Origin of the sequence: Pseudomonas sp. TMW 2.1634 (assembly GCF_001703595.1) — a bacterium.
In the GTDB taxonomy this organism is placed as follows: Bacteria; Pseudomonadota; Gammaproteobacteria; order Pseudomonadales; family Pseudomonadaceae; genus Aquipseudomonas; species Aquipseudomonas fragi.
This window is the reverse complement of record NZ_CP016849.1, coordinates 5,132,812-5,189,335: the sequence shown is the minus strand read 5'-3', so window position 1 is coordinate 5,189,335 and position 56,524 is coordinate 5,132,812. Positions and strand designations below refer to the sequence as shown.

The 56,524-nt window shown below is 59.8% G+C and carries 50 protein-coding genes and 3 tRNA genes (2 of these 53 running past the window's edge); 30 read left to right on the top strand and 23 right to left on the bottom strand.

The features are described 5' to 3' along the window. Positions 1–328, top strand: partial view of a sigma-54 dependent transcriptional regulator gene (locus BFC21_RS24650; RefSeq protein ID WP_088379199.1) — the end only. Its footprint begins 1,007 nt before the window's first position; only the last 328 of its 1,335 coding nucleotides appear in the window; its start codon lies beyond the left edge, outside the window; its stop codon occupies positions 326–328. Between the two features lie 34 nt (positions 329–362). Here BFC21_RS24650 and BFC21_RS24645 read toward each other — a convergent pair whose 3' ends face one another. Further along, a complete protein-coding gene (locus BFC21_RS24645; protein WP_088379198.1) occupies positions 363–1,880 on the bottom strand; it encodes an MDR family MFS transporter in 1,518 nt (505 codons plus the stop codon). Positions 1,881–1,939: 59 nt separating this feature from the next. Continuing rightward, positions 1,940–3,124 carry a 4-hydroxybenzoate 3-monooxygenase gene (gene pobA / locus BFC21_RS24640; RefSeq protein WP_120266594.1) on the bottom strand — a complete coding sequence of 395 codons (1,185 nt, stop codon included), beginning with the start codon at positions 3,122–3,124 and terminating at the stop codon, positions 1,940–1,942. Between the two features lie 173 nt (positions 3,125–3,297). On the opposite strand from pobA, the gene BFC21_RS24635 reads away from it, so the two are divergent. After that, a complete protein-coding gene (locus tag BFC21_RS24635; protein WP_088379196.1) occupies positions 3,298–4,179 on the top strand; it encodes a helix-turn-helix domain-containing protein in 882 nt (293 codons plus the stop codon). A 466-nt stretch (positions 4,180–4,645) separates the two neighbouring features. On the opposite strand, the gene BFC21_RS24630 is transcribed toward BFC21_RS24635, so the two are convergent. Next, a complete protein-coding gene (locus BFC21_RS24630; protein ID WP_120266593.1) occupies positions 4,646–5,551 on the bottom strand; it encodes a LysR family transcriptional regulator in 906 nt (301 codons plus the stop codon). A gap of 112 nt (positions 5,552–5,663) precedes the next feature. Between BFC21_RS24630 and BFC21_RS24625 the strand changes: the two genes are divergently transcribed. Together BFC21_RS24625 and BFC21_RS24620 are read left to right on the top strand one after the other, a co-directional pair. Further along, positions 5,664–6,548, top strand: coding sequence for an MBL fold metallo-hydrolase (locus BFC21_RS24625; RefSeq protein ID WP_088379194.1), 885 nt, complete (start codon positions 5,664–5,666; stop codon positions 6,546–6,548). Positions 6,549–6,771: 223 nt separating this feature from the next. Then, positions 6,772–7,389, top strand: a complete 618-nt coding sequence (locus BFC21_RS24620) for an NAD(P)-dependent oxidoreductase (protein WP_088379193.1) — start codon at positions 6,772–6,774, stop codon at positions 7,387–7,389. 22 nt (positions 7,390–7,411) lie between these two features. Here BFC21_RS24620 and BFC21_RS24615 read toward each other — a convergent pair whose 3' ends face one another. Further along, on the bottom strand, positions 7,412–8,287 hold the full coding sequence (locus BFC21_RS24615) for a LysR substrate-binding domain-containing protein (RefSeq protein WP_095005249.1): 876 nt from the start codon (positions 8,285–8,287) through the stop codon (positions 7,412–7,414). A gap of 111 nt (positions 8,288–8,398) precedes the next feature. On the opposite strand from BFC21_RS24615, the gene BFC21_RS24610 reads away from it, so the two are divergent. After that, positions 8,399–10,030, top strand: a complete 1,632-nt coding sequence (locus BFC21_RS24610) for a 5-guanidino-2-oxopentanoate decarboxylase (RefSeq protein ID WP_120266592.1) — start codon at positions 8,399–8,401, stop codon at positions 10,028–10,030. Here BFC21_RS24610 and BFC21_RS24605 read toward each other — a convergent pair. Beyond that, positions 10,025–10,954, bottom strand: coding sequence for an AraC family transcriptional regulator (locus BFC21_RS24605; RefSeq protein ID WP_088379190.1), 930 nt, complete (start codon positions 10,952–10,954; stop codon positions 10,025–10,027). The genes BFC21_RS24610 and BFC21_RS24605 overlap by 6 nt on opposite strands. 312 nt (positions 10,955–11,266) lie before the next feature. On the opposite strand from BFC21_RS24605, the gene BFC21_RS24600 reads away from it, so the two are divergent. Then, positions 11,267–11,581, top strand: a complete 315-nt coding sequence (locus BFC21_RS24600) for a putative quinol monooxygenase (protein ID WP_088379189.1) — start codon at positions 11,267–11,269, stop codon at positions 11,579–11,581. A 32-nt stretch (positions 11,582–11,613) separates the two neighbouring features. Then, entirely contained in the window at positions 11,614–11,847 is a 234-nt protein-coding gene (locus tag BFC21_RS24595) for a hypothetical protein (RefSeq protein ID WP_016779817.1), read from the top strand. Here the strand turns inward: BFC21_RS24595 and BFC21_RS24590 are convergent, their stop codons facing one another. Both BFC21_RS24590 and BFC21_RS24585 read right to left on the bottom strand, forming a co-directional pair. Next, positions 11,848–12,468, bottom strand: a complete 621-nt coding sequence (locus BFC21_RS24590) for a flavin reductase family protein (RefSeq protein ID WP_088379188.1) — start codon at positions 12,466–12,468, stop codon at positions 11,848–11,850. 317 nt (positions 12,469–12,785) lie between these two features. Continuing rightward, positions 12,786–13,043, bottom strand: coding sequence for a hypothetical protein (locus BFC21_RS24585; protein ID WP_120266591.1), 258 nt, complete (start codon positions 13,041–13,043; stop codon positions 12,786–12,788). A 379-nt stretch (positions 13,044–13,422) separates the two neighbouring features. Between BFC21_RS24585 and BFC21_RS24580 the strand changes: the two genes are divergently transcribed. After that, a complete protein-coding gene (locus tag BFC21_RS24580) occupies positions 13,423–14,190 on the top strand; it encodes a hypothetical protein (RefSeq protein WP_088379186.1) in 768 nt (255 codons plus the stop codon). Positions 14,191–14,296: 106 nt separating this feature from the next. On the opposite strand, the gene BFC21_RS24575 is transcribed toward BFC21_RS24580, so the two are convergent. The 4 genes from BFC21_RS24575 to BFC21_RS24560 all read right to left on the bottom strand — a co-directional run bounded on the left by BFC21_RS24575 (position 14,297) and on the right by BFC21_RS24560 (position 18,651). Continuing rightward, on the bottom strand, positions 14,297–15,619 hold the full coding sequence (locus BFC21_RS24575; protein WP_088379185.1) for an MFS transporter: 1,323 nt from the start codon (positions 15,617–15,619) through the stop codon (positions 14,297–14,299). 236 nt (positions 15,620–15,855) lie between these two features. Beyond that, positions 15,856–16,677, bottom strand: a complete 822-nt coding sequence (locus tag BFC21_RS24570; RefSeq protein ID WP_088379184.1) for an ATPase — start codon at positions 16,675–16,677, stop codon at positions 15,856–15,858. Between the two features lie 29 nt (positions 16,678–16,706). Next, the gene (locus BFC21_RS24565) at positions 16,707–17,705 is read right to left on the bottom strand and encodes an NAD(P)-dependent oxidoreductase (protein ID WP_088379183.1); all 999 of its coding nucleotides are present in this window, start codon (positions 17,703–17,705) and stop codon (positions 16,707–16,709) included. A 52-nt stretch (positions 17,706–17,757) separates the two neighbouring features. Continuing rightward, positions 17,758–18,651: a LysR family transcriptional regulator ArgP gene (locus BFC21_RS24560; RefSeq protein ID WP_095005244.1), complete on the bottom strand. Its 894-nt coding sequence runs from the start codon at positions 18,649–18,651 to the stop codon at positions 17,758–17,760. Positions 18,652–18,754: 103 nt separating this feature from the next. Between BFC21_RS24560 and BFC21_RS24555 the strand changes: the two genes are divergently transcribed. The 7 genes from BFC21_RS24555 to BFC21_RS24525 all read left to right on the top strand — a co-directional run bounded on the left by BFC21_RS24555 (position 18,755) and on the right by BFC21_RS24525 (position 28,268). Continuing rightward, positions 18,755–19,357 carry a LysE/ArgO family amino acid transporter gene (locus BFC21_RS24555; RefSeq protein ID WP_120266590.1) on the top strand — a complete coding sequence of 201 codons (603 nt, stop codon included), beginning with the start codon at positions 18,755–18,757 and terminating at the stop codon, positions 19,355–19,357. Positions 19,358–19,640: 283 nt separating this feature from the next. After that, complete coding sequence (locus tag BFC21_RS24550) at positions 19,641–20,237, top strand: superoxide dismutase (RefSeq protein ID WP_060690988.1); 597 nt, start codon at positions 19,641–19,643, stop codon at positions 20,235–20,237. Between the two features lie 240 nt (positions 20,238–20,477). After that, positions 20,478–22,529 carry a bifunctional diguanylate cyclase/phosphodiesterase gene (locus BFC21_RS24545; protein ID WP_088379180.1) on the top strand — a complete coding sequence of 684 codons (2,052 nt, stop codon included), beginning with the start codon at positions 20,478–20,480 and terminating at the stop codon, positions 22,527–22,529. Positions 22,530–22,690: 161 nt separating this feature from the next. After that, positions 22,691–24,037, top strand: a complete 1,347-nt coding sequence (locus BFC21_RS24540) for an imelysin family protein (RefSeq protein WP_095005242.1) — start codon at positions 22,691–22,693, stop codon at positions 24,035–24,037. 600 nt (positions 24,038–24,637) lie between these two features. Beyond that, positions 24,638–26,065, top strand: a complete 1,428-nt coding sequence (locus BFC21_RS24535) for a di-heme oxidoredictase family protein (RefSeq protein ID WP_088379179.1) — start codon at positions 24,638–24,640, stop codon at positions 26,063–26,065. A 26-nt stretch (positions 26,066–26,091) separates the two neighbouring features. Then, on the top strand, positions 26,092–27,156 hold the full coding sequence (locus BFC21_RS24530) for an imelysin family protein (protein WP_088379178.1): 1,065 nt from the start codon (positions 26,092–26,094) through the stop codon (positions 27,154–27,156). Positions 27,157–27,170: 14 nt separating this feature from the next. Then, the gene (locus BFC21_RS24525; RefSeq protein WP_095005240.1) at positions 27,171–28,268 is read left to right on the top strand and encodes a DUF1513 domain-containing protein; all 1,098 of its coding nucleotides are present in this window, start codon (positions 27,171–27,173) and stop codon (positions 28,266–28,268) included. A 180-nt stretch (positions 28,269–28,448) separates the two neighbouring features. Here the strand turns inward: BFC21_RS24525 and BFC21_RS24520 are convergent, their stop codons facing one another. From BFC21_RS24520 to colR, 5 genes are all read right to left on the bottom strand, one after another. Then, on the bottom strand, positions 28,449–28,670 hold the full coding sequence (locus BFC21_RS24520; RefSeq protein WP_088379176.1) for a hypothetical protein: 222 nt from the start codon (positions 28,668–28,670) through the stop codon (positions 28,449–28,451). Beyond that, the gene (locus BFC21_RS24515; RefSeq protein ID WP_088379175.1) at positions 28,670–29,386 is read right to left on the bottom strand and encodes a lipopolysaccharide kinase InaA family protein; all 717 of its coding nucleotides are present in this window, start codon (positions 29,384–29,386) and stop codon (positions 28,670–28,672) included. Before BFC21_RS24515 ends, BFC21_RS24520 begins: the two co-directional genes overlap by 1 nt. A gap of 3 nt (positions 29,387–29,389) precedes the next feature. Next, on the bottom strand, positions 29,390–30,070 hold the full coding sequence (locus tag BFC21_RS24510) for a class I SAM-dependent methyltransferase (RefSeq protein ID WP_095005238.1): 681 nt from the start codon (positions 30,068–30,070) through the stop codon (positions 29,390–29,392). 196 nt (positions 30,071–30,266) lie between these two features. Next, a complete protein-coding gene (locus tag BFC21_RS24505) occupies positions 30,267–31,547 on the bottom strand; it encodes a HAMP domain-containing sensor histidine kinase (protein WP_088379173.1) in 1,281 nt (426 codons plus the stop codon). Next, positions 31,537–32,220 carry a two-component system response regulator ColR gene (gene colR / locus BFC21_RS24500; RefSeq protein ID WP_016779797.1) on the bottom strand — a complete coding sequence of 228 codons (684 nt, stop codon included), beginning with the start codon at positions 32,218–32,220 and terminating at the stop codon, positions 31,537–31,539. Before colR ends, BFC21_RS24505 begins: the two co-directional genes overlap by 11 nt. A gap of 218 nt (positions 32,221–32,438) precedes the next feature. Between colR and BFC21_RS24495 the strand changes: the two genes are divergently transcribed. After that, positions 32,439–34,388, top strand: a complete 1,950-nt coding sequence (locus tag BFC21_RS24495) for an LTA synthase family protein (protein WP_088379172.1) — start codon at positions 32,439–32,441, stop codon at positions 34,386–34,388. 226 nt (positions 34,389–34,614) lie between these two features. Here the strand turns inward: BFC21_RS24495 and groL are convergent, their stop codons facing one another. The 4 genes from groL to BFC21_RS24470 form a co-directional block, all read right to left on the bottom strand. Beyond that, positions 34,615–36,255: a chaperonin GroEL gene (gene groL, locus BFC21_RS24490; protein WP_016779795.1), complete on the bottom strand. Its 1,641-nt coding sequence runs from the start codon at positions 36,253–36,255 to the stop codon at positions 34,615–34,617. Between the two features lie 49 nt (positions 36,256–36,304). After that, positions 36,305–36,598 carry a co-chaperone GroES gene (locus BFC21_RS24485; RefSeq protein WP_016779794.1) on the bottom strand — a complete coding sequence of 98 codons (294 nt, stop codon included), beginning with the start codon at positions 36,596–36,598 and terminating at the stop codon, positions 36,305–36,307. A gap of 241 nt (positions 36,599–36,839) precedes the next feature. Continuing rightward, positions 36,840–37,310 carry an FxsA family protein gene (locus BFC21_RS24475; RefSeq protein WP_016779793.1) on the bottom strand — a complete coding sequence of 157 codons (471 nt, stop codon included), beginning with the start codon at positions 37,308–37,310 and terminating at the stop codon, positions 36,840–36,842. A 71-nt stretch (positions 37,311–37,381) separates the two neighbouring features. Then, a complete protein-coding gene (locus BFC21_RS24470; RefSeq protein ID WP_086795999.1) occupies positions 37,382–38,107 on the bottom strand; it encodes a HugZ family protein in 726 nt (241 codons plus the stop codon). A gap of 52 nt (positions 38,108–38,159) precedes the next feature. Here BFC21_RS24470 and BFC21_RS24465 point away from each other — a divergent pair, with 52 nt between their 5' ends. Further along, positions 38,160–38,918: an SDR family oxidoreductase gene (locus tag BFC21_RS24465; protein ID WP_088379171.1), complete on the top strand. Its 759-nt coding sequence runs from the start codon at positions 38,160–38,162 to the stop codon at positions 38,916–38,918. A 133-nt stretch (positions 38,919–39,051) separates the two neighbouring features. Here the strand turns inward: BFC21_RS24465 and BFC21_RS24460 are convergent, their stop codons facing one another. Next, positions 39,052–40,065: a DUF481 domain-containing protein gene (locus tag BFC21_RS24460; protein ID WP_095005231.1), complete on the bottom strand. Its 1,014-nt coding sequence runs from the start codon at positions 40,063–40,065 to the stop codon at positions 39,052–39,054. A gap of 147 nt (positions 40,066–40,212) precedes the next feature. Here BFC21_RS24460 and BFC21_RS24455 point away from each other — a divergent pair, with 147 nt between their 5' ends. The 4 genes from BFC21_RS24455 (at position 40,213) to BFC21_RS24440 (ending at position 44,936) form a co-directional block, all read left to right on the top strand. After that, complete coding sequence (locus BFC21_RS24455) at positions 40,213–40,560, top strand: MGMT family protein (RefSeq protein WP_095005230.1); 348 nt, start codon at positions 40,213–40,215, stop codon at positions 40,558–40,560. Positions 40,561–40,602: 42 nt separating this feature from the next. Continuing rightward, entirely contained in the window at positions 40,603–42,147 is a 1,545-nt protein-coding gene (locus BFC21_RS24450) for an AmpG family muropeptide MFS transporter (protein ID WP_088379169.1), read from the top strand. 102 nt (positions 42,148–42,249) lie between these two features. Continuing rightward, positions 42,250–43,965 carry a proline--tRNA ligase gene (locus BFC21_RS24445; protein ID WP_088379168.1) on the top strand — a complete coding sequence of 572 codons (1,716 nt, stop codon included), beginning with the start codon at positions 42,250–42,252 and terminating at the stop codon, positions 43,963–43,965. Between the two features lie 17 nt (positions 43,966–43,982). Beyond that, the gene (locus tag BFC21_RS24440; RefSeq protein WP_088379167.1) at positions 43,983–44,936 is read left to right on the top strand and encodes a hypothetical protein; all 954 of its coding nucleotides are present in this window, start codon (positions 43,983–43,985) and stop codon (positions 44,934–44,936) included. A gap of 103 nt (positions 44,937–45,039) precedes the next feature. On the opposite strand, the gene dinB is transcribed toward BFC21_RS24440, so the two are convergent. After that, positions 45,040–46,101, bottom strand: coding sequence for a DNA polymerase IV (gene dinB / locus BFC21_RS24435; RefSeq protein ID WP_088379166.1), 1,062 nt, complete (start codon positions 46,099–46,101; stop codon positions 45,040–45,042). 288 nt (positions 46,102–46,389) lie between these two features. Between dinB and BFC21_RS24430 the strand changes: the two genes are divergently transcribed. The 5 genes from BFC21_RS24430 (at position 46,390) to BFC21_RS24410 (ending at position 51,301) form a co-directional block, all read left to right on the top strand. After that, positions 46,390–46,466: transfer RNA gene (locus tag BFC21_RS24430), tRNA-Met, on the top strand. Positions 46,467–46,804: 338 nt separating this feature from the next. Next, a tRNA-Met gene (locus tag BFC21_RS24425) sits at positions 46,805–46,881 on the top strand. Between the two features lie 161 nt (positions 46,882–47,042). Next, positions 47,043–47,119 (top strand) — tRNA-Met (locus BFC21_RS24420). Positions 47,120–47,378: 259 nt separating this feature from the next. Next, entirely contained in the window at positions 47,379–50,021 is a 2,643-nt protein-coding gene (gene mprF / locus BFC21_RS24415; RefSeq protein ID WP_095005375.1) for a bifunctional lysylphosphatidylglycerol flippase/synthetase MprF, read from the top strand. After that, positions 50,021–51,301 carry a virulence factor family protein gene (locus tag BFC21_RS24410; RefSeq protein WP_088379164.1) on the top strand — a complete coding sequence of 427 codons (1,281 nt, stop codon included), beginning with the start codon at positions 50,021–50,023 and terminating at the stop codon, positions 51,299–51,301. Before mprF ends, BFC21_RS24410 begins: the two co-directional genes overlap by 1 nt. Positions 51,302–51,471: 170 nt before the next feature. On the opposite strand, the gene BFC21_RS24405 is transcribed toward BFC21_RS24410, so the two are convergent. Next, a complete protein-coding gene (locus tag BFC21_RS24405; protein ID WP_088379163.1) occupies positions 51,472–53,373 on the bottom strand; it encodes a potassium transporter Kup in 1,902 nt (633 codons plus the stop codon). Between the two features lie 304 nt (positions 53,374–53,677). Here BFC21_RS24405 and rimO point away from each other — a divergent pair, with 304 nt between their 5' ends. The 4 genes from rimO to BFC21_RS24385 all read left to right on the top strand — a co-directional run. Continuing rightward, complete coding sequence (gene rimO / locus BFC21_RS24400) at positions 53,678–55,018, top strand: 30S ribosomal protein S12 methylthiotransferase RimO (protein WP_088379162.1); 1,341 nt, start codon at positions 53,678–53,680, stop codon at positions 55,016–55,018. Between the two features lie 104 nt (positions 55,019–55,122). Beyond that, the gene (locus BFC21_RS24395) at positions 55,123–55,587 is read left to right on the top strand and encodes a GNAT family N-acetyltransferase (protein ID WP_086795995.1); all 465 of its coding nucleotides are present in this window, start codon (positions 55,123–55,125) and stop codon (positions 55,585–55,587) included. 71 nt (positions 55,588–55,658) lie between these two features. Continuing rightward, entirely contained in the window at positions 55,659–56,369 is a 711-nt protein-coding gene (locus BFC21_RS24390; protein WP_088379161.1) for an rRNA pseudouridine synthase, read from the top strand. 76 nt (positions 56,370–56,445) lie between these two features. Beyond that, on the top strand, positions 56,446–56,524 hold the 5' end (the start) of the coding sequence (locus tag BFC21_RS24385; RefSeq protein WP_016779778.1) for a DUF1456 family protein. Its footprint extends 383 nt past the window's final position; only the first 79 of its 462 coding nucleotides appear in the window; it begins with the start codon at positions 56,446–56,448; its stop codon lies beyond the right edge, outside the window.

The window sequence follows — 56,524 nt, the reverse complement described above, 5'->3', positions numbered from 1 at the left end:
CCTGGGGCGCAGCCTACAAGTGCTGAGCGGCCCGCAGCTGGCGCGTTTGCTCTGCCACGCCTGGCCCGGCAACGTGCGCGAACTGGCCAACGTGGCCGAGCGGGATGTGCTGGGGTTGGGCGAGCCGCAACTGCCCGACACCGACGTGGGGCAATCGCTGGTGGCACAACAGGAAGCCTTTGAGGCGCAATGCCTGCGCGCGGCACTGACCCGGCACAAGGGCGATATCAAGGCCGTACTCCATGAGCTGCAACTGCCGCGGCGTACCCTGAATGAAAAAATGCAGCGCCACGGCCTGGTGCGTGAAGCGTTTTTGAGTGCCGAATAAGCCCCTCGCCGTACCCAGGGGCTTTTGACCTGCCCTAGCGCGCCTTGTCCTCACGCCCGCGCAGCACCTGGTCGGGCATCGCCAGTGCGGCCGCCAGCCCCAGCAACGACACCGCCGCGCTGATGCTCAACAACTGACGAAAAGTCAGCAGCAGCTCTGCCCGCAGGCTTTGCAGGGCCGGACCCTGAACCTGGCTGAGGCTGTCGAGCAACACATTGCCCGAGCTGCCTTCGCCAATCAGCGGCTGGCCCATGACCGGCACCGGCAATGAACCGTGCAGCAGCGCCAGCAACAGGGCCGACATCAACGCCACCCCCATCGCCCCGCCCAACGCACGGAACAGGTTGGTGGTGCTGGTCGCCACGCCAATATCGTGCTGTTGCACCGAGTTCTGCGCGCCCACCAGCGACGTCGGAAACTGCATGCCGCTGGCAATCCCGCTGAACAACATAAACACGCCACTCAACCATTCGGCGCCGGGCGGGCTGAAGGCCATGCCCAGAATGGACAGGGGCATCAGCACCGCCCCGCTCAGGATCATCGGCTTGTAACGCCCGGTCACCGAAGTCATGCGCCCGGCGAAGTAGGCCCCCATCGGCAGCCCGATGGCCAGCGGCAACAGGTGCAAGGCCGCACTGTCGGCACCGGCGCCGGTGATGCTCTGATAGCGCAGCGGCATCAGCACAATCAGGGAAATGGCCTGGAAGCTGGTGAAAAATACCGTACACCAGCACAGCACCGCATTGCGGTTGGCAAACAGGTGCATGGGCAGCAGCGGCTCTGGCGTGCGCCGTTCATGCCAGACAAACAGCGCCAGGGCGATCAGCGCCACCCCCAGAAAGCCTGCCACTTGCGGGTCACGCCAGCTTTGGCCCTGCCCGATAAACGTGATGCTCAGCAGCAGTGAGGTCAGGCCGAAGATCATCAGCATCGTGCCCAGGTAATCAATAATGGGTTTGCGCTGCGGCACGGGCAGGCCGACCAGGGTGCGGTGGGAAATCCACCAGGCCGCCAGCCCCAGTGGCAGGTTGATCAGAAATACCCAGCGCCATGACAGGTACTCGGTCATATAGCCACCCAGCACCGGCCCGGCGACACTGGCCAGGGCATACATGCTACTGAAGTAACCCTGGTAACGGCCGCGCTCACGGGGCGGCACGATATCGCCGATGATCGCCTGGCTGACCGAGATCATACCGCCGGCGCCAATGCCCTGAATGATCCGCGCCAGTACCAATTGCTCCATGTTTTGCGCCAGCCCGCAAAACAGCGAGGCCAGGGTAAACAGGCCCATGCCGAACAGCATCAGGCGCCGGCGCCCGTACAGGTCACCGAGCTTGCCGTAGATCGGCACCGCGACGGTCATGGCCACCATATAACCGGATATCACCCACGCCAGCTGGCTGACATCCTTGAACTGGGCAGAAATGGCGGGCATGGAAACGGCGACGATGGTCTGATCCAGCGCCCCCAGAAAAATCGCCAGCATCAGGGCGATCAGAATGCTGCGAATGGCCGGTTTGGCCTGGGGAGGCTGGTTCAGACTGGTCACGAGAACACCTGTAGGCGCAAAGCTTGAATCGGATGGCCCTCAGTGTACTCGATAGGCTCCTATTCGATAGCTTCGTAAGGGAGACCGACGTAATTTTCTGCAATGGTGGTGCGACCTGCCTCGGAGTCGACGAAATATGCCAGCTCGCTGTCAGCAATACGCTGGCTGAAGCCGTCGCTGTCCGGGAAGCGGTGCAGCATCGAGGTCATCCACCACGAAAAGCGCTCGGCCTTCCAGATTCGTCGCAGGCACACCTCGGAATAGCGTTCCAGCAACTCGGTACGACCCTCGGTGTAGACCTTGCACAACATATTGAACAAGGTGCTGACATCGCTGGCGGCCAGGTTCAGGCCCTTGGCCCCGGTCGGCGGCACGATATGGGCGGCATCCCCCAGCAGAAACAGGCGCCCGTACTGCATCGGTTCAACGACAAAACTGCGCAAGGGCGCGATGCTTTTTTCGATGGATGGGCCCGTCACCAACTGCTCGGCCAACGCCTTTGGCAGCCGGGTTTTCAGTTCGGCCCAGAAGCGCTGATCAGACCAGTCCTCGACTTTTTCTTCTGCCGGCACCTGCAAGTAATAGCGGCTACGGCTGGCCGAGCGCTGGCTGCACAGGGCAAAGCCGCGCTCGTGGCGGGCATACACCAGTTCGTCATTGACTGGCGGAGTGTCGGCCAGTACCCCGAGCCAGCCAAAGGGATACACCCGTTCGAAAATTTTCAGCACATCACTCGGAATCGACTGACGTGCGACGCCGTGAAAACCATCGCAGCCCGCAATGTAATCGCAGTCCAGGCGCACGCTTTCGCCTTCTTTATCGAAGGTGACGTAAGGCGCATCGGTTCTCATATCGTGGGGCTGAACGTTGCTGACGCTGTACAGGGTGTGCGCACCAACAGCTTCGCGGGCCGCCATAAGGTCGCGGGTGACTTCGGTCTGGCCATACACCATCACAGTCTTGCCGCCGGTCAGGCCCTTGAGGTCGATATGCACCCGGCGATCATCCAGGGCCAACTCAAAGCCGGTATGCACCAACCCTTCGGCGTCCATGCGCTGGCTGACACCGGCCTGGCGCAACAGGTCGACCATGCCCTGCTCCAGCACTCCGGCGCGAATCCGCCCGAGCACATAGTCGCCGCTCTGGCGTTCGAGGATCACGTTATCAATCCCGGCGTTGTGCAGCAGTTGACCGAGCAGCAGCCCCGCAGGACCCGCTCCGATAATGGCGACTTGAGTTCTCATTGTTATTGTCTCGCGTAGCCTCGACCCCGTGGGGCGAGCAGGTTCTTATAGGTGTGTGCCTGTATTTTTCGCTTGCGAGCGCAGCAAATGAAGGTGATAACCACGGCATTACCGGTACTTTTCGCCAATCGGTGCGATTATCGGCTTACAACCCGACAACAGGTACGGCGCCAATGATTCCTTCAATCCCGGTGTTCAAGCTTTACGGTGAGCAGCAGGACTGGCTCAGCCCTGACCTGTTGCACTGCGAAACCATCTCGCTGCGCAGCCGCGTCCACGATTGGGAGATCCGCCCCCATCGGCATGCTGACCTGTGCCAGTTGCTCTATGTGCACAAGGGTCGAGCGCAGGTTGAAGTCGAGGGCCAGCGCCATGTTCTGGAGCAATCGGCGATTCAGGTCATCCCGCCTCTGTGCGTCCACGGGTTTCAGTTTTCGCCGAACGTGGAAGGCTTTGTCCTGACCCTGGCCGCGCCGCTGGTGGCGCAGTTGCAAGCCCAGCTGGGCGGCAACATCAGTCTGTTGCAGCGGGTCGCCAGTTACCCCGCAGGCAAGGACAGTGATTACCTCAACAACCTGTTCAGTGAGGTGCAACGCGAATATGTCGGCGCACAGCCTGCCCGCGACATGCTCTTGCAGTCGCTGATCAGTGTGCTGCTGGTATGGGTGGCGCGCCAGGTGATCCAGCGTCGTGAGGCGCGGCAGTTGTTACCACGGGGGCGCGAGTATCTGGGCCTGTTCAATCAGCAGGTCGAGGCGCAGTTCCGCCAGCAACCCGGTGTTGAGCAGTTGGCACATCAGGTGGGCATTTCAGTGGCGCACTTGAACAGCATCTGCCGCGAACTGGCGAGGCAGTCGGCCTTGCAGATCATCCATCAGCGGCTGTTATTGGAGGCCAAGCGACATTTGATCTATACACCGCTGACCATCAGCGAAGTGGCTGACAGCCTGGGGTTTGCAGACCCGGCATATTTTGCGCGGTTTTTCCGACGCTTGACCGGGACATCGCCCAGTGCGTTTCGAGAAGGGCGGACTGACATGATCAGCCCGCCCTGACACTCTGGTGTTTGCTACCTCAGAGCGCTGAACATGGCATTGCAGTGCGCGCCATTGCAACTGGCGGTCAATCCGGCTGCCTGGCGGGTTTGCTCGGCGCGGTAGCAAGCGCTTGCAAACAGGACAGCGGCAGCGAAAACGATAAAAACGGTCATGCATCTTGTTCTTGTTTTGGTAGTCATGGCATTGGCTCCCTTGACGTCACAGCTTTGAGGCTAGTTCAGACACAGGTTCTTGCCATACCAGTTGTACGAGTGGTTGCGCCCGATTTCATCCTTCAAATGGACTATGTACCCAAATCCTGTAGTCGCTGAGGAGCGCAGCGAGGCTGCGAGCGGTTGCGAGCGGTTGCGAGCGGTTGCGGAGCAAACGTAAAGTCGGGTTGTGCAATGTTTCAGGTAAATCGTGGACTCAGGTTTCACGACGGCTACGCCGCCGATCGCAGCCTCGCTGCGCTCCTCAGCGACTACAAGTCTTTATCCCACTCCGGTTCATCGGCAAAGCGCTCGGCCAGGAAGTCGAGCATGCTGCGCAGCGTGGCCGGCATATGTTTGCGCGAGGCGTATACCGCGTAGATATTCATCAGCCGCGGCTCGGCGTCCGGCAGCAGGCGTACCAGTTCACCGCGTTGCACAAAAACCCCCGCCTGGTAGCTGGGCAGCAGCGAAATTCCCGCGCCCGCCAGTGTGGCACTCAACAGGGTGCTGGCTTCGTTGGCGCTGATATTGCCCTGCACCGGTACCGACACCTCCTCACCCGCGCAAGTGAAATGCCACAGGCTCTTGCCGTAGTAGGAATGGGTCAGGCAGTTGTGCCCACTGAGGTCATCGACCTGTTGCGGCGCCGGGTGTTGACGCAAATAGGTCGGGGATGCGCAAAGCACTGAGCGACAAACGGTCAGCTTGCGGGCGATCAGGCTCGGGTCCAGGTCATTGCTGGTGCGAATCGCCAGATCGATGCGTTCATCCACCAGATTGACCGTGCGATCGAGCATCTGCAGGTCGATACTGACCTGCGGGTAAAGCCGCACATAGTCGGTGACGGCCGCCGCCAGTTGCGCCTGGCCGAACGAGGTGCTGACGCTGATGCGCAACAACCCCCGTGGTGCATCACTGGGCACATCCACGGCGGCCTGCATGTCGTCGGCCAGTTCCAGCAACTGCCGACAGCGCGGCAGGGTTTCATTGCCGGCGGCGGTCAGGCTCAGCTTGCGCGTGGTGCGGTGCATCAGGCGTGCCCCCACCCATTCTTCAAGTTCGGCCAGATAGCGCGAAACCACCGGGCGCGACAGGTCCAGGTGATCAGCAGCAGCTGACTGGCTGCCAAGGTCGACGACGGTGACAAACACCCGCATTGCAATAAGACGATCCATGATCTGCCCGATATCTGAAACAAACTATGTTCAAGCATCGCATTTTTAGTTCTTGATCGGGCAACTAAGCTCTGTCCATCGCCGATCTTGGCCATTGACTCAGGAATCACCCATGAGCGGATTTTCCACCCTTCGTCGTTTTGTTCTCAGCGCTGTGATGCTGGGCTTTGCCGCCCATGCTGCGGCGGCTCCGGCGCCCTTGACCCTGGATGTGTACAACCCGGGGGCGGCGGCGATTTTCCCGGTGTCGTCAGTGCTGGTCAGTGGCGAGAAGGACGCCATCCTGGTCGACGCCCAATTTGGCAAGGCCCAGGCCCGGCAAGTGGTCGACAAGATTCGCGCCAGTGGCAAGCACCTGACCACCATCTACATCAGCCACGGCGACCCGGACTACTATTTCGGCCTGGAGACCCTGACCCAGGCGTTCCCGGACGCCAAGGTGGTGGCCCCGGGGCCGGTGGTCGAGCACATCAACCAGACCAAAGACGCCAAACTGGCATTCTGGGGCCCGCAAATGGGCGCCGATATGCCGCAAAAGCTCATCGTGCCGCAGGTGCTCAAGGGCAACACCCTGGACCTGGAAGGACATGAGCTGGATATCGTCGGCCTGAGCGGGCGCCAGCCGGACCGTACTTTTGTGTGGATCCCTTCGATCAAGGCGGTGGTCGGTGGCGTGGTCGTGGCTGACAACCTGCATGTCTGGATGGCCGATACCCAGACCCCGCAATCGCACAAACAATGGCTGGCCACCCTTAAACGTATCGACAGCCTGCAACCGAAAATCGTGGTACCGGGCCATTACCTGGGTGACAGCGACCGGTCGTTGAAAGCCGTGTATTTCACCCGTGACTACATCAAGGCGTTCGATGAGGAGGCGCTAAAGGCCAGCAACTCGGGCGAACTGATTGCAGCCATGAAAAAACGCTACCCGGACCTGGGCGAAGAGTCTTCATTGGAGCTGAGCGCCAAGGTGGCCAAGGGCGAAATGAAGTGGTGAATGCAGAACCTGCGTAGCAGCTGCCGAAGGAACAAGGCTGCGTCCGGCGTAAGGCGTCACCCCGACGCAGCCGTCGTGAAATCAGATACTGCGGTGTGCCAGTCAGATCCGGATTCCAGGGTTTACGGTCGCTGCGCAACCGAACGCAGCCTCGTTCCTACGGCAGCTGCTACGGGCCTTGAACTGAATGTTTGACGTTACTACCTACTCACTGGAGAACATCATGAGCAAGATCGCAATCATCGGGGCTACCGGCCGTGCTGGCAGCCAACTGCTGGAAGAAGCCCTGCGTCGTGGCCACAGTGTCACGGCCATTGCCCGCAATGCCTCGAAAAAACTGGGCGAGCGGGCGGGCGTGGTGGTCAAGGACGTTGATGTCAACGATGCCCAGGCCCTGCAAGACGCCGTGACCGGCCATGACGTGGTGCTCAGCGCCGCGCATTTCTCGACCCTGCCGGCCTCGGCCATTATCGAGCCGGTGAAAAAGGCCGGGGTCAAACGCCTGCTGTTTGTGGGTGGTGCAGGCTCACTGTTGCTGCCAGGCGACACCAAAGTCATCGACAGCCCGGGCTTCCCTGACGAATACCGGCCAGAAGCCACGGCAGGCGGCGTGTACCTCGATACCTTGCGCGCAGAAAAAGACCTGGACTGGACCTTCCTGTCACCTTCGGCCGAGTTTGTCGAAGGTGAGCGCACGGGCAAGTTCCGCCTGGGCACAGACCGCCTGCTGATCAACAGCGAAGGCAAAAGCTGGATCAGCTTTGCCGACTTTGCCATCGCCATGCTCGATGAAGTCGAACAGCCCAAGCACTCCCGCCAGCGGTTTACCGTGGGGTATTGAGGCGCAGCTCCCACAGGAGGACTTACAAAGTCTGCGCCACCAACCAGTCCAGCAACTCAAGCAACGGCGCCGATGCCTCGTGGCGTGGTGAACACACCAGCAGGTAGGCGCCGCCAGTACGCACCTTGAAGTCAAAGGGCATGGCCAGGCGGCCGGCCTTCAGGTCATCGCCTATCAGTGACCAGTCGCCTATGGCAACGCCGTTGCCCTGGGCGGCCACGGTCATGGCCAGGTCCAGGGTGTCGAAGTACTGGCTTTTGCGGATGGCCGATACATCGCCTCCCGCCGCACTCAGCCAGTGGGTCCAGTCCTGCTGGTCGCGACTGGGGTGCAGCAGGGTGTGTTGTGCCAGATCGCCCAGCTGGTTGATAGCGCCGCTGCCATCCAGCAGATGCGGGGCGCAGACCGGTGTCAGCTGTTCGTCGAACAGATGGCGGCCCTGACGCTTGGGCCCCGGTTGCGGGCTGTAGACCACCGCAGCATCAAATGCCTCGCGGCGAAAATCCACCCCGTGCTGCACACTGCTGGTCAGCTCAACCGGCACGTCCGGGCGCAGTTCTTGCCAGTGCAGCAACTTGGGCAACAGCCAGCGCAGCATGCAGGTAGGGGCCTTGATTTGCAGCGGGCTGCGGCGAACGCTCGCATGCTCGACGGCCTCGCCGATCAAGTCAAACACCTGCTCGATACGCGGGTACAGCGCCTGGCCCTGCTCGGTCAGGCTCAGACCACGGGCCTGACGATGGAACAGCGGGTAACCCAGATGCTCCTCCAGACCGGCAATTTGCCTGCTGACCGCCCCCTGGGTGATATGCAACTGCTCACCGGCACGGGTGAAGTTGCAGCATTGGGCCGTGATCAGAAAAGTATGCAATGCGGGAAGCGGCGGGAGGCGTTTCATGAGTGGTCAGCCATGAGTACAGGACATGGCTAGTATGAGCACGTTTGCGTTGTGCGCACCACAGCCGACCGCTTCAATGGTCTTTTCCAGAACAAAAAAGGAACGGGACACATGGCGACGTGCGGCGAGGTATTGGTCAAGTTGCTGGAGGCCTACGGGGTCGAGCAGGTGTTCGGCATTCCGGGGGTGCACACCGTTGAGCTGTATCGCGGGCTGGCCGGTTCGACGATCAATCACATCACCCCGCGTCATGAGCAGGGTGCAGGCTTTATGGCCGACGGCTATGCCCGCACCAGTGGCAAACCTGGGGTGTGTTTTATTATCACCGGGCCGGGCATGACCAATATCACCACGGCAATGGGCCAGGCCTATGGCGACTCGATCCCGATGCTGGTGATCTCCAGTGTGCAGTCACGCAGCCAGTTGGGCGGCGGGCGCGGCAAGTTGCACGAGCTGCCCAACCAAAGCGCGCTGGTCGCTGGGGTCGCGGCGTTTTCCCATACGCTGATGTCGGCAGCTGAGTTGCCAGCCGTGCTGGCACGAGCCTTTGCGCTGTTTCAGGCCGGGCGCCCTCGCCCGGTGCATATCGAAATCCCGCTCGACGTGCTGGTGGAGAACGCCGATGCGCTGCTTGCCAGCCTGCCCGTTCACATTGCCCGCCCCGGCGCCGCGCCTGCTGCGATTGAGCAGATGAGCCAGCGTCTGGCCCAGGCCAAGCGGCCGCTGATCCTGGCTGGCGGCGGTGCGATCGATGCGGCGCCGGCACTGACGCAACTGGCCGAGCGCCTCGGCGCGCCGGTGGCCCTGACCATCAACGCCAAGGGCATGCTGCCCTCCTCTCACCCTCTGTTGATCGGCTCGACCCAAAGCCTGGTCGCCACACGGGCGCTGGTGGCCGAGGCCGATGTGGTGCTGGCGATCGGCACAGAGTTGGCCGAGACCGATTACGACGTGACGTTTGCCGGCGGCTTCAAAATCCCCGGCGCACTGCTGCGTATTGATATCGACCCCGACCAGACCGTACGCAATTACCCGCCGACACTGGCGCTGGTAGCCGATGCCAACCTGGCGAGCGAGGCTCTACTGGCAAGTCTTGCGCCGTTGCCACTACGGGATCCGCAGTGGGGAGCTGTGCGGGTCAGCCGTCTGCAGGCGCAGCTGGCCACCGAATGGGATGCCCCGACCCGTGCCCAGACGGTTTTTTTGCAGGCGGTTTTCGAGGTGCTGCCGGATGCCGTGTGCGTCGGCGATTCGACCCAGCCGGTGTACACCGGCAACCTGACCTTCAACCCCGAACAGCCGCGGCGCTGGTTCAACTCATCCACGGGCTATGGCACGCTCGGCTACGCCCTGCCCGCGGCAGTGGGGGCCTGGCTGGGGCGTCGTGCCGAGGGCAAACCCGGCGGCCCGGTGCTGTGCCTGATAGGTGATGGCGGCCTGCAATTTACCCTGGCCGAACTGGCCAGCGCAGTGGAGGCGCAAACGCCGATCATCGTGCTGTTGTGGAACAACCAGGGCTACGGCGAGATCAAGAAATACATGCTCAATCGCGCCATCGAGCCTGTTGGCGTGGACATCTACACCCCGGACTTTATCGGCGTGGCCAAGGCCCTGGGCTGTGCCGCGCAGGCAGTCGGGAACGAAACGCAATTGCGCGCAGCACTGGCCAGCGCCGCCGACCACCAGGGGCCCAGCGTGATTGAAATCGATGAGCTGCGCTGGCAGCAATCTCTGGGCCTATAAGCTCATGCGCAGGCGCGCCAGATCCCGTACCGGTGGCGCGCCAAACTGACGACTGTACTCGCGGCTGAATTGCGACGGGCTTTCATAGCCCACGCGATAGCCCGCAGCCGAGGCATCGAGGCCTTCGCTGAGCATCAACCGGCGGGCTTCGTTAAGGCGCAGTTGCTTTTGATATTGCAGCGGGCTCATGGCGGTCATGGCCTTGAACCGGTGGTGCAGGGTCGACACGCTAAGATTGGCTTCGCGTGCCAGGCTGTCGATACGCAACGGCTGCTCAAAGTTACCGTTAAGCCAGGAAATCGCCCGGCTAACGCGGTGGTTCTGGCTGTTCTCGCTAGCGATCTGATACAGCCGGTGGCCCTGCGGGCTGCGCAACAGCCGATACAGAATCTCGCGGCGAATCAGCGGCGCCAGCATGGCGATATCCTTGGGAGTATCGAGCAGACGTGTCAGGCGCAGCAGTGCATCGAGCATCAACGGGTCGATGGGTTCGACATACAGCCCGCGCCCGGTAGGTCGTGATGGCACGCCCATAGGGCCAGCCTCGCTGATCAGCGTGGCTATCTCGGCCGGGTCAATGTCCAGGCGCAAAGCCAGTACCGGGTGCTCGGGGGATATTTCCAGCACCCGGCCACTGATGGGCATCGACACCGAAACCACCAGGTAATTGAGCGGGTCGTAGGCGAAGTATTCGTCTGCCAGGCGTACCTCTTTGCGCCCCTGGGCCATGATGCACAAAGCGGGTTTGGGCAGGCTCGGAGAGAAATCGCTGGGCTGGCTGTAGCGCGACACAAACAGCGCCTCGACGCCGGTGGTGAACGAGCCGTCTTGCGGGGCGTGACGAAAAATCAGGTCGGCCAGTTCCACCCGCTGCATTTCAAAGGCGGGGTCGAGCGCGGGCCGGGGCGGTTCCAGCAGGGACATGGGGCGCATCCTTCTTGCAGTGATGGCACAGCTTAAGTTTGTGCAAGGCCAAGGGGTAGCTAATTTCTGCCGTTGTCTTGCCTGATCCTGTCAAAGCCCGGGAGCAGCCCCCCGCCGAACCCGGCGCAGACGCACAACCTTGCTCGAAACCCTGATAGCCAGGCCGCTTGCCCGATGGTCCGGGCAGGCGGCTGGCAGGCCGGGGTTTGCAGGATCGTGCAAGCCTCGGGCAGGAATCGACTAACGGTCAGTTGCTGCGCCCCTTAAGCTTTGAACCTCCCCCCAACACCACTTTCCTTTGTGGAGGCCAGCATGCCCCAGCCCAATGCCGTCAGTCATATGACCGTAGTTCGCGCCCGCGCCGGGTGCTCGGCCCAGGTCGAGGCCTGCCTGAGCCAACTGATCGAACCGAGCCTGCAAACCCCCGGCTGCCTGCATTTTGCCTTGCAACAGTGCGATAACGATCCGCTGCTGTGGCAGGTTGCAGGCTACTGGCAGGATGAACCCTCGATGCAGGCCTACTTCAACTCAGCGCTGATGGATATCTACGGCACCCTGGTACACCAGCAGGTGGTGGACAGCCTCGATTTTCAGACCTTCAGCGATGCAGGCGGGCCGAAGAGGTAGAATGGCGGTTTTTCACTGTCGGGAGTTGGCGCATGGCGCGTAAGGAATTTGCACAGTTTGAAGCGGTATCCGCTGTAGTCCCGGTAGAACCGGGTGTTTATCACGCAGCAATTGCGGTCAAAGCCTTGTACGAAGGTGGAACCCCGCGCTTTCACAAAATTCTCATCGAGCAGACCTTCAAGACTGCGACCGCCGCCGATGCCGCTGCAGCCGAGCAACTTGAAGCCCTGCAAGGCGTCACTGAAGACGCCGAGCTGGTGTGGTAATCAGCGTGGGCGATGCATCTTGAACAATGCTTCGGGGCCCAGCTGGAAGTAATCCGCCGGGCCGCCGCCGCGCAAGATCGGCTCGGCGGCGGCGGTATCGTAAATCCCGTCCTTGAGCAGGTGCCTGGCAATATGCACCGCCACCACCTCCCCCAGAATTAGCCAGCTTGGCACCCGCTCCTGGTCTGCCCGTTGCAGCTGGATGATCTGGGTGACCTTGCATTCAAACGACACTGGCGTTTCGGCCACGCGCGGCACACTGATCACCCGAGACGGCACGGTCGTCAGCCCTGCCAGCTCGAACTCATTGACCTCGGGAGCGACCATTGCGCAGCTTTGGTTCATGGCTTCGGCCAGCGGCCGGGTCGCGAGGTTCCAGACGAACTCGCCGGTTTGCTCGATGTTATTGAGGCTGTCTTTGCGACCCACACTGCAAAACCCGATGATCGGCGGGATGTAGTTGAACGCGTTGAAAAAGCTGTAGGGCGCAAGGTTCAGCCGGCCCTGGGCGTCCTGTGACGAAATCCAGCCGATGGGGCGCGGGCCAACAATGGCATTGAACGGATCATGGGGCAGGCCGTGGCCCTGGGAAGGTTCATAGAAATGGATATCGTCATGCATGGGAAGAGTCCGCAAACGGCTGAGATAGAGGGCCCATATAGTGCAAGGCATTTGGGTTGATTACAAAAGCTTCCATGCCGAATTGCGAGGCTTTCGTAGCAGCTGCCGAAGGAACGAGGCTGCGTTCGGCGGCGAAGCCGTCGCAAAATCAGACAATGGGGTGCGCCAGTTAAAACCGGTACTCAGGATTTACGACGACTACGTCGCCGAACGCAGCCTCGTTCCTTCGGCAGCTGCTACAAGTGAACCACCATTTTCCTCCCCCCAAAAAACGACTAAGCCCGGCCAAGGCCGGGCTGGAGTGCCTGTTTCAGCGGTTAGCTGAATCGGGCGCCTTCGGTGCGATCGTAACCGTCAGCGGCGAAGGTGGCCGATTTGGTGCGGCTGAAACCGTCTTCGGCAAAAGTGGCCGAACCTGTACGGTCATAACCGTCAGCAGCAACTGCAGCAGAACCGGTGCGGCTGTAACCGTCTTCAGCAAAGCTCGACGAGTGAGTGCGGTCGAAACCGTCGGCGGCAACAGCATTGAAGGCCAGGACGGAGAAGACGGTAGCGAGGATAAGTTGGGTTTTCATGATGAAGTTCCTTGTTTCGTGTTTGGGATGTTGAGTGGCTATGGGTTTAAGACTACGCCGATTAATTTGATTAAAAAGCGCAAAAAACAGCACAAATAAATCAGTTAATTCGATGTATAGACCCGCACAAAAACAGGTTGTACAGGCTGTCCATCGTTGCGCAGGGTGGCTGAGCACTTCAGCCGGCCCACAGGCGTTGCTGAGATTGATAGTGGGCTAACAGTATTAACTGACAATTAATTGGGAAAAATCGTATTCACAGACAGGCTTTTCATCTGTCCACTACCTATTTTTCACTCCTCGAGCACCAGTCTTGCGCGGGCAAAAAAGCCGATCCCAAAAACGGCTTTGCCCCCATAAACACTGGAGCCTCGACCGAATGAACAAACTTCCACAAATCACCCTTGCGTTTTGGGTGATGAAAATTTGCGCCACGACCCTGGGCGAAACCGCGGGCGACTTGCTGTCGATGACCCTCAATGTGGGCTATGCCGTCAGCTCGATGCTGCTTATCAGCGTGTTTGTACTGACCTTGCTGACTCAGTTGTTCTCCAAAACCTACAACCCCGTGCTGTATTGGCTGGTGATTCTGTCCACCAGCACCGCCGGCACCACCATGTCGGACTTTATGGACCGCACGCTGGGCCTGGGCTATGCCACGGGCTCGTTGATTCTGGTGTCGATACTGGTGGCGATTTTTGCACTCTGGAAATGGAGCGGCGAGTCACTCAACGTCAGCCAGGTGCAGAGCCGACGCGGCGAGATGTTCTATTGGATGGCGATTCTGTTTTCCAACACCCTGGGCACCGCCCTGGGTGACTACCTGGCGGATGATTCGGGGCTGGGCTTTGCTGGCGGCGCGCTGTTTATCGGCGCGACCATCGGGGTGGTGGTGCTGGCGCGCTACTTCAGCAAAATCTCGCCAGTGGTGTTGTTCTGGGTCGCATTTGTACTGACGCGCCCGTTTGGCGCAACCCTGGGCGACTTCCTGACCAAACCCCTGGACAAGGGCGGGCTGGACTTCGGCACCATCGGCTCATCGCTGGTGCTGGCGGGGATATTGGTGGTCATGATTGGCGGGGCGGCGTATCTGAAAAACAAACAGGCCGGCCAATCGGCCAGCCTGTCGGGTAGCAGCATCGGCTAACCCCTGTGGGAGCGGGCTTGCTCGCGATGCAGACGCTGCGGTGTTTCAGTTGCAGCGCAGCGATTCAATCGCGAGCAAGCCCGCTCCCACACCACTGGGTGGGCCGTCAGTCAGTGTCGATGCGCGAGTGCTTGCGGGTGTCTTTCATGGTGGCATACACCGCCAGCGAGCAGGCAATACAAGCCGTAACGTACCAGTAGTAGCCAGTTTCCATACCTGCGCTCTTGAACCACAGCGCGATATATTCAGCCGTACCACCAAAAATCGACACGGTCAGTGCGTAAGGCAAACCTACGCCCAGTGCGCGGATTTCCGTGGGGAACAGTTCCGCTTTGACCACGGCGTTGATCGAGGTGTAGCCGCTAACGATGATCAGTGCGGCCATGATCAGGAAGAACGCGCCCCACCAGGTGGTGATGGTGTGCAGGGTGGTGAGGATCGGCACGGTAAACAGGGTCCCCAGTACACCGAAGGCGATCAGGATCGGACGACGGCCGATCTTGTCCGAAAGCCCGCCCACCAGCGGCTGGATGCACATGAACAGGAACAATGTGGCGGCCGAAATGGTGGTGGAGTCCGAGATGCTCATGCCCACCGTGTTCACCAGGTACTTCTGCATATAGGTGGTGTAGGTGTAGAACGCCAGGGTGCCGCCCATCGTCAGGCCGACGACGGTCATCAGTTCCTTGGGGTGACGCAGCAAGGTGCGCATGGCGCTTTCTTTAGGCTTGACCTTGGTCTTTTTGAACGACTCGGTTTCTTCCATGCCACGACGCAGATACAGCGCGACCACGGCACACAGGGCGCCGATCACGAAGGGTACGCGCCAGCCCCAGCTGTACAGCTGTTCTTCGGTCAGGGTCTGTTGCAGCACGATCAGCACGCCCAGGGCGATAAGCTGGCCCGAAATCAGGGTCACATACTGGAAGCTGGAGAAGAAACCGCGACGTTCCTTGGTCGCCATTTCACTCAGGTAAGTGGCCGAAGTGCCGTATTCACCGCCCACCGACAAGCCTTGCAGCAAGCGGGCGAAGACCAGCAGGATCGGTGCCCAGACGCCGATGGTTTCGTAACCTGGCGACAGGGCAATCACCAGCGAGCCGAAGCACATCAGCAATACCGAGGCCATCAGTGCTGCTTTACGGCCTTTGCGGTCAGCATACAGGCCCATCAGCCAGCCACCGATGGGGCGCATCAAAAAGCCCACGGCGAAGATCGCAGCGGTATTGAGCAGTTGTGCGGTGGTGTCGCCCTTGGGGAAAAAGGCCTTGGCGAAGTACAGCGAGAACGCGGCGTATACGTACCAGTCGTACCACTCGACCATATTGCCGACGGAACCACTGAAAATCGATTTGATGCGGCTGGAGGTGGTCTTTTCTTTAGGCGCCGCAGACACGGCCCCGGCAGGCAGGGTGCTGGAGTTATCCATTGAATGGATCCTTCTTTTATTTGTTTTTTTATAGCGCGTCAAAACGCGAGCTTGCTGGGCTATAGCAGGACTTGTGCCAACGCTTGAGGCCACGGTTTACATGGCTTGCGGGAGATGGATAAGCGGGAATCCGCTGACTTTCAGCGCAGGAGTAAGCGGAAATCCGCCGACAGGCAAATGCAGATATGCTGATGCCACACATCAGCCCCCTCTCCCTGCGGGAGAGGGGAAAACCGTCAAGGTCGAGCGCTGATCTGCTTTTGCAGGTTCTGAATCTGGCTTTGCAGGGTGTTGATGTTGCGCGTCATCTGCGCACGGAACACGTCAAACTCGGCCGCGTTGGCGCCTTGAGCCGCAGCCGGGCGGTTCTCCAGCTCGCTTTTGAGCACGATCATGTCCTGCTCCAGGCGCTCCACTGCCGCGCTCGGGTTGCCCTGTTTCTTCAAGGCCGCCACCTCTGCGACCTGCTGGGCGACACCCGTCTTGAGCGTGGCCAGCTCAGTGCCCAGGTTCTTGATCTCGGTTTCGAGTTTGGCCTGGTTTTCTTTCTGCGCCGTCACTTGCAGCAGCATGGCCGCATTGATTTGCTCAAAGCGCTGATCCAGATCCCCCTGCTGCCCCGCCACCAACCCTTGCTGGCGCTTGCTCTGCTCCAGCAACTGTTCTTCAAGCTGCTTGATCTGCATCTTCAAAGCTTCGCTGCCGGTATTGATCGTCGACTCACTGGCAACCACCTTGCCGGAAATGGCCTGCAGGCGCCCCGCAGCTTCTTCGCTGATACGGGCAAAACTCTCCTGGGTGGCCACCAACTGTTGCTCCATCAGCGAAATCTGCTGAAAGCTCCACCAGGCCAACCCGCCAACGGCCACCAGCAAGGCGCAGATCAAGGTCCACAAAGGTCCGGTGCTCGGGCCCTTGACCTTGATCACCGGCGTGTTGCGCGAGTACACCGTGGTGCGCTCTCGGGCGCCAAAGCTGGCCTGCGGCTCATCATGGTCATGGGCATCAGCGCGCAGGGTCGGCACATTGTCAAAGTCGTCGCGGGCATCGTTACGCATCGTAAACCTTTAGAAAGGGCAGGCAGTGGTTAGCGGTAGGGCGATTCCTGAGCTTTCCACCAGCCGCAGAATTCATCAAGCGCGGCCCACAGGCTCACCTTGGGATCGTAGTCGAGGTAATGCCGGGCGCGGCTGATGTCGAGGGTAAAGTCTTTGTTCATGATCTGCACGCCCAAACGCGAGAGTGACGGCTCTGGCTGCCCCGGCCACAGCTTGCAGGCCGCTTCGTTAAGCGCTCCACGGCAGTAGGCCAGGGTGTAGCCCCGGTAACGGGTCACTTGCGCCACGTTCATCTGGCGCATCACGTAATTGACCACATCCCAATACGGTATCGGCGTGCCATTGCTGATGTTATAGGCCCTGCCCAACGCCGCAGCGCTGCTCAGCAAGCTGCTCATCAGCGCCTCGTTAAGGTTTTGCATGCTGGTGAAGTCGACCTTGTTCAGACCGTTGCCGACAATGGCCAGCCGGCCTTTGCGCTGCTGCTTGATTAATCGCGGGAAGAGGCTCATGTCCCCTGCCCCGGTAACCAGGCTCGGGCGCAGGGCAACCACTTCAAGACCAAACTCCTGGGCACCAAACACCTTCTGCTCTGCCAGGTTTTTAGTGGCGGCATAGGGGTGCCTGAAGCGCTTGGGCACCTGTTCCTCAGCCAGGTCGGTGTGGTCGCGGCCATCGAAGTACAACGCTGCCGAAGACAGGTGTACCAGGCGCCGCACCCGCTGTTTCAGGCAGGCTTCAACCACGTTTTCGGTCACTAGCACGTTGTCACGGTGGAAGTCCTGATAACGCCCCCAGGCGCCCACATGCCCCGCACAATGCACCACCGCATCGACATCGACGCACAAATCGCGCACCAGCAAGCCATCGGTCAAATCCCCCGGGATAAATTCAGCCCCGCGTCGCACCAGGTGTTCGACACCTTCGGCCCGACGCCCGCTGACCCGTACGTCAAAGCCCTGCTCCAGGGCAAAACGCGCAAAGCGTCCGCCAATAAAGCCGCTTGCGCCGGTGACCAGAATCTTCATCAATCACTCCAAATGCTGTAGTTCGTGCTGCTTGCTCTTTAAACGCCGGTTATCAGGCCAAAGGCACTAACCAGCGGGCTGCCGAACGCGATAAATGTTCGGTCAGTTGCCCCAGCAGTTGTCCGCCATTGCGCCAATGATGCCAGTACAGTGGCACGTCGATGGGTTTATCTGGCAAAAGCTCTACCAGTGCTCCACTTTCAAGCTGCTCGCGCACTTGCAGTTCAGGCACCAGCCCCCACCCCAGGCCGGCCTCGGCCAGGCGGATAAAGCCCTCTGAGGACGGGCACAAATGGTGCTCGAAACCCTCTTCGACGCCCAGTGCGGCAAGGTAGCGATGCTGCAGAAAATCATCCGGGCCGAACACCAGGGCTGGCGTTTTTGACAACTGCGCGGCACTCACCCCATGGGGAAAATGCCGCGCAATAAAGCCTGGGCTCGCCAGCGCACGGTATCGCATGGCGCCCAGTAACACGCTGCGGGCCCCGGCGACCGGGCGCTCACTGGCGCACAGGCAGGCTGCCACTTCACCGGCACGCATGCGCTTGAGGCCAACGGTCTGATCCTCAACCACCATATCCAGCAGCAGGTGTTGCTCGGCACAAAAATCGCCCACGGCTTGCGCCCACCAGGTGGCCAGGCTGTCGGCATTCAAGGCGATCCGCAACCGCTCCGGCAAACCGTCTTCGTCCAGCGCCGGCACCGCACTTTGCAAGTCACGCTCAAGCAAACGCACTTGCTGTACATGGTTAAGCAGGCGCCGGCCGATCTCGGTCGGGGTCGGTGGCGTGGCGCGCACCAGCACCGGCTGGCCGATGCGGGCCTCAAGCAGTTTGATGCGCTGGGAGATGGCCGATTGTGACAGCCCAAGCACCTGCGCCGCCCGTTCAAAACCGGCTTGTTCTACTACCGCAGCGAGGGCCGAGAGTAATTTATAGTCGAACATCAGTTTTCCTAATGAGCGATCAGCAATATTGGTTTTTCTTATACAGCCAAGGGCAGGAGAATAGCCAGCAGCAACCCCGCCTGCAGTACAACGAGTAATCCTTATGTGGCAAAGCTACCTTAATGGCCTGTTGGTCGCGTTCGGCCTGATCATGGCCATTGGCACCCAGAATGCTTTCGTCCTGGCACAAAGCCTGCGCCGTGAACACCATCTGCCCGTGGCGGCGTTTTGCGTGATATGCGATGCCTTGCTGGTGGCCGCCGGGGTGTTCGGCCTGGCCACCCTTCTGGCACAAAACCCGCTGTTGCTCAGCGTGGCGCGCTGGGGCGGCGCGGTGTTTTTACTGTGGTACGGCACCCAGGCACTGCGCCGTGCGTTTTCCCAGTCGAGCCTTGACCAGTCCGCCGGCCAGACTGCCCGCTCGCTCAAGGCGGTGATGCTCAGTGCGCTGGCCGTGACCCTGCTCAACCCCCATGTTTACCTCGATACAGTGTTGCTGATCGGCTCCCTCGGTGCGCAACAAAGCGTGCCGGGCGCTTATGTAGTGGGCGCGGCCAGTGCTTCGCTGATGTGGTTTTTCACCCTGGCGCTGGGCGCGGCCTGGCTTGCGCCGTGGCTGGCACGGCCAAACACCTGGCGCATCCTGGACTTGCTGGTAGCGGCGATGATGTATGCAGTAGCGGTGCAGCTGATCGTTTCGGGTTGAGCGCAAAACCTGTGGGAGCGGGCTTGCTCGCGATGCAGACGGCGCAGTCTGTCAGACAAACCCCAGCGATATCATCGCAAGCAAGCCCGCTCCCACAGCTAAGAAAAAATTGTCCTGCATCTGCTGAAACGTCTATCCCACACAGTTGTCGCGTGGTTAAGCGGTCACCCCGGTGCTATGATCCTGACCCTGCGCCGCAAAGAGTAAAAACTCATCGGCGCGTGTTTGGCCGCCCGTGATCGGCCTTGCGCTCATCGCAACTGACCTGATTAGGAGAATCATCATGGCTTTCGAATTGCCGCCGCTGCCGTACGCACACGATGCCCTGCAGCCGCACATCTCCAAAGAAACCCTGGAGTTTCACCACGACAAGCACCACAACACCTACGTCGTGAACCTGAACAACCTGGTGCCAGGCACCGAGTTCGAAGGCAAAACCCTGGAAGAGATCGTCAAGACCTCTTCGGGCGGTATCTTCAACAACGCCGCTCAGGTCTGGAACCACACTTTCTACTGGAACTGCATGACGCCAAACGGCGGCGGCCAACCGACTGGCGCACTGGCTGATGCCATCAACGCGGCCTTCGGTTCGTTCGACAAGTTCAAGGAAGAGTTCAGCAAGACTTCCATCGGCACCTTCGGCTCCGGCTGGGGCTGGCTGGTGAAGAAAGCTGACGGCTCCCTGGCCCTGGCCAGCACCATCGGCGCCGGCAACCCGCTGACCAGCGGCGACACCCCGCTGCTGACCTGCGACGTTTGGGAACACGCTTACTACATCGACTACCGCAACGTACGTCCGAAGTATGTTGAAGCGTTCTGGAACCTCGTTAACTGGAAGTTCGTGGCTGAGCAGTTCGAAGGCAAGACCTTCACTGCCTAAGCCTCGCTCCAGATAAAAAAACCCGGCATTGCCGGGTTTTTTTTGGCCTCGTGAAAAGTGCCAAAAGGCCCTTGCGTGCAATCCGGGCCAGCTAGTATGAAAGCGTTGGTTTTTTTAATTGCTCGCCTCAAGTTCGAAGTCAGAATACCGACACAGTGGCGATCGTGAACAGCGTGTGCTGACGGCTTGCATACTTGTCCCCCCAACAGGCATTAATGGCGAGAAACAAGGAATAGCGCTTTGAAGCTGCAGTTCAAAAACAGCTTGTCACTCAAGTTGCTTCGAATCGTGCTGCTGTCGGCACTGGTTGTCGGAGCAGTGCTGAGTTGCGCACAAATTGTGTTCGATGCCTACAAAGTCCGACAGGCCGTCACGACCGATGCCGGGCGCATCCTCGACATGTTTCGCGACCCCTCGACCCAGGCGCTGTATAGCCTGGACCGAGACATGGCCATGCAAGTCATCGAAGGCCTGTTCCAGGACCCGGCGGTGCGCAAGGCCTCCATCGGCCACCCCAACGAAGCGGCCCTCGCCGAAAAAGCCCGGGCATTGCACAATTCATCAAGCCGCTGGGTGACCGACATGATTTTGGGTCGCGAGCACACGTTCAGTATCCCGCTGGTGGGCCAGGGGCCCTACAGCGAATACTACGGCGACCTGAGCATTACCCTCGATACCGCCACTTACGGCCAGGGCCTGTTGACCGACTCCGCCGTCATGCTGTTTTCCGGCCTGTTGCGCGCCCTGCTGATGGGGCTGGTGTTGTATCTGGTCTATCACTGGCTGTTGACCAAGCCGCTGTCCAACATCATCGGCCACCTGACCAGCATCAACCCCGACCGCCCCAGCGAGCATGTGATCCCCCTGCTCAAGGGCCATGAACACAACGAGCTAGGGGTGTGGGTCAATACCTCCAATCAGTTGCTGGCTTCGATCGAGCGCAACAACCGCTTGCGCCACGAAGCCGAAAGCTCGTTGCTGCGCATGGCCCAGTACGACTTTTTGACCGGGCTGCCCAACCGCCAGCAATTGCAGGGGCAACTGGGCAAGATCCTCACCGATGCAGGCCGCTTGCAGCGCCGGGTCGCCGTGCTGTGCGTGGGCCTGGACGACTTCAAGGGCATCAACGAACAGTTCGGCTACCAGACCGGCGACCAGTTGCTCCAGGCCCTGGCCGACCGCTTGCGCGCCCATAGCGGCAGCCTCGGTGCGCTTGGCCGCCTGGGCGGCGATCAGTTTGCCCTGGTGCAGGCCCATATCGAGCAGCCTTACGAGGCCGCCGAGCTGGCCCAGAGCATCCTCGATGACCTCGAATCGCCGTTCAGCCTCGATCAGCAAAGCATCCGCCTGCGCGCCACCATTGGCATCACCCTGTTCCCCGAAGATGGCGACACCACTGAGCAACTGCTGCAAAAGGCCGAGCAGACCATGACCCTGGCCAAAAGCTACTCGCGCAGCCGCTACCAGTTTTATATCGCCAGCGTCGACCGTGAGATGCGGCGCATGCGCGAGTTGGAAAAAGACCTGCGCGAAGCCCTCATGTGCAACCAGCTGCATCTGGTCTACCAGCCGCAAATCCGCTACAGCGACCACCGCGTGGTCGGCGTGGAAGCCTTGCTGCGCTGGCAGCACCCGCAGCACGGCATGGTCCCGCCCGATCTGTTTATCCCGCTGGCGGAAAAAAACGGCAGCATCATTGCCATCGGCGAATGGGCACTGGACCAGGCCTGCCGCCAGCTGCGCGAATGGCATGACCTGGGCTTCAGCGAACTGCGCATGGCAGTCAACCTGTCGACGGTGCAATTGCACCACGTCGAGCTGCCGCGGGTGGTCAACAACCTGCTGCAGCGCCACCGCTTGCCGCCGCGCAGCCTGGAGCTGGAAGTCACCGAAACCAGCCTGATGCAAGACATCAGCACGGCGGCCCAGCACCTGCTCAGCCTGCGCCGCTCCGGTGCACTGATTGCCATTGATGACTTCGGCACCGGCTATTCATCCTTGAGCTATCTCAAGAGCCTGCCACTGGACAAGATCAAGATCGATAAAAGCTTCGTCCAGGACCTGATCGATGACGGTGACGACGCCACCATCGTGCGCGCCATCATCCAGCTCGGTAAAAGCCTGGGCATGCAGGTGATCGCCGAGGGCGTCGAAACCGCCGAACAGGAAGCCTATGTCATCGCCCAAGGCTGCCATGAAGGCCAGGGCTACCTGTACAGCAAACCCCTGGGCGCACGGGAGTTGGTCGCTTATCTGAAGCAGGCGAAGCGTAACAAGGCCGTCATTCTGTAAGTCCATATTTCGAGATTCACTAAAGCCCCGACGCAGAGCGCAAGTAAACAAGAAATATTTCCAACCGTAGCCCTTTACAGAAAATGCATATCTTTCGCATCATGTGGCAGTTTTGCGTGCAGCCGCACGCTTGTCCCACCTCTCGAAGCAGGATTTTCGCCATGATTCGTATGCCCCTGGCTACCGCCAGTCTGCTGGCCATTGCTATCTCACTCGCCGGCTGTGGCGACAAGGACAAGGAAAAAACCGCTGCGGCGCCGACCCCGGCAGCCGCCACCAGCACCGCGACGCCAGCCACTGACGTCACCGCGGCAAAAGTCGACGAAGCTGCTGCCAAGGCTGTCGTGGCCCATTACGCTGACATGGTTCATGCCGTGTACAGCGATGCAGAAAGCACCGCCAAAAAACTGCAGACCGCTATCGATGCGTTCCTGGCCAAACCGAACGACGACACCCTCAAGGCCGCTCGCGCCGCCTGGGTTGAAGCCCGCGTGCCATACCTGCAGAGCGAAGTGTTCCGCTTCGGCAACACCATCATCGACGACTGGGAAGGCCAGGTGAACGCATGGCCGCTGGACGAAGGCCTGATCGACTACGTTGATGCCAACTACGCCGGCGCACTGGGCAACCCGGGTGCCAACGCCAACATCATCGCCAACACCACGATCCAGGTCGGCGAAGACAAGGTCGACGTCACCGAAATCACTCCGGAAACCCTGGCCAGCCTCAACGAGCTGGGCGGTTCCGAAGCCAACGTAGCCACCGGCTACCACGCCATCGAATTCCTCCTGTGGGGCCAGGACCTTAACGGCACTGGCCCGGGTGCAGGCAACCGCCCTGCTTCGGACTACCTGGAAGGCGAAGGCGCCACCGGTGGTCATAACGATCGCCGTCGCGCTTACCTGAAAGCCGTGACCCAGCTGCTGGTTAACGACCTCAATGAAATGGTCGGCAACTGGGCACCGAACGTGGCCGACAACTACCGCGCCACGCTGGAAGCCGAGCCGGTACAAAACGGCCTGCGCAAAATGCTGTTCGGCATGGGCAGCCTGTCGCTGGGCGAACTGGCCGGCGAGCGCATGAAAGTGTCCCTGGAAGCCAACTCGCCTGAAGACGAGCAGGACTGCTTCAGCGACAACACCCACAACTCGCACTTCTACGATGCCAAGGGCATCCGCAACGTGTACCTGGGCGAGTACGTACGTGCCGACGGCACAAAAATGACCGGCCCAAGCCTGTCGTCGCTGGTGGTGGTTATCGACCCGGCTACCGACGCCACGCTCAAGTCCGACCTGGCTGACACCGAAGCCAAGATCCAGGTCATGGTTGATCGCGCCAACAAGGGCGAGCACTACGACCAGTTGATCGCTGCGGACAACGCTGCGGGCAACCAGGTGGTACGTGATGCCATTGCAGCGCTGGTCAAGCAGACCGGTGCCATCGAGCAAGCCGCCGGCAAGCTGGGCATCAGCGATCTGAACCCGGACAACGCCGATCACGATTTTTGATCTGCGGCGCTGAGTGACTGAGTAATGAGGCGACCTTCGGGTCGCCTTTTTTTTGCGGCAGGACGCCGCGCCAGCCGCGATGGGCCATGGATGGCCCGTAGCGGCGTGCCCCCATAACAGTGCCGGAGTGAGGGCGGAACCCGTAGAGAGCCGTGACACATATAATGGATATGTACTGGGTGGTTTTAACGGGTGTTCGGGGTACATATCCGGCATTTATGTCTTACCGAAATTATGGTTTCGCTCTTACAGCGAGTCACTTTTTCCAAACGCCGAAAAAGTAACCAAAAAGGCTTGCCCCTGGCGTACGGCCTTCGCTGCGCTCAGGTTCCCTCGTTCCGGTCCCGCTCCGTGGGCACGCCGCCACGGGCCATCCATGGCCCATCGCGGCTCTCCCGGCATCCATGCCGGGAGACCCACTGCGCAGAACCTCCTCTCGGCCTCCCGATGGGGCTGGTAGATCAAAATCAAAAAACAGATCAAAAGCAGAAGGGTCATTTGTCTGCCCCACATCACAGCAAACGCTAATCCCTCTTATTTCAATTCACCTTCCCTGCTAGACTTTACGCCCTCGATTTTGCTCACTGATCTGGACGCTTGATGCCTTCGTTGCCTCTTCGCCTGTCTCTGTTGCTAGTGGCCCTGGGCCTTGGCGGCTGTGATGATGCCCCGCGCTTTACCAAACCCGAGCCCGGCGAAGCCCGCTCTGGCGGGGCGACTACGGTGCGTAAAAGCGATCACAACGCCTTTTCCATGCCGTCAGCCAACCTTTCGCCCACCCGGCGTCTGGATTTCAGTGTCGGCAACAGTTTTTTTCGCAGCCCCTGGGTCATCGCTCCGTCAACCACCACCGCGCGTGACGGCCTGGGCCCGCTGTTCAACACCAATGCCTGCCAGAACTGCCATATCAAGGATGGCCGCGGCCACCCGCCCGCCCCCGACGCCAAAAACTCGGTGTCGATGCTGGTACGCCTGTCGATCCCCAACGACCCGACCTACGCCACGCTGATCGAACAGGCTGGCATCGTGCCCGAGCCGGTCTATGGCGGCCAATTGCAGGATATGTCGGTTCCCGGTGTAGTCCCCGAGGGCAAGGTGCGAGTCGATTACGAACCCGTGACCGTGCGTTTCAAGGACGGCACTGAAGTCGAGTTGCGCAAGCCCACGCTGCAAATCACCCAATTGGGCTATGGCCCGATGCACCCCGATACCCGCATGTCAGCGCGCATCGCGCCGCCGATGATTGGCCTGGGGCTGCTCGAGGCGATCCCCAACGAGGCGATCCTGGCCAATGCCGATGCCCAGCGCAAAACCGCTGGCGGCGTGGCCGGGCGTCCGAACTGGGTGTGGGATGACGCGCAACAAAAGACGGTTTTGGGCCGTTTTGGCTGGAAAGCCGGACAACCGAACCTCAATCAACAAAATGTTCACGCCTTTTCTGGTGATATGGGCCTCACGACTTCCCTGAGACCCTTCGATGACTGCACCAAGGCCCAAACTGCCTGCCTCGAGGCGCCCAACGGCAATGGCCCGGATGGCGAACCCGAGGTCAGCGACAATATCCTGCGCCTGGTGGAGTTCTACACCCGTAACCTGGCCGTGCCCGCCCGCCGTGATGTCGGCGCGCCCCAGGTGCTGGCCGGTAAAAACCTGTTCTACCAGGCAGGCTGCAGCGCCTGTCACACACCGACCTTCACGACATCGGCCAGCGCTGCCGAGCCCGAACTGGCCAACCAGGTCATCCACCCCTACAGCGACCTGCTGCTGCATGACATGGGCCCGGGCCTTGCCGACAACCGCACCGAGTTCGCCGCCAGCGGCCGCGACTGGCGCACGCCACCGCTGTGGGGGATTGGTTTGACCCAGGCGGTGAGTGGTCACACCCAGTTTTTGCACGATGGACGTGCCCGCAACCTGCTTGAAGCCGTGCTGTGGCATGGTGGCGAGGCCGAACCGGCCAGGCAGCAGGTTTTACGTTTTAATGCCGAGCAGCGCGCTGCGTTGCTGGCGTTCCTGAACTCTCTTTAACGCCTTACAAGATCGGGGACCCCGACATGTTTCGACCCAAGCTTCTGTTCACCAGCCTTGCCGCCATCGCCCTGGCTGCCTGCTCGCCTCAAGACCCGCAGGCAGTCACTTCGGCAGCCATCGCCAAACAAGTGATCCTGCCTACCTACAGCCGCTGGGTTGAAGCTGACCGCCAGCTGGCGGTCAGCGCCCTGGCCTATTGCCAGGGCAAGGAAACCCTGGAAACTGCCCGCGCCGACTTCCTGCACGCGCAAAAGGCCTGGGCCGAACTGCAACCGCTGCTGATCGGGCCTTTGGCTGAAGGCAATCGCTCGTGGCAGGTGCAGTTCTGGCCGGACAAAAAGAACCTGGTCGGCCGTCAGGTCGAGCAGTTGGTGGTTGCCCAGCCGCAGATCGATGCCGCCGCACTGGCCAAGTCCAGCGTTGTGGTGCAAGGCCTGTCGGCTTACGAATACATCCTGTTCGACAGCAACATCAACCTGGCTGACGATGCGCAAAAAGCCCGTTACTGCCCGCTGCTGACCGCCATCGGCGAACGTCAGAAGCAACTGGCCGAAGAGATTCTGGCCAGCTGGAACAGCACGGACGGCATGCTTGCGCAAATGAGCAAGTTCCCCAACCAGCGGTATGCCGACTCCCACGAAGCCATCGCTGACGTCCTGCGCGTTCAGGTCACGGCCCTCGATACCCTGAAGAAAAAACTCGGCACGCCAATGGGCCGCCAGAGCAAGGGCATCCCGCAACCGTTCCAGGCCGATGCCTGGCGCAGCGAGTCGTCACTCAAGAGCCTGGCCGCCAGCCTGGCCGCTGCCCAGACCGTTTGGGCCGGTGTCGACAACAAGGGCTTGCGCAGCCTGTTGCCTGCCGAACAAAAGCCACTGGCTGACAAGATCGACGCGGCCTACGCCACCTCGCTCAAGTTGTTCAACGACAACCAGCGCACGCTCAATGAGCTGCTGGCGGACGATGCCGGGCGCGCCCAGCTGAATGCCATCTACGACAGCCTCAACGTGGTTCACCGCCTGCACGAAGGCGAACTGGCCAAGGCCCTGGGTATCCAGCTGGGCTTTAACGCCAACGACGGCGATTGATAAAGGAAGGTTCGATGATGCGCAGGCAAGCACTCAAGCTTGGTGGTTTACTGCTCAGTGCAATGACGCTGGGCGGTTGGTCGCTGTTTAAACAAAAAGGCCAAAGCCCGCTGCTGCTGAGTGCCCGCGACGATGCCGACGGCAATCACTTTGCCGTCGGCTATCGACTCGATGGCACCCGGGTGTTCAGCACCCGGGTCGGCCAGCGCTGCCATGACATCATCAACCACCCGACGCTGCCCATCGCCTTGTTCGTGGCCCGGCGCCCCGGTACCGAAAGCTACCTGGTCAGCCTGACCGACGGGCAACTGCTGCAAACCCTGACCTCCCTGCCCAACCGGCATTTTTATGGTCACGCCGTGATCCATAAAGACGGTGAGTGGCTGTACACCACTGAAAACGACACCACTGATCCGGGCCGTGGCCTGCTGGGGGTTTATCGCTTTGAGGGCGAGCGCCTGGTTCACAGCGGCGAAATCCCCACCCACGGCGTCGGCCCGCATCAGGTGTCGTGGATGCCTGACGGTGAAACACTGGTAGTGGCCAACGGCGGAATTCGTACCGAAGCCGAAAGCCGGGTCGAGATGAACCTCAACGCGATGGAACCCAGCCTGGTGCTGATGCAGCGTGATGGCACCCTGCTCAGCAAGGAAACCCTGAGCCAGCAAATGAACAGCGTGCGCCACTTGGGCATTGCCAGTGACGGCACCATCGTCGCCTGCCAGCAATTTATGGGCGATGCCCATGAGTTGTCCGAATTGCTGGCCATCAAGCGTCCCGGCCAGCCATTTGAGCCCTTCCCGGTGGCCGAGCCACAACTGCGAGCAATGGGCCATTACACGGCCAGTGTCGCGGTCCACAGCGAGTTGCGTCTGGTCGCGCTGACGGCGCCGCGAGGCAACCGGTTTTTCGTCTGGGACCTGGACAGCGGCGCCTTGCGCCTGGATGCGCCGTTGCCGGATTGTGCGGGGGTGGGTGCGGTGAAGGATGGGTTTGTGGTCACGTCCGGCCAGGGCCGCTGCCGTTTCTACGATTGCCGTCAGAACGACCTGATTGCCAAGCCTCTGGATTTGCCGTCAGGGCTTTGGGACAACCATCTGCATATCCTGTAGAACCAAAAAAACCTGTAGCAGCTGCCGAAGGAACGAGGCTGCGTCAGGCTGCGCAGCAGTCGTAAAGCCGGTGGGCACGGTGTATCAGAAACACCAACGCTGGATGGTTTTACGACTGCTGCGCAGCCGGACGTAGCCTCGCATGGCTCGTCAACGACTACAGGTTTTTTGCTCTGTGCCCTACTTCTTCAGCCCCTGGCTCATGCCAAACATAAACAGCAGCAAATCGTGATCGGGCCGGGTTGCCACCGCCGCTTTCACTACGCGCGGTAATGGGCAATGAGCCCCCAATTGGGGCCCGCTCAACACTTGAGTCACCGGTTGTTCCCAAGCGGCAAACGCCACGCCAGCAATGACCAAGGCGCCCAGCAGAAACAAACTTCGTGCTATTTCTCGCTTCATCACCGTAAACCTTTGATAGCGCTGCCAAACACTGTCTTATAAAAGTAGATCAGTCTGTCCCACTCTGTGGCACTCCACGACGAATGGCGGCGCAATTGTTTAAGATCGTGGGAAGCGGCTTTTTGGGCCGTCAGGCGTTGCCGGCTTTTTTCCAGGTCCAGCAAAGCCACATCAATCACTGCCCCTTCGCCCTGCCCCGTCACCCGTACAAACACATGCTTGGCGTACAGGCAGCCGTGCTGCCAGCGCCCCAGATGCATGCGGGCCAAGGTATGACCGATCGCTTCAAGCACGCGATCATGTACCGCTTCACCGTGACGCTCGCGCTCACCTGCGGCGTACCAATTGTCGATCTCGACAAAACCTTCCAGGCCCACGGTCACCAGCAATGCACGCCATTGCTTGTCTGGCGCTTGCTGCGCCCCGCAATACACCAGTTCAGGCACACCCACCGCCAAACGGCTCAAGGCCAGCAACGCATCCTGCTCCCGCAAAACCGTCGGGCGACCCAGCGGGTAACGCCAGCTGCGGTAGGTATGCCCGACCTGTCGCTTGACGTAGAGCAAGCGCCCATCGGCGTCATGTATCCGTTGTACACCGCTCTCACCACCGCGACGCTGGTTGGGCTCTTCAACCCATTCGCCTTGCTGATTCCAGTAGAACTCGAATGGGTCGTCAGTCGCAGAGGGAGATTGCTGTACAAAATCAACGGTCATGAGTTATCTCTTTCGTAATACGTAAACCCGCCACATCGCGTAGAGCGGAATAAAGTCCAAATGATCCTGAACGGTGAAGCCTGCCTTTTTGAATTCCGCCTCCACTGTAGCAGCAGGTAACACAAAACGATTTTGGTAACCGAATTGTTCTGCCTCTGCAGCGCGCTGACGCTCAAGACGCTTGCGTTTCCAGGCCTTGAAATTGCCATCAACCCACAATGAAATAATCACACTGTCCCGGCTAACGCGATGAAGCTCCCGCAATAGAGCCATCCGATGGCTTGCATCACCAATGTGGTGCAGCAAGCGCATGCAGAAAACACTGTCAACCGAGTTGTCAGGCAAATCTATTTCGAAAGCTGACATCTGCAAACGCCGTACCCGTTTCACCACCTCGGCCGGTTGCGCCAGCGACGCCACCTCCAGCATCGACGCCGAGTTGTCTGCGCCAATGATTTCGCGGTTAGGCATTTGCGCCAGCAACGGCCAGAAACGGCCCGCACCACAAGGCAAATCGAGGACAACCTGAGGCTCGCCAGCCAACTGCAAAGCGCGGCGCGCCAATTGTTCATCGCGCTTGTGCGACAAACGCCGGGCCAGGCCGTCCTGATGCTTGATCAGGTATTGCGTAGCGTGTTGCTGATCGTACTTTTCAGAAAATTTGAGTTTGATGATCGGGCTCATATCAGTGCTCCTGAAGCTAATGAGCACTACCTTAATCAGCCGAACGTTTGCATCAGGTCATCAACAGGTGAAAATTCCGTCAGGGCATTCCACATAAACATTTCAAGGTTTTACAGGGCGAAAATACTGGCGCAGGGCCATGTATCGACTAATGCGCAGGGAGAGCGGCCTGCAGAGCGCAGGCCACGAAAGGGGATCAGACGTCGGCCGGAGCCAGTTCGACGCGAAAACGGCAGCCGTTGGGCTCCATCGTGGTCAGGGTCACGCGCCAGCCCTGGCTATCGCAAATGCGCTGTACCAGGGACAGGCCCAGGCCCAGCCCTTCGCCACGTTTTTCGCTGCCACGGACAAAGGGTTGAAACATGGCCTGGCGTTTTTCTTCCGGGATCCCCACGCCGCTGTCTTCCACCACAAACCCGCTGGCCTCAAGGGTCAGGCGGATAAAACCGGTGTCGGTGTAGTGCAAGGCATTGCGCAGCAAATTGCCCATGACGGCGTGCAGGAAGGTGGCGTTGTACCGTGTGTCCAGCGGGTTGCCGGGCTCATAGATCAGCTCGAGGCCTTTGGCTTCGATGGGTTCGCGCCACAGGTTGATCAGGCCTTCGGCCACGGTGGTCAGGGTCACCGTAGGCGACATGCTGGCATCCTCATGCTGGGCACGGGCCAGCATCAGGAAGGTTTGTACCAATTCACGCATTTCCTCACAGGCGCGGGAAATGCGCTCGACCTGTGAACGACTGCGCTGATCCAATGATGGACTTTCCAGCAACAGCTCGCAGGAACTGGCCAACACCATCAGCGGAGTACGCAACTCGTGACTGACGTCACTGGTGAACAAACGTTCGCGCGTCAGGGTGTCACGCAAGCGCCCCAGAGTGGCATCGAACGCCACTGCCAGTTCGCCCACTTCATCGGCCGCGTAATCCGGGGCCAACGGCGGCGCCAGCCCCAGCAGTTGATCGCGATGGCGAACCTGACGGGCCAGGCGGATCACCGGCGCCATCACCCGCCGGGCCAAGGTCCAGCCGAGAAACACCGCCAGCGCCAGCGCCAGGACAAACCCCACCGCAACCACGGCAAACAGTACGCGCTCGCGCTCTTCAAAATCGCTTTGGTCCTGCAACAGGACGTAGCGCCGGCCATCGACCACTTCCACCATCGCGTGATACGACAGCTGGTCGCGAAAGACTTCATGAAAACCCGGGTCCAGGTGACGCAGGTCCTTGGGCAGGGCAAAGTCGCCACGCCCGCCACTGAAATAAAACAGCTGGCTTGGCTTGGGACGATGATTCCACTCTGCGCCGTTGTCCATTAGCAGCAGGCGCTGCAAATCCCCGCCCAGCCCTGCCGAGATAAGTTTCTCTTCGACCAGATGCACGGTGGCAATAATGCCCACAGCGAATGTCCCTGCCACCAGCGCGCTCATCAAGGCAAAAGCGATGATGATCCGCTGGGAAAGACTTTGCCTAAACTCCATCACGGACCTCGGCGAGGCGATAGCCCACGCCATGTACGGTATGCAACAGAGGCTTGTCGAACGGTTTGTCGATGACCTGGCGCAACTGGTGGACGTGGCTGCGCAGGCTGTCGCTGTCCGGGCAATCATCGCCCCACAAGGCTTCTTCCAGCACTTCGCGGCGCAACACATGGGGGCTTTTCTGCATCAGTACCGCCAGCAGTTTCAAGCCCACCGGGTTGAGCTTGAGCAAACGGCCTTCACGGGTGACTTCCAGGGTATCGAGGTCATAGCGCAACTCGCCGACCTGCAGCTCACGCCGTCCGCCGCCCTGGGCGCGACGCAATACCGCTTCGATCCGGGCGGCCAGTTCCGAGAGGGCAAAAGGTTTTAGCAAATAGTCATCGGCCCCTGACTTGAAGCCTTGCAGGCGGTCGTCCAGCTGGTCGCGGGCAGTCAGCATGATCACCGGCGTGTCGCGCCGGGCATCTTCACGCAGACGCTTGCACAGCGTGTAGCCGTCGATGCCAGGCAACATGATATCGAGCACTATCAGGTCGTAATGCTCGGTGGCCGCCAGGTGCAGGCCCGACAGACCATCCTGCGCGCAATCAACGGTGTAGCCCTTGAGACCCAGGTAGTCGGCAAGGTTGGCGAGGATATCGCGGTTGTCTTCAACCAATAGAATTCGCATGGGCACTCTCTCCGTTCACAGTTACGGCCGTCTTGGCCCGCGCAGCTTAAGGCCAACAACCGCGCAGGGCCAGCACCACAGGGCGCTCAGACAATTTAGTTATAGCTCTCACAGAAATGACATTTTTTTTACTATCGGTTCACAAACTCAATACAGTGGCGCCCGCACACTCCCGCACCCCCGCGATAAAGCCTTCCGCGTTTAAGGAAAAACATCCAATGCGTCTGCTGCACACCGCGCCTATGCGCTACCTCCTGTTGTTGACTGGCTGCTGGCTGGCGACTTTTTTGATCACCCGAGGCGTTCTGCTGGTCACCCATTTAGGTGAGGCTGGCAACAACTGGCTGCCGGTGTTCGGGATTGGCCTGCTCTACGACCTTGGCTTTTTGACCTATGCCGCCCTGCCGCTGGGCCTTTACCTGCTGCTCTGTCCGCCTGCGCTATGGCGCCGCCGTGGCCATCAGTGGTTCCTGCAAGGCCTGCTGACCGTCAGCCTGTTTGCCATGTTGTTCACCGCCGTCGCCGAGTGGCTGTTCTGGGATGAGTTTGGGGTGCGCTTCAACTTTATCGCCGTGGACTACCTGGTCTACTCCGACGAAGTACTGAACAACGTACTGGAATCCTACCCGATCGGTATCCTGCTCAGCGCCATCGCCCTGGCGGCCATTGTGTTGAGCCTGGTGCTGCGCAAGCCGTTCAATGCCGCCATGAATGCACCGCTGCCCTCCTTTGGCGGTCGTCTGGCGACCTTTGCCGGCCTGTTGCTGGTAGCCGGCCTGAGCTTGCAACTGCTGGACCAGGACGGCCCGCGCGGCCAGGGCGGCAACGCCTACCAACATGAACTGGCGAGCAATGGCCCGTACCAGTTCTTCGCTGCGTTCCGTAACAACGAGCTGGATTACCAGCAGTTTTACGCCAGCCTGCCCACCGACGTAGTGGCCAAACAGCTGCGTGCAGAACTGACTGAACCCAACGCCACCTTCGTTGGCCAGGACCCGCTGGATATCCGCCGCAATATCGACAACCCTGGCACTGTGCGCCAACCCAACATCGTGCTGGTAACCATCGAAAGCCTCAGTGCCAAGTACCTGGGCAGCAACGGTGACGGCCGCAACCTGACGCCGAACCTGGACCAACTGCGCAAGGAGAGCCTGTACTTCAACAACTTCTATGCCACCGGCACCCGTACCGACCGCGGCCTGGAAGCCATTACCCTGGCCATTCCGCCGACACCGGGGCGCTCCATCGTCAAGCGTATCGGCCGTGAAAGCGGCTTTGCCAGCCTCGGCCAGCAGCTCAATGGCGTGGGCTATGACAGCGTGTTCGTGTATGGCGGGCGCGGTTACTTCGACAACATGAACGCCTTTTTCAGTGGCAACGGCTACCGCGTTGTCGACCAAAGCAGCGTGAATGAAGCCGATATCCATTTCAAAAATGCCTGGGGCATGGCTGACGAAGACCTGTACCGCGAAACCCTGAAACTGGCCGACGCCAATTACGCGCAACAAAAGCCGTTTTTGTTGCAACTGATGACCACCTCCAACCACCGCCCTTACACCTACCCGGAAGGCCGGATCGACATCAAGTCGGGTAACGGTCGTGACGGCGCGGTGAAATACACCGACTACGCCATTGGCCAGTTCCTCAACGAGGCGCGTAAAAAACCCTGGTTCGACAACACCATCTTCGTTTTCGTGGCCGACCACACGGCAGGCAGTGCCGGCAAGGAAGACTTGCCGATCACCAACTATCAGATCCCGCTGTTTATCTATGCGCCAAAACTGATTGAGGCCCGCGAGAACTCGCAACTGGCCAGCCAGATCGACCTGGCGCCGACCTTGCTCGGTTTGTTGAACCTGGACTACCAGTCGACTTTCTTTGGCCGTAACCTGCTGCAGGACAACCCGTTGCCACCGCGAGTGGTGGTGGGCAACTACCAGCACCTGGGTTTGTTTGACGGCAAAGACCTGGCCATTCTCAGCCCGCGTCAGGGGCTGCGCCGCCATGATGATGCACTGAGCACCAGTATTGAGTCGCGGGTACCGGCGACCGATCCGTTGATTGAGCGGGCGATTGCCTACTATCAGGGCGCCAGTCATGGCTTCAAGCAGCAGTTGCTGGGCTGGAAGCCGGTACAGGTCGAAGCGGGGCAGGTTTCGCAACGGTAATTGCCTTGCGACCCTCACCCCAACCCTCTCCCAAAGGGAGAGGGAGCTGATTGGGGGATATTGCAGAATCTCTGCAGCCTGAATGCATTGAGTTGAATCCTGCATCAGCTCGGTCAATCCCCTCTCCCTCTGGGAGAGGGCCAGGGTGAGGGGCTTTTAATAGACCCACAAAAAAGCCCCGCCTGATCACTCAGGCGGGGCTTTTGCGTATCGGGGTAAGGCTGGCTTACATCATGCCGCCCATACCACCCATGCCGCCCATGTCTGGCATGCCGCCAGCTGGTTTGTCTTCCTGGATCTCAGCGATCATCGCCTCAGTGGTGATCATCAGGCTGGCAATCGACGAAGCCGCTTGCAGAGCCGAACGAGTCACTTTGGCCGGGTCAAGGATACCCATTTCGATCATGTCGCCGTATTCGCCAGTAGCAGCGTTGTAACCGTAGTTACCCGAACCCTGCTTCACTTTGTCGACAACTACGCTTGGCTCGTCGCCGGAGTTGGCAACGATCTGGCGCAGAGGTGCTTCAACAGCACGACGCAGCAGAGCAATACCCACGTTCTGATCAGCGTTGTCGCCTTTCAGTTCGGAGATGGCTTGCAGAGCGCGAACCAGTGCCACGCCACCGCCAGGTACCACGCCTTCTTCAACGGCTGCACGGGTTGCGTGCAGGGCGTCTTCAACGCGGGCTTTCTTCTCTTTCATTTCTACTTCGGAACCAGCGCCAACCTTGATCACGGCAACGCCGCCAGACAGCTTGGCCAGACGCTCTTGCAGTTTTTCACGGTCGTAGTCCGAAGTGGTGTCAGCCACTTGAGCACGGATCTGGGTCACACGTGCCTGGATGTCCGCATCGTTACCAGCACCATCGATGATGGTGGTGTTTTCTTTGGACAGGATCACGCGCTTGGCGTTACCCAGGTGCTCCAGGGTGGTGCTTTCCAGGCTCAGGCCGATCTCTTCGGAGATAACGGTACCGCCAGTCAGAACAGCGATGTCCTGCAGCATGGCTTTACGACGGTCGCCGAAGCCTGGTGCTTTAACAGCAGCCACTTTAACGATACCGCGCATGTTGTTCACAACCAGAGTCGCCAGGGCTTCGCCTTCAACGTCTTCAGCCACGATCAGCAGTGGACGGCCGGCTTTTGCAACGGCTTCCAGAACTGGCAGCATTTCGCGGATGTTGGAGATCTTTTTGTCTACCAACAGGATCAGCGGGCCGTCCAGCTCAGCCACCATAGTGTCTGGCTTGTTCACGAAGTAAGGGGACAGGTAGCCACGGTCGAACTGCATGCCTTCAACAACAGACAGTTCGTTTTCCAGGCCCGAGCCTTCTTCAACGGTGATCACGCCTTCTTTACCGACTTTTTCCATGGCTTCGGCAATGATTTCGCCGATGGAGCTGTCGGAGTTGGCAGAGATGGTACCTACCTGAGCGATTGCCTTGCCGTCAGCGCATGGCTTGGCCAGTTGACGCAGTTCTTTGACGATAGCGATGGTCGCTTTGTCGATACCGCGCTTCAGGTCCATCGGGTTCATGCCGGCAGCGACGGCTTTCAGGCCTTCGTTGACAATCGACTGAGCCAGAACGGTTGCAGTGGTAGTACCGTCACCAGCGTCATCGTTGGCACGGGAGGCAACGTCTTTAACCAGCTGCGCGCCCATGTTTTCGAAGCGGTCTTTCAGCTCGATTTCTTTGGCAACGGACACGCCGTCCTTGGTGATGGTCGGAGCGCCGAAGCTCTTCTCGATGATCACGTTACGGCCTTTAGGGCCCAAGGTCGCTTTTACTGCGTCAGCCAGGACGTTTACACCGGCCAGCATTTTTTTACGGGCGGAGTCGCCGAATTTAACTTCTTTAGCAGCCATGTTCGTTCTTCCTTAAATACTTTGTAGTAACGGGAAAAGGAGCGGGAAATCAGCCTTCGATTACAGCGAGAATCTCGTTCTCAGCCATAACCAGCAGGTCTTCGCCGTCGACTTTTACAGTGTTGCTGCCGGAGTAAGGGCCGAACACAACCTTGTCACCCACTTTCACGGCCAACGCACGTACTTCACCGTTGTCCAGAACGCGACCGGTACCAACGGCGATGACTTCACCGCTGTTGGCTTTTTCGGCAGCAGAACCCGGCAGAACGATACCGCCAGCGGTTTTCTTTTCTTCTTCGCTGCGACGGATTACGACGCGGTCATGCAGAGGACGAAGCTTCATTGTCGATCTCTCCTAATTGTGGTGTTCATCGGCCGGTGTCAATACCGGCTGGGTTTGCAAATCCGGAAATGCCGGGTGCGATTCGCGGTTGGAGTTTTGCTGTTGCCAGTAAAACCCTGCGGTGTCCGTTACATAAGGGCGCATCCACTTATTACAAGGGCAGCCCCAGGAATTTTTTAACCTGGCGCCTGGCCAAAAACAAACACGGCACCCAGGGTGCCGTGTTGTTCATGCCAAAGCCTTATTTGTCGCGGTGTTCGAACTCGCCTTCGATCACATTGGGCTCACGCCCCAAAGGCTGATGGGAGCGCGGTCGTGCAGCTTCGAAATCTTCGGCAAACGCACGCTGGCGAATGGCCTGTTCTTCTGCGCGCTTGCGCAGGCGATTGACCAGGAACCGACGAACTGGCGGGAACAGCAACAGCAGACCGGCCGCATCGCTGATAAAACCAGGCAGAACCAACAGGCCACCACCCAGCGCCAGCATCAGGCCTTCAAGCATTTGTTGGGCAGGCAGCTCGCCGCGGTTAAGGCTTTCACGCGCTTTGAGCGCCGTGGCCAGGCCTGCGACGCGAACGACCAGTACACCGAGCATGGAGCCGGCAATGATCAGCAACAACGCGGGGAAAAACCCGATAGCGGTGCTGACCTTGAAAAAGACGTACAGCTCTAGCACTGGAAACAACAGAAAGAGCAATAGAAAAGCGCGCATCAAATGATTCCTCTCCGGAAGAATATCTTCCAACCAAGACTAGATGACGGCGCGCCTGTACAAATTCAAGGTCAGACCGTCTGTTTTTTCGGCCATTCACTGGCTCGGGCCAGCAAAACCAGAGCTTCGCGTACCTGTGTCGAAGTGTTGCAAGGCTCAGGAAAGGCCAGCCAGTGCAGCCCTTCGCCGATGCGCAAGTGCATGCCTTCGCTGTCGATGCCCACCAGCGTAGCTGGCGCTGTGCGGGGCAGCCCGGTCATTTCGACATAGTGTTCGATGGCATTGGCGTGGTCACTGTTCATGTGCTCGACCATGCGCACCTCGACCTGCCCGGCAAAGGGGTTGGCCAGCGTGACCTGGTCCAGCCAGTGAATGGCACCAAAGCCGCCGATGTAACGGTGACGCACCGGGTTGAGCACCCAGAAGTCGAAATCATGGGCAGTGTCATAGCCCTTCGCTTCGGGGAAGTAGCGGTAGTAACGCTCGGCGGCGGCTGCAATGGCGGCGGCATCGCTCAGTTGTTCGGCTTCGGCCAGCACGGTAAGGCGGCCGACCGCCTGCACATCTTCAGCCCCGCGCTCGCCCACCATCAGGGAGCACTTGGGGTCCTTGCGCAGGTTATGGGTGTGCTGGGCAATGCGGCTGATCAGGATCAGCGGCCGCCCCTGCTCGTCCAGGCAGTACGGCACCACGGAGCCAAACGGGAAACCGGGCATGGCCTTGGACTGGGTAGCCAGGGCGCCACGGTATTCCTTGAGCAATAATTCTCGGGCATGCTTGGCAGCTTCAACGCTCAACTTATGACTCCTTAATAAAAATCCGCATTTAACGGTCGAGATCAGGGCACACATGCAACTAAAAGACAAAGTAATCATTATCACTGGCGGCTGCCAGGGCCTGGGCCGTGCAATGGCCGAGTACCTGGCGGCCAAGGGCGCCAAACTGGCACTGGTCGACCTCAACCCGGAAAAGCTCGAGTTGGCCGTTGCGGCCTGTCAGGCACACGGTGTCGAGGCTCGCGCTTACCTGTGCAATGTCGCTGACGAAGAACAGGTTACGCAAACCGTGGCCCAGATTGCAGAAGATTTTCGCGCGATCAATGGTCTTGTCAACAACGCCGGAATCTTGCGTGACGGGCTGCTGCTCAAGGTCAAGGATGGCGTCATGACCAAGATGAGCCTGGCGCAATGGCAGGCAGTGATCGACGTCAACCTGACCGGAGTGTTCCTGTGTACCCGCGAGGTGGCGGCGAAAATGATCGAGCTCAACAGCCAGGGCGCGATCATCAATATTTCGTCGATCTCCCGTGCTGGCAATGTCGGCCAGACCAACTACTCGGCGGCCAAGGCCGGGGTTGCGGCGGCAACCGTGACCTGGGCCAAGGAGCTGTCGCGCTACGGCATTCGGGTAGCCGGGATTGCACCTGGCTTTATCGAAACCGAAATGACCCTGGGCATGAAGCCCGAAGCCCTGGAAAAAATGACCGCGGGCATACCGCTAAAACGCATGGGCAAAGTTGAAGAAATCGCCCATTCGGCGGCGTATATTTTTGAAAACGACTACTACACCGGGCGAATTCTGGAACTGGATGGTGGGTTGCGGATATAGAGCAAAAACCTTGTAGTCGCTGCCGCAGGCTGCGAAGGGTTGCGGAGCAACCCGTTCACTCAAAGACCACGCGGTCAAATACCGTGCGGTCGGCTCTCGCAGCCTGCGGCAGCGACTACAAATCTACGAAGCCTCACCAGACCACCCCAAACCCTACGGTATAGCGAGTTTTATTGAGGGAATTGTCCGAACCGGTCGAGCTGCCGATCAGGTCTTTTTCGGCCTTGAGGTTCAGCGACGCCCATTCCGTCACCTTGTAGCGCAAGCCGATTTCGGAATCGAGGCTGTAGTCTGATTGCCCTTCCAGTGACTTGCCCAGCTCACCATTAGTGAAAATCGAGACGGTTTTGCCCATCAGGTAACGGTTGTAATCCCATTTCATGGCTAGCGAGTAGAAGTTGTCTTTCTTGCCGTCAGAGTATTCGTAGTCGGTGCGGTTGAGCAGCGAACCCAGCGAGAACGCACCCAGTTCGTCATCCCAAAACTGGTAGCCGGGGCCGGTACCGACCGTGCGCTGGCGGGAGATGTCTTCGACCCGATCGCGGTTGTAGGTCAGGCGACCTTGCCAGTACCACTTTTCATCAATGAAGTAGTCGAGTGCGTATTCGGCAGTCCAGTTGTCCGTGGTGACCACATCGTTCTGAAACTCGCGGTTGTATTCGCCTTCGGCGTGATGACGCCAGGCGCCGTGGCGAGCCGTGGTCTTGAAATCGATGTCGTAATCGTCGGTATCCTTGTCCGCCCGCTGGTAGTCCATCGCTACATCGACATTGCCCTTCCACACCAGGTCTTCGACCAGCGGCTTGGGCTTGATGATTTGCTGGATACTGGCCAGTGCCACGGTTTTCGGCGCTTCACCGTTGGCCAGGGTCACGCTGCCGTCTTCGGCCGCCTGCAACGACTTGGCCTTCTCACCCGTCCAGGTATCCTGCTTGACCATTAACTCCTGATCACTCTCCAGGGTCTTGACCTGTTTCCAGTCAATCGGCACGGCACCGGCATAGTCGGTCTGGATCAACAGCTTGCCGCCATCAAAGACTTTGATCTTGCCGCTCAGGCGGTCGCCGTTCTTCAACCACACCGTATCGGCAAACACGGGCGCGGCAAGGCACATGACAACAAGGCATAACAGGGGTCTGGACAACATAAGCGGGTGGAAAACTCGGAAATACGAAAGAATGCCGGCATTATCCGGATGGATATGCCCTTGAGGAACAAAGACCGGCTCATTGTGCCGGAGTTCCTTCTATAGTTCAGTCAACGACAGCCCCCTGGCCAGAAGCCCGCCGTGAATATGCCACCCGACACCCCGCATACCCCTGCCGAGATCCGCCGCACGGCACTGTATTCAACCTTGATGATGGTCCCCGCCGGTAGTGTCGTGACTTACGGTCAATTGGCCGCTATGGCCGGCCTTGGGCGAGCAGCGCGCTGGGTTGGGCGCACCCTGAGCCAGCTCCCCGAAGGCACGCGCCTGCCCTGGCACCGGGTTCTCGCTGCCGGCGGGCGTATCAGTTTGCCAGCAGGCAGCCCTTCTGGTGATGAACAACGGGCGCGTTTGCGCGCTGAAGGGGTGAGCATCATGAATAATCGCGTGGATATGCACCGTCATGGCTGGCGCCAGATAGAGCACTGCGGTTAGAGTGCGCCCTTTGTTTCCGCAACCAGAGGCAGACTCCAGTCCATGCCCCGTAAAACCTGGCGCGAAGCGCTAGCTGCGTATTCCAGCCCCTCGACCCTCGTGCTGTTGCTGCTCGGTTTTGCCGCCGGTTTGCCGTACATGCTGGTGTTTTCAACGCTCTCCGTATGGTTGCGCGAAGCCGGTGTGGCCCGTGAAACCATTGGTTATGCCAGCCTGATCGGGCTGGCCTATGCCTTCAAGTGGGTGTGGTCGCCGCTGCTGGACCAATGGCGCCTGCCATTGCTCGGCAAACTGGGCCGGCGTCGCTCATGGCTGGTGCTGTCGCAGTCGCTGGTCATTCTGGGCCTGATCGGCATGGGCTTTTGTGACCCGCAAAAACATCTGTCCTGGCTGATTGCCATTGCGGTTGTGGTGTCCTTCGCCTCGGCCACCCAGGACATTGCCGTCGACGCCTATCGCCTGGAAATCGCCGAAGACAACCGCCAGGCCGCGCTCGCCGCCAGTTACATGTCCGGCTATCGCGTGGCCGCCCTGCTGGCCACGGCGGGCGCCCTGTTCTTTGCCGAAGGCTTCGGCTCGACGGGCTTCAACTACAAGCACTCGGCCTGGACCGGCACCTACGTGCTGTTCGGCCTGTTGATGGTGCCCGCGCTGCTCACCACCCTGTTTATGCGCGAACCACCCGTGCCATTGCGCACCCAGCTGTCGGCCGGGCGCTACAGTTTCGGCCACCAGCTGGCGTCGGTTTTCGTCCTGATCGTGTTGCTGGTATCCGTGCCGGCCATGTTCACCCAGCTCTACAACACCGATTTTGCCGGCGTGTTATTCGAAGGCGTCAGCCCGATCACCCTGGTGCTGGAAGACCGGGCCTTTCTGCGTGCCATCCTGTACACGCTGCTGACGGTGTTGTGCTTGTCATCCATTGGCCGACGCGGGCTGGCGCCAGTGCTGACGCCGGTAAACGACTTTATTGTGCGCTATCGCTGGCAAGCCCTGCTGCTGCTGGGGTTGATTGCCACCTACCGGATGTCGGACACGGTCATGGGCGTCATGGCCAACGTGTTTTATATCGACCAGGGCTTTACCAAGGACCAGATTGCCGGGGTCAGCAAGATTTTCGGCCTGATCATGACCCTTGTCGGCGCGGGCATGGGCGGCTTGCTGATCGTGCGTTTCGGCATTCTGCCGATCCTGCTCATCGGCGGCGCGGCATCGGCAGGCACCAACCTGCTGTTCATGCTGCTCGCCGATATGGGGCCGAATCTGCAGATGCTGATTGTCACCATTTCCCTCGACAACTTCAGCTCCGGCCTCGCCACTTCGGCGTTCGTGGCCTACCTGTCCAGCCTGACCAACCTCAAGTTTTCCGCCACCCAGTACGCCCTGCTCAGCTCGATCATGCTGCTGCTGCCGCGCTTGATGGGCGGATACTCGGGGGTCATGGTGGAGAAGTTCGGTTATCACAACTTCTTTATCATCACCGCCGTGATGGGCATCCCCACACTGCTGCTGATCGGCCTGCACTGGTACCAGGAGAGCCGCCGGGCCCGCCACAAGCCTGCGGTAGACCTGGAAAAACACCCGTAAACACGGGGGGGAGCCCCTCTCCCCCGCCCACCCTGTACGCAGGCACGTCTCGCCCGTACAATGCTCAGTCATATCTAGTCACCAGCACGGCAACGGCTAACCATGCGCACCAGTCAATATTTGCTCGCCACACAGAAAGAAACGCCTTCCGATGCGGTTGTTATCAGCCATCAGCTGATGCTGCGCGCCGGCATGATTCGCAAACTTGCTTCGGGCCTGTACACCTGGCTGCCGATGGGCCTGCGGATCATGCGCAAGGCCGAAGCCATTGTTCGTGAAGAAATGAACGCTGCAGGCGCTCTGGAAGTGCTGATGCCGAGCATCCAGCCAGCCGAGCTGTGGCAGGAATCCGGGCGCTGGGAAGAATACGGCCCGGAGTTGCTGCGCCTCAAGGACCGCCACGGTCGTGAGTTCTGCGTAGGCCCGACCCACGAAGAAGTGATCACCGACCTGTGCCGCAACGAGTTGAACAGCTACAAACAGCTGCCTATCAACCTGTACCAGATCCAGACCAAATTCCGTGACGAGATCCGCCCGCGCTTCGGCTTGATGCGCGGCCGTGAATTCATCATGAAGGACGCCTACTCCTTCCACGCCGACAACGCTTCGCTGCAGGTCACCTATGACCGCATGCACCAGGCGTACTGCAACGTGTTCACCCGCCTGGGCCTGAACTTCCGCCCGGTTGAAGCCGACAACGGCTCCATCGGCGGTGCCGGCTCCCACGAGTTCCATGTGCTGGCCGAATCCGGTGAAGACGATATCGTGTTCAGCAATGGTTCCGACTACGCGGCCAACATCGAAAAAGCCGAAGCCGTGCCTGCCGAAACCTCGCGCCCAGCGGCCACCCAGGAGCTGCGCCTGGTCGACACGCCAGATGCCAAGACCATCGCACAACTGGTCGACGGCTATGACCTGCCGATCGAAAAGACCGTCAAGACCCTGATCGTTCACGCTGCCGAAGCCGGCAAGCTGATCGCCCTGGTGATCCGTGGCGATCACGAACTCAACGAAATCAAGGCTGCCAACCATCCGTTGGTACACAGCCCGCTGGTCATGGCATCCGACGCAGAACTGCGTGACGCCATCGGCGCCGGCGCTGGCTCCCTGGGCCCGCTGAACCTGCCACTGCCCTGCATCATCGATCGCTCGGTCGAGCTGATGAGCGATTTCGGCGTGGGCGCCAATATCGACGACAAGCACTACTTCGGCGTGAACTGGGAGCGTGACCTGCCAGTTCCGACCGTTGCCGACTTGCGCAATGTCGTTGCCGGCGACCCTAGCCCGGATGGCAAAGGCACCCTGGAAATCAAGCGCGGCATTGAAGTGGGACACATCTTCCAGCTGGGCACCAAGTACAGCGAAGCCATGAAGTGCCAGGTGCTGGGCGAAAACGGCAAGCCGGTCACCCTGGCAATGGGCTGCTACGGCATTGGTGTTTCCCGCGTGGTGGCTGCGGCCATCGAGCAGAACAACGACGAACGCGGCATCATCTGGAGCGATGCCCTGGCACCGTTTCAGATTGCCCTGGTACCGCTGCGTTACGAAACCGAAGCCGTGCGCGAAGCCACCGACAAACTGTATGCCGAACTGACGGCAGCAGGTTTTGAAGTGCTGCTGGACGATCGCGACAAGAAAACCAGCCCCGGCATCAAGTTCGCTGACATGGAACTGATCGGCATCCCGCACCGGATCGTGGTCAGCGACCGTGGCCTGGCTGAAGGCAATCTGGAATACAAGAGCCGCACCGAAGCAGAGCCACAAGCCCTGCCCGTTGCTGATGTGCTTGCCTTCCTTCAGGCCCGTATCGCTCGCTGAACCCAGATAGAGACGCCATGTTCACTCGAAACACCTTGACCCTCGGGGGCGCCGCCATGTGCGGCGCCCTGCTGCTGAGCGGCTGTGCCAATCACATGTCGCAACGCAGCGAGCACGAGGAACGCATCGAGCGCAAACTGCTCGCCCACAGCCTGCAGATCGATGTGGGCTCGCCAGCCGTGCTTGAGCTGCCGCAACGGCGTGTGCGCATCAATGAACAAAAGACCTTCGAGGTCACCGAGTTCGATGTCACCCGTCATTACGACCGCTATACCCCCTACCAGCCCTGGCGCGAAGTCTATGAGATTCCGCTGGGCGCGGTGGCTATCGTCGCGGGGGTGGGCGCCAATGTGCTGAACGTGTTCATGTTCGGGCAACTGCCGGACAGCGTGACCAAGGACTGGATCAACTACGGCTTTGCCGGCATTAACCCGGCAATGAACGTGCAGTCCCACGGCCGCGCCGAGCAGAACCTGGCGGGCATTGATGACGTTCAGCGCGACAAGCGCCTGGAATATTCAAGCTTGCCCTGGTCTGAGCGGCCGGTGGTGGTCAAGGCGGGCAAGCAAGCCCACGAGCTGACCACAGACCGTAATGGCGTGTTGCGCCTCAACCTGCTGGACAGCCCGTTTGCCGAGCAAGACCTCAATCACATCGGCAAGCTGACCATCATGGTGGAAGACGCCCAGGACGAAACCCATTCGGACTCGACCCTGTCGATCAGCAGCAAGCTGCGCGGCAAGTTGCTTGAAGCGCACAACCTGATCTACGACGACCTGGAAGGTGACGACGTCAACCAGTGGGTGCATCGGGTCAAGCGCCTGTCGGAGCTGGGGCTGGAGGAAGAAGCCAGCGAACTGGAACAAAGCCTGATCGAACTCACGCGCAACGACCCGGAGCTACAACGTGAATTCGTGCAGTCATTGACCAAAAATGCCGGGCGACTGGTGGCGGACCCGGGCGTCAGCTGACGTGTGGGAGCGGGCTTGCCCGCGATGATATCGCTGTGGTTTTCCTGACAGACCGCAGTGCCTGCATCGCGAGCAAGCCCGCTCCCACAACAAGCAAACCGACCTACCCCTTGAACAGCTCCAGCTGCTCGAACCCATTGTTCAAATCATGCAAACGCACGCCCAGCCCGAGCAATCGCACGGGCCTGGCGCCGCGTGCAAACGCCTGGCTCAACAACCCCTGATAACTCTCCAGATCGCGCCCTGCACCGGACTGCTCCAGCGTAGTCTGGGTAAAGTCGTGGAATTTCACTTTGACGAACGGCTTGCCGGGACGATAACTGCTGTCGATACGCTCAATACGCCGGTTCAGGGTCTCAAGCAGCTCCGGGAGCTTCTCCAGGCAACTGGCCAGATCAGGCAAATCCGTATCGTAAGTGTTTTCCACACTGACTGACTGACGCCGACTGTCACTTTGCACCAGCCGCTCATCAATCCCCCGCGCCAACCCCCATAACCGCTCACCAAAACTGCCAAATTCCCGTACCAGCGCCAGTTTGTTCCAGTCCCGCAGCTGCAGGCAGGTCTCGATGCCCAGGCGCCCGAGCTTGTCGGCCGTAACTTTGCCCACGCCATGCAGTTTGTTGACCGGCAAGGCCGAGACAAAATCATCGACCTGGTCCGGGGTAATCACGAACAACCCGTTGGGCTTGCGCCAATCACTGGCGATCTTGGCCAGAAACTTGTTGGGGGCCACCCCGGCCGAGACGGTGATATGCAACTGATTGGACACGCGCCGGCGAATATCCTGGGCGATGCGCGTGGCACTGCCGGCAAAATGCGGGCTGTCGGACACGTCCAGGTATGCCTCATCCAGGGACAGCGGCTCGATCAGCTCGGTGTAATCACGCAGGATGCCGTGGATTTCTTTGGACGCTTCTTTATAGGCATCCATCCGGCCGCTGACGATAACCAGGTCCGGGCACAGCTTGAGGGCATGCCGGGATGACATTGCCGAGCGCACACCATAGGCGCGCGCTTCGTAATTGCAGGTGGCGATCACCCCACGTCGATCAGAAGAACCCCCGACCGCCATCGGCTTGTTTGCCAGGCTCGGGTCATCGCGCATCTCAATAGCGGCGTAGAAACAGTCACAGTCGACGTGGATGATTTTGCGCTGCGTCATGTAGGGCGGTGTTCTTCAATGGAGTAGGCAATACACCGCGCAAGTATGTCACCGCGAACTGTATATAGCACCAGTAGTCTTGATTCTCCCCGACAGACGCGGGAAAAACGTCGCTGAATTGTTTTTTTCAATCGAATCTCTAGCCTCAATAGAGCTACACCCCATACAGAACAGGGCCTGCAGGGCTTTTTATAGCTGTATTTTCTAGCTAACCAATTGACGCATAACGAATTTTTCTAAATTAACGTTTGACAGCCCCGCGTATCGCTGTAGAATCCACCCCACAGACGCGGGATGGAGCAGTCTGGTAGCTCGTCGGGCTCATAACCCGAAGGTCGTCGGTTCAAATCCGGCTCCCGCAACCAAACATCGAAAAAGGCTACTCGAAAGAGTGGCCTTTTTTGTGCGCGCGTGTTTTGTACTGCCACCCAACGTGTAGTCGCTGCCGAGGAACGAAGGCTGCGATCGGCGACGCAGTCGTCGTAATACCTGAGCACTCAATAATTCCTGACACGCCGGGGCGCCTGATTTACGACGACTGCGTCGGAGTGCCGCACCACGCCGATCGCAGCCTCGTACCTCGGCAGCTGCTACGGACCGAACTGCCCATATCCAAAATTCATGCCTGTTTTGATCTTATTTAGCTCATTTACGCATTAAAGGTTGACACCCCCGCTCATCACTGTAGAGTGCGCCCCACAGACGCGGGATGGAGCAGTCTGGTAGCTCGTCGGGCTCATAACCCGAAGGTCGTCGGTTCAAATCCGGCTCCCGCAACCAAACATTAAAAGGCTGCTCGAAAGAGTGGCCTTTTTTGTGCCTGCGTGTTTTTGCCCTCCTCCTGGCAATTGCAGGAAAGGGATTAAAACCGGGTATTTCAAGCGCTTACGTGATTTAAGGGTTGACACCTGCACGATCCGCTGTAGAATCCACCCCACAGACGCGGGATGGAGCAGTCTGGTAGCTCGTCGGGCTCATAACCCGAAGGTCGTCGGTTCAAATCCGGCTCCCGCAACCAAACATCAAAAAAGGCTACTCGAAAGAGTGGCCTTTTTTGTGCGCGCTCGAAAAGTCTCCATCAGACGTTTATTGACATTAAACGTCATATTTCTGAAAGTCCTCTCGTCTATGCTGTCTGCCAGCAATTACCCTTTTTTCTCAGACCAATCCTGAACCTCAGGCAAACGGCTGAACATAATTAGAAATATTTTGACCAAAAGGATTGGTAACTTGAGCCTATGCCTCCATCCTATCGCGCACGATCCACGAGGTGATTGATGCCCGATAACTCGCCAGAACCCATAGAAGCCGTTACAGCAGTCCACCCCATTGCCGCGACCCGTTTGCGCTGGCTGGATTTGCTGAGCAAGTACCGCCAACCGATTGGCCTCGCACTGACGCTGCTGCTGTTTGCCATAGCGTTGATTGCCTGTCGTCATCTGCTCAGCGAGCTGGACCTGTACGCCCTGCACGACTCGATCATGGAAGTCCCCAAGCCCGCCCTCTTCGGTGCCGTGGCAGCTACAGCCGTGGGCTTTGTGATTCTGCTCGGTTACGAGTGGTCAGCCAGCCGCTATGCGGGGGTAAAACTGCCACCCAAAACCCTGGCCCTGGGCGGCTTTACCGCCTTTGCCATTGGCAATGCCATCGGCTTGTCGCTGCTCTCTGGCGGCTCCGTGCGCTATCGCCTGTATGCACGTCATGGCGCCGGGGCATCAGAAGTCGCCCATATGACGCTGTTCGCCAGCCTGTCACTGGGCTGCGCACTGCCGCCCCTGGCGGCATTGGCAACGCTGAGCAACCTGCCCGCCGCCGCCGCTGCCCTGCATATCCCGGCCTGGATATTGGGTTCTATTGCTTTCGCGGTGTTGGCGCTGTTTGCCTTGCTGGCGCTGGGCATCTACCGCCGGCGCCTGCCCGAGCAACCGATCCCCGACAACCTGCTGGTCAAGGCCGGACGCCGCACCCTGCGCCTGCCCAGCCCGCGCCTGACCTTGCTGCAACTGGTCATTACCGCGCTGGACGTCGCAGCCGCCGCCACCGTGCTGTACCTGCTGCTGCCTGAAGCACCGCCCTTTGGCGCATTTATGCTGGTTTACCTGCTGGCCCTGGCGGCCGGTGTGCTCAGCCATGTACCCGGCGGTGTCGGGGTGTTCGAGGCAATATTGCTGGCCGCCTTCGCCGACAAGCTCGGGGCCGCGCCACTGGCCGCTGCCCTGCTGCTGTATCGCATGATCTATGTGATTCTGCCGCTGCTGATTGCCTGCCTGATGCTGCTGATGAACGAAGCCCAGCGCCTGATCCAGACCCGGCAAAGCCTGCGGGTCGCTTCCGGCCTGGCCGCTCCGGTACTGGCCGTGCTGGTATTCATGTCCGGGGTGGTCCTGCTGTTTTCCGGCGCCACACCCGAGATTGACACGCGCCTTGAACACATTGGCTTCCTGATCCCCCACCGCCTGGTCGACGCCTCGCACTTTGGCGCCAGCCTGATCGGCGTGCTCTGCCTGCTGCTGGCCCAGGGCTTGCGCCGGCGCCTGTCTGCCGCCTGGATGCTGACCACGATCCTGCTGCTGGTCGGCGCCGTACTGTCCCTGCTTAAAGGCTTCGACTGGGAAGAGGCAACCGTCCTGGTCCTGACCGCCAGCCTGCTGGGCTTGTTCCGCCGTTCTTTCTACCGCCCGAGCCGCCTGACCGAGCTGCCATTTTCGCCGTTGTATCTGGTCGCCAGCATCTGCGTACTGGGTGCCTCGATCTGGTTGCTGCTGTTCGCCTATCAGGACGTTCCGTACAGCCATCAACTGTGGTGGCAGTTCACCCTCGACTCGGACGCGCCACGGGGCCTGCGCTCTCTGCTGGGTGCCGCCGTGCTGCTGGTGGTCGTGTCCCTGACCTGGCTGCTGCGCACCGCTCGCCCGGTGATCCACCTGCCCGATGCCGCTGAACTGGAAAAAGCCGGCAAGATCATCCTCGCCTCCGACCAGCCCGACGGCGGCCTCGCACTCACCGGCGACAAGGCCCTGCTGTTCCACCCCGACGACAACGCCTTCCTGATGTACGCCCGTCGCGGTCGCAGCCTGGTGGCGCTGTACGACCCGATCGGGCCGCCCCAGCAGCGTGCCGAGTTGATCTGGCAATTTCGCGACCTGTGCGACACCGTCCACGCCCGCCCTGTGTTCTACCAGGTACGCGCCGAGAACCTGCCGTTCTACATGGACATCGGCCTGACCGCGATCAAGCTGGGCGAAGAAGCCCGCGTCGATTTGCACCGCTTTGATCTCGAAGCCAAGGGCAAAGAGATGAAAGACCTGCGCTACACCTGGAACCGTGGCACCCGTGACGGCCTGTCACTGGAAATCCATGAACCGGGCGAAGCGCCGATGGATGAGCTCAAAGTCATTTCCGATGCCTGGCTCACCGGCAAGAACGTGCGCGAAAAAGGCTTCTCCCTGGGGCGTTTCAGCGAGGACTATATCAAGCACTTTCGCGTGGCCATTATTCGCTTTGAAGGCAAGCCGGTGGCCTTTGCCAACCTGCTTGAGACCCACAGCCACGAGCTGTCGAGCCTGGACCTGATGCGTGCCCACCCGGACGCGCCGAAACTGACCATGGAATTTATGATGGTCGGCCTGATTCAGCATTATAAAAAGCATGGATACGCCCGTTTCAGCCTGGGGATGGTACCTCTGTCCGGCCTGCAACCGCGTCGCGGCGCACCCTTGACCCAGCGTTTGGGGTCGATGTTGTTCCAGCGCGGCGAGCACCTGTACAACTTCCAGGGTTTGCGCCGCTTCAAAGACAAATTCCAGCCCGACTGGGAACCTCGTTATATGGCCGTGCCCGCCGGACTTGATCCGCTGGTGGCACTGGCTGATACCGCCGCCCTGATTGCAGGCGGCTTGACTGGATTGGTGAAACGTTAATGAAACATCGTTCCTGGCGGTTTTTGTTGCTTGCCTTGATAGTGCTGGTCGCGCTTGCTGCAGGCGGCTATTGGTGGTGGAATCGCCCTGCGCCGCAGCCAACGGTTGAACACCTGAGCCAAACCGATGGCTCGACCCTGACCAATGTCATTCCCGGCCAGAAAGCCCAGGCCCGGGTGGTTATTGCCACCCCGGCCGAAGAAGCCCTCAACGACAAGCAGCTAATGGCCCTGAGCCGCGGCGGCAAGGCGCAAGTCGTTCAGGTGATCCTGCCCAAGGACGACTGCACCCTGCAACAGCAAGCCCTGCAAACTGCGCTGCAACAACTCAAGGGCCCTGCGACCCTGGTCAGCGGTATCGGCCCCGGGGCAACCCTGGCCTGGCGCTGGCTGGCCGAGCAAACCAATGACAAGGCCCAGGCCGTGTCGGTAGGTTTCAAGCTGGAAGAACCCGGTTGCACCCTGCCCGTTCCGAAAACCGCGGCTCACGGCAACTGGCTGGTGGCCTGGAACGACAACCCTGACGACCCGAGCGCCGCTTTTGTACGCGATCAGCCGAACGCGCAGACCAGCATCAGCGACTACGACATTCACTACCCACAAGTGCTGAGCAACGAGCTGCGCAAGATCCTGGTGGGCGATGAGAACGGCGGGCTGAGCATGCCGGTGGTCGAAGTGCCTGCCGGCCAGCAAAACAGCACCGTGACCCTGTTCCTCTCCGGTGATGGCGGCTGGCGCGACCTGGACCGTGACGTGGCGGGCGAAATGGCCAAGATCGGCTACCCGGTGGTGGGCATCGACATGCTGCGCTACTACTGGCAGCACAAGACCCCTGAGCAAAGCGCCACCGACCTCACCGAGCTGATGCAGCACTACCGGCAGAAATGGGGCACCCAACGCTTTGTGCTGGTCGGGTATTCGTTTGGTGCCGATGTGTTGCCGGCCACCTATAACCGCCTGCCTGAGGCCGAGCAAAAGCGCGTCGACTCGATCATGTTGCTGGCCTTTGCCCGCAGTGGCAGTTTTGAGATTCATGTCGATGGCTGGCTGGGCAAGGCCGGTGCAGAAGCGGATACCGGCGAAGAAATGTCCAAACTGCCTGCCAGCAAAGTGGTGTGCATCTATGGCGCAGAAGAGGTCGATGAAAGTGGCTGTACTGCCAAGACAGCAGTCGGCGAAAGCCTCAAGCTGCCTGGCGGCCATCACTTCGACGAGAACTACCCGGCCCTGGCCCAGCGCCTGGTGGACCTGATCAAGAAGCATCAGGTGACTGCCCAATAAGCCAGCCTTTGTGGGAGCGGGATTGCTCGCGATAGCAACTACCCGGTTTACCAGATACACCGAGCCGCCTGCATCGCGAGCAAGCCCGCTCCCACAGTAATAGGCTCCGGTTTAACCAAAAAAGCCCCGACTCTCGCGAGCCGGGGCTTTTTCATGGTACCTGGACGGGGTTACATCTCGACCTGAGTCCCCAGTTCAATCACCCGGTTCAGCGGCAACTTGAAGAAGCGCAGGTTACTGTTGGCATTCTTGAGCATAAAGGCGAACAAACCTTCGCGCCAGCGCGCCATACCCACAAGCTTGGAAGCAATTACCGTCTCCCGGCTCAGGAAGTAAGTGGTGCGCATCGGGCTGAAATCCAGCTCATCGAGATGGCACAGCTTCAACGCCTCAGGCACATCCGGCTCATCCATAAAGCCGAAGTGCAGGATCACCCGGTAGAACCCGTCACCATAGGCATCCACCTCAAAGCGCCGTGAAGCCGGCACCCGCGGCGAATCTTCGTTGACCACCGTCAGCAACACCACCTGCTCGTGCAGTACCTGGTTATGCAGCAGGTTGTGCAACAGCGCATGGGGCACGGCATCTGGGCGCGCGGTCAGGAACACGGCGGTACCCTTGACGCGATGGGGCGGCTGCACGCGGATGCTGCTGATAAACAGCGGCAGCGGCAGCGCGCTTTCATCCAGACGGTCCACCAGCAGTTGCTTGCCGCGCCGCCAGGTGGTCATCAGGACAAACAGCACAATCCCCGCCAGCACCGGGAATGCCCCGCCCTGGAAGATTTTCGGCACGTTGGCGATAAAGAACAGGCCATCCACCAGCAGAAAGCCGATCAACACCGGCACGGCCAGAACAGGTGGCCACTTCCACAGCAGCAACATCACTGCCGACACCAGAATACTGGTAATCAGCATGGTCCCGGTCACCGCCACCCCGTAGGCCGAAGCCAGGGCGCCAGAAGACTCAAAGCCCAGCACCAGCAAGATCACCCCGACCATCAGCGACCAGTTCACCGCGCCAATGTAAATCTGCCCCTGCTCGGCGCTGGACGTGTGCTGGATATGCATGCGCGGGATATAGCCCAGTTGAATGGCCTGGTGGGTCAGGGAGAAAGCCCCGGAAATCACTGCCTGGGAGGCGATCACTGTCGCCAGCGTGGCCAGCCCCACCAAGGGAATCAGCGCCCAGGCCGGTGCCAGCAGGTAGAACGGGTTGCGCGCCGCCTCCGGGTTTTCCAGCAGCAAGGCACCCTGGCCGAAGTAGTTCAGCACCAACGCTGGCAACACCAGAATGAACCAGGCCCGGGCAATCGGCTTGCGGCCAAAGTGGCCCATGTCGGCATACAGCGCCTCGGCACCGGTCAGCGCCAGCACCACGGCGCCCAAAATGGCCACGCCCATGCCCGGATGAGACACAAAGAAGCGCACGCCCCATATCGGGTTCAGCGCATTGAGCACCTCAGGGTGCTGCACGATGCCGTGGATCCCCAGCCCGCCCAACACCACAAACCACACCACCATGACCGGCCCGAACAGCTTGCCGATACTGGCCGTGCCATGGCGCTGAATCAGGAACAGCAGCACCAGCACAATCAAGGCCAGCGGCACGACCCAATGCTCCAGGCCGTCAAATGCCAGCTCAAGCCCTTCTACGGCGGAAAGCACCGAGATCGCCGGGGTAATCATGCTGTCGCCGTAAAACAGCGCCGCGCCGATCAACCCCAGGATCACCAGCACCGAACGCAGCCTGGGATAAGGCGACGCCGCCCGCCTGGCCAGTGCGGTCAGGGCCATGATGCCGCCCTCGCCTTCGTTGTCGGCGCGCAGAATAAACAGCACGTACTTGATCGAAACCACCCAGATCAGCGACCACAGGATCAGCGCCAAAATCCCGAACACACCGTCGTGATTGACCTGAACACCATACCCGCCGGAAAACACCTCTTTAAGGGTGTACAAAGGGCTGGTGCCGATATCGCCATACACCACACCCACTGCTGCAACCAGCATCCCAATGGGCTTTGCCTTGGAGTGACCGTCTTCTGCCGCCTGACTGCTTGCCTGCCCCATCCATCACTCCTACGACCATTGACCGCGTTTCTTAATGGCTTGCGCTACATTTGATCAGCAGCATGCGCTGATTTCCCGAGTGTTAGCTACGGCTCCTGCCTACAAAATCACGTTAGTTAAAAACCCTGCTTTCGCAACGGCGCGCAGCATAGCGCAGCACTCGTCGCAAATCCCCGTATAACGCTGGTCAAGTGCGTTGACCATAGCTAAAATTGCGCACTTTTTTTGATCAGAGGCGCAATAAGCGCCCGTTCGTCGTGCAGCCTTTACGGGCATGTAACGTCACTACATACCGAGGTTCGCCATGTCCACCGTTACCACCAAGCCAGCCAACCCAAAGGTTGGCTTTGTTTCCCTGGGTTGCCCGAAAGCACTGGTCGACTCCGAGCGCATCCTTACCCAACTGCGCATGGAAGGCTATGACGTCGTCTCGACCTATCAGGACGCTGACGTCGTGGTGGTCAACACCTGCGGCTTCATCGACAGCGCCAAGGCAGAATCCCTGGAAGTGATCGGCGAGGCCATCAAGGAAAACGGCAAGGTCATCGTGACCGGCTGCATGGGCGTCGAAGAAGGCAATATCCGCGACGTCCACCCAAGCGTGCTGGCCGTGACCGGCCCTCAGCAGTACGAGCAGGTGGTCAACGCCGTGCACCAGGTAGTGCCACCGCGTCAGGACCACAACCCGCTGATCGACCTGGTACCGCCACAGGGCGTCAAGCTGACACCTCGTCACTACGCCTACCTGAAGATTTCCGAAGGCTGCAACCACAGCTGCAGCTTCTGCATCATCCCGTCGATGCGCGGCAAGCTGGTCAGCCGTCCGGTGGGCGATGTGCTCGACGAAGCCCAGCGCCTGGTCAAGGCCGGCGTAAAAGAGCTGCTGGTGATTTCCCAGGACACCAGCGCCTATGGCGTTGACGTCAAATACCGCACCGGTTTCTGGAACGGCGCGCCGGTCAAGACACGCATGACCGAACTGTGCGAAGCCTTGAGCTCGCTGGGCGTATGGGTGCGCCTGCACTACGTCTACCCGTACCCGCACGTTGACGAGCTGATCCCGCTGATGGCCGCCGGCAAGATCCTGCCGTACCTGGACATCCCGTTCCAGCACGCCAGCCCGAAAGTGCTCAAGGCCATGAAACGCCCTGCGTTTGAAGACAAGACCCTGGCCCGGATCAAGAACTGGCGCGAAATCTGCCCGGAACTGATCATTCGCTCGACCTTTATCGTCGGCTTCCCGGGTGAAACCGAAGAAGACTTCCAGTACCTGCTCGACTGGCTGACCGAAGCCCAACTGGACCGCGTAGGCTGCTTCCAGTACTCGCCGGTAGAAGGCGCACCGGCCAACCTGCTGGACGCGGCCATCGTGCCGGACGACGTCAAGCAGGATCGCTGGGACCGCTTCATGGCCCACCAGCAGGCCATCAGCGCTGCCCGCCTGCAGATGAAAATCGGCAAGGACATCGAAGTGCTGATCGACGAAGTCGACGAGCAAGGCGCAGTCGGCCGTTGCTTCTTCGACGCACCTGAAATCGACGGCAATGTATTTATCGCCACCGAGAAAGACATCAAGCCGGGCGACAAGATCATGTGCCGCGTCACCGACGCCGACGAGTATGACCTGTGGGCTGAAGTGATCTAAACCGCGACTGCTGCGCAAAAAGCCCTGCCGCTCTGGCGTCAGGGCTTTTTTTACGGCTATCGTTAAGGCATTGCTTCCATCATCAGTGTCAGGAGACACGCACGATGCAACACACATGGGCCATCCATACGCCACGCCTCACGGACTTTGCAGAACTGACCAACGTATGGGAAGCATCGGTGCGTGCCACCCATGACTTTTTACCGGACAGCTATATCGAGCTGTTGCGCGGCCTGGTCCTGGAGCAGTACCTGGATACCGTGATGCTGATCTGCTGCAAGGACCCGACCAGCAAGCGCATTACCGGTTTTGCCGGGGTCGCGGCCGGCAAGGTCGAGATGCTGTTTATCCACCCCGATTACCGCGGGCTGGGCATCGGCAAGTGCCTGTTGATGTTCGCCATCAATGAGCTGAATGCCGAGCGCCTCGACGTCAATGAGCAAAACCTGCAAGCCGTCGGCTTTTACCTCAAGCAGGGCTTTGTGGCTGTAGGACGCTGCGAAAAGGACGGCATGGGCCAGCCTTACCCGCTGCTGCACCTGCGGTATAAACGCCCAGCACGCGCATAAGGCAAATGTAGCCGGGCTTAACCGGCGCCAGGCGGGTACAATGTTCGCCCAATTCCTTTACGGCCCCTGTCATGTCTGAACCGATACGTCTCTCCAAACGCCTCATCGAACTCGTCGGCTGCTCCCGCCGTGAGGCCGAACTGTTCATTGAAGGTGGCTGGGTCACGGTAGATGGCGAAGTCATCGACGAGCCACAGTTCAAGGTCGACAACCAGAAAGTCGAGCTGGACCCGCAAGCCAAGGCCACCGCACCCGAGCCCGTGACCATTCTGCTCAATGCCCCGGCGGGCCTGGACACGGACAGCGCCCTGGCGTTGATCGGCCCGGACACCCTGAGCGAAGAGCACCGCTTCGGCAAGCGCCCGCTCAAGGGCCATTTCCTGCGCCTGAGCGTTGGCAACGAGCTGCAGACCAACGCCAGCGGCCTGCTGGTGTTTACCCAGGACTGGAAAATCGTGCGCAAGCTGACGGCCGACGCCAGCAAGATCGAACAGGAATACGTGGTTGAAGTCTCTGGCGAGATGGCACCCCACGGCTTGAACCGGCTCAACCACGGCATGACCTACAAGGGTCGCGAGCTGCCTGCGGTCAAGGCCAGCTGGCAGAGTGAAAACCGTCTGCGCTTTGCGATGAAAAACCCGCAACCGGGTGTAATCGCCCTGTTCTGCCAGGCAGTAGGCCTGACCGTGATTTCCATGCGCCGGATTCGTATTGGCGGCGTGTCGATGGGCAAGTTGCCTGTTGGCCAGTGGCGCTACATGAGCGCCAAAGAAAAGTTCTAACTGCAGCCCTGCCCCGAACATTTCGACACCGCAGCAATGCCTGCGGTGCTCACTGCTGAATATCAGGATTACCCACATGATTCATAACGACGTACTGCGCAGCGTGCGCTACATGCTCGACATCAGCGACAACAAGGTTGTCGAAATCATCAAGC

What these genes read in the sequence shown, in the direction of transcription:
- BFC21_RS24465 (WP_088379171.1), top strand. Translation starts at nt 38,160, where the DNA reads ATGCAACTAAAAGACAAAGTAATCATTATCACTGGCGGCTGCCAGGGC.
- BFC21_RS24525 (WP_095005240.1), top strand. Translation starts at nt 27,171, where the DNA reads ATGATGCGCAGGCAAGCACTCAAGCTTGGTGGTTTACTGCTCAGTGCA.
- BFC21_RS24630 (WP_120266593.1), bottom strand. Translation starts at nt 5,551, where the DNA reads ATGGATCGTCTTATTGCAATGCGGGTGTTTGTCACCGTCGTCGACCTT.
- BFC21_RS24580 (WP_088379186.1), top strand. Translation starts at nt 13,423, where the DNA reads ATGAACAAACTTCCACAAATCACCCTTGCGTTTTGGGTGATGAAAATT.
- BFC21_RS24510 (WP_095005238.1), bottom strand. Translation starts at nt 30,070, where the DNA reads ATGAGCCCGATCATCAAACTCAAATTTTCTGAAAAGTACGATCAGCAA.
- BFC21_RS24615 (WP_095005249.1), bottom strand. Translation starts at nt 8,287, where the DNA reads ATGAAACGCCTCCCGCCGCTTCCCGCATTGCATACTTTTCTGATCACG.
- BFC21_RS24450 (WP_088379169.1), top strand. Translation starts at nt 40,603, where the DNA reads ATGCCCCGTAAAACCTGGCGCGAAGCGCTAGCTGCGTATTCCAGCCCC.
- BFC21_RS24460 (WP_095005231.1), bottom strand. Translation starts at nt 40,065, where the DNA reads ATGTTGTCCAGACCCCTGTTATGCCTTGTTGTCATGTGCCTTGCCGCG.
- BFC21_RS24485 (WP_016779794.1), bottom strand. Translation starts at nt 36,598, where the DNA reads ATGAAGCTTCGTCCTCTGCATGACCGCGTCGTAATCCGTCGCAGCGAA.
- BFC21_RS24635 (WP_088379196.1), top strand. Translation starts at nt 3,298, where the DNA reads ATGATTCCTTCAATCCCGGTGTTCAAGCTTTACGGTGAGCAGCAGGAC.
- BFC21_RS24520 (WP_088379176.1), bottom strand. Translation starts at nt 28,670, where the DNA reads ATGAAGCGAGAAATAGCACGAAGTTTGTTTCTGCTGGGCGCCTTGGTC.
- BFC21_RS24575 (WP_088379185.1), bottom strand. Translation starts at nt 15,619, where the DNA reads ATGGATAACTCCAGCACCCTGCCTGCCGGGGCCGTGTCTGCGGCGCCT.
- BFC21_RS24600 (WP_088379189.1), top strand. Translation starts at nt 11,267, where the DNA reads ATGCCCCAGCCCAATGCCGTCAGTCATATGACCGTAGTTCGCGCCCGC.
- BFC21_RS24620 (WP_088379193.1), top strand. Translation starts at nt 6,772, where the DNA reads ATGAGCAAGATCGCAATCATCGGGGCTACCGGCCGTGCTGGCAGCCAA.
- mprF (WP_095005375.1), top strand. Translation starts at nt 47,379, where the DNA reads ATGCCCGATAACTCGCCAGAACCCATAGAAGCCGTTACAGCAGTCCAC.
- BFC21_RS24595 (WP_016779817.1), top strand. Translation starts at nt 11,614, where the DNA reads ATGGCGCGTAAGGAATTTGCACAGTTTGAAGCGGTATCCGCTGTAGTC.
- BFC21_RS24390 (WP_088379161.1), top strand. Translation starts at nt 55,659, where the DNA reads ATGTCTGAACCGATACGTCTCTCCAAACGCCTCATCGAACTCGTCGGC.
- BFC21_RS24605 (WP_088379190.1), bottom strand. Translation starts at nt 10,954, where the DNA reads ATGTCCCTGCTGGAACCGCCCCGGCCCGCGCTCGACCCCGCCTTTGAA.
- BFC21_RS24550 (WP_060690988.1), top strand. Translation starts at nt 19,641, where the DNA reads ATGGCTTTCGAATTGCCGCCGCTGCCGTACGCACACGATGCCCTGCAG.
- BFC21_RS24395 (WP_086795995.1), top strand. Translation starts at nt 55,123, where the DNA reads ATGCAACACACATGGGCCATCCATACGCCACGCCTCACGGACTTTGCA.
- rimO (WP_088379162.1), top strand. Translation starts at nt 53,678, where the DNA reads ATGTCCACCGTTACCACCAAGCCAGCCAACCCAAAGGTTGGCTTTGTT.
- BFC21_RS24560 (WP_095005244.1), bottom strand. Translation starts at nt 18,651, where the DNA reads ATGTTCGACTATAAATTACTCTCGGCCCTCGCTGCGGTAGTAGAACAA.
- BFC21_RS24610 (WP_120266592.1), top strand. Translation starts at nt 8,399, where the DNA reads ATGGCGACGTGCGGCGAGGTATTGGTCAAGTTGCTGGAGGCCTACGGG.
- BFC21_RS24540 (WP_095005242.1), top strand. Translation starts at nt 22,691, where the DNA reads ATGATTCGTATGCCCCTGGCTACCGCCAGTCTGCTGGCCATTGCTATC.
- BFC21_RS24565 (WP_088379183.1), bottom strand. Translation starts at nt 17,705, where the DNA reads ATGAAGATTCTGGTCACCGGCGCAAGCGGCTTTATTGGCGGACGCTTT.
- groL (WP_016779795.1), bottom strand. Translation starts at nt 36,255, where the DNA reads ATGGCTGCTAAAGAAGTTAAATTCGGCGACTCCGCCCGTAAAAAAATG.
- BFC21_RS24585 (WP_120266591.1), bottom strand. Translation starts at nt 13,043, where the DNA reads ATGAAAACCCAACTTATCCTCGCTACCGTCTTCTCCGTCCTGGCCTTC.
- BFC21_RS24570 (WP_088379184.1), bottom strand. Translation starts at nt 16,677, where the DNA reads ATGCGTAACGATGCCCGCGACGACTTTGACAATGTGCCGACCCTGCGC.
- BFC21_RS24475 (WP_016779793.1), bottom strand. Translation starts at nt 37,310, where the DNA reads ATGCGCGCTTTTCTATTGCTCTTTCTGTTGTTTCCAGTGCTAGAGCTG.
- BFC21_RS24625 (WP_088379194.1), top strand. Translation starts at nt 5,664, where the DNA reads ATGAGCGGATTTTCCACCCTTCGTCGTTTTGTTCTCAGCGCTGTGATG.
- BFC21_RS24440 (WP_088379167.1), top strand. Translation starts at nt 43,983, where the DNA reads ATGTTCACTCGAAACACCTTGACCCTCGGGGGCGCCGCCATGTGCGGC.
- dinB (WP_088379166.1), bottom strand. Translation starts at nt 46,101, where the DNA reads ATGACGCAGCGCAAAATCATCCACGTCGACTGTGACTGTTTCTACGCC.
- BFC21_RS24555 (WP_120266590.1), top strand. Translation starts at nt 18,755, where the DNA reads ATGTGGCAAAGCTACCTTAATGGCCTGTTGGTCGCGTTCGGCCTGATC.
- BFC21_RS24495 (WP_088379172.1), top strand. Translation starts at nt 32,439, where the DNA reads ATGCGTCTGCTGCACACCGCGCCTATGCGCTACCTCCTGTTGTTGACT.
- BFC21_RS24535 (WP_088379179.1), top strand. Translation starts at nt 24,638, where the DNA reads ATGCCTTCGTTGCCTCTTCGCCTGTCTCTGTTGCTAGTGGCCCTGGGC.
- BFC21_RS24505 (WP_088379173.1), bottom strand. Translation starts at nt 31,547, where the DNA reads ATGGAGTTTAGGCAAAGTCTTTCCCAGCGGATCATCATCGCTTTTGCC.
- BFC21_RS24405 (WP_088379163.1), bottom strand. Translation starts at nt 53,373, where the DNA reads ATGGGGCAGGCAAGCAGTCAGGCGGCAGAAGACGGTCACTCCAAGGCA.
- pobA (WP_120266594.1), bottom strand. Translation starts at nt 3,124, where the DNA reads ATGAGAACTCAAGTCGCCATTATCGGAGCGGGTCCTGCGGGGCTGCTG.
- BFC21_RS24530 (WP_088379178.1), top strand. Translation starts at nt 26,092, where the DNA reads ATGTTTCGACCCAAGCTTCTGTTCACCAGCCTTGCCGCCATCGCCCTG.
- BFC21_RS24590 (WP_088379188.1), bottom strand. Translation starts at nt 12,468, where the DNA reads ATGCATGACGATATCCATTTCTATGAACCTTCCCAGGGCCACGGCCTG.
- BFC21_RS24455 (WP_095005230.1), top strand. Translation starts at nt 40,213, where the DNA reads ATGCCACCCGACACCCCGCATACCCCTGCCGAGATCCGCCGCACGGCA.
- colR (WP_016779797.1), bottom strand. Translation starts at nt 32,220, where the DNA reads ATGCGAATTCTATTGGTTGAAGACAACCGCGATATCCTCGCCAACCTT.
- BFC21_RS24410 (WP_088379164.1), top strand. Translation starts at nt 50,021, where the DNA reads ATGAAACATCGTTCCTGGCGGTTTTTGTTGCTTGCCTTGATAGTGCTG.
- BFC21_RS24515 (WP_088379175.1), bottom strand. Translation starts at nt 29,386, where the DNA reads ATGACCGTTGATTTTGTACAGCAATCTCCCTCTGCGACTGACGACCCA.
- BFC21_RS24445 (WP_088379168.1), top strand. Translation starts at nt 42,250, where the DNA reads ATGCGCACCAGTCAATATTTGCTCGCCACACAGAAAGAAACGCCTTCC.